Origin of the sequence: Streptomyces corchorusii, from assembly GCF_001514055.1 — a bacterium.
GTDB lineage: Bacteria > Actinomycetota > Actinomycetes > Streptomycetales > Streptomycetaceae > Streptomyces > Streptomyces olivaceoviridis.
Genome location: NZ_KQ948351.1, coordinates 819,509 through 875,003, shown reverse-complemented (window position 1 = coordinate 875,003; position 55,495 = coordinate 819,509). Strand labels below are relative to the sequence as shown.

The window sequence follows — 55,495 nt, the reverse complement described above, 5'->3', positions numbered from 1 at the left end:
GTCACGGCGCCCAGGGCGCGGCGACCGCCCAGCTGACGTCGGCCGTCCACGACGTGCTGCTGTCGAAGGCGTTGGCTCCGCCGTTGCTCGCTATGTAGAGGGTGTGGTCGTAGTGGCGCAGGTAGCGCGTCGGGTAGTTGTACGAGGCGAACGAGGTGCCGGTGCCGCTCTTGCCGGTCTGCGGGCAGAAGGTGGCGTCGGCCCGGAACTGGGCGGTGCCGTCCATCGGCTGCCGGTAGACCCGGTAGTTGGAGTGGCGCAGGAAGTCCCCGGGGTAGTTCCGTGACTCGAAGGAGACGCAGGAGCTGTCGGCCAGTCCCCGGCGGACGATCCAGGTGGCGTCGTTCTTGTCGAGGGACGAACTGCCCGACGTCACCGGGGAGATGACGGCCGCGTCGTTCTGGTGGCGGACGTAGTCGCCGGTGCAGCAGGAGGTCGTGGCGCGCAGGGAGGTCTCGGAGCCGGGGCTCAGCGTGCCGGTGCTGCCGGTCGGGCCGCCGTAGCCGACGGAGACGATGTCGGCCTGGACTGCGTTGTCGGCGGCGTCCGTCGGGATGCCGGCGGTCATCACGCCCTCGAAGAAGGACCCGATCGAGCCGTTGCTGTTGTCGCCGCCGGTGCCGAGGACGATCGCGCCCTCCTGGTGCATCGGCTTGTATCCGCCCGCGGTCGGCTCACCCCCGGAATAGGTGGTCGTCAGCCCGCCCGATTGGGCATTTCCGTATTTCAGCGCGAAATGGTCCTGGCCGTTGTTCTTCAGCAGCGCGGTCACGAACGGCAGCGGGCCGGTCCCGGTGTTGGAGGTGTTCCTGCTGTAGCCGGCGTCGGACTGGAACAGCCCGTTCTCCAGGTCGGCCTGCACCCAGGGACCCTGCCCGTAGCAGGGCGAGAACCAGCACTCGGTGCCGAAGTTGATGGCGTCCATGTGGCCGTTGCCGGTGTCCATGTTGTTGGTCTCGGCGTTGCCGTAGTCGAAGCAGCAGCGGTTGTTGACGTGCGTGCCCGAGGTCACCATGTACATCCCCTCGGCCTGCCCGTTCACGGCCACGCCCGAGGTGGAGTTGTCCCGGTACCCCATGCCGGCGGAAATCTCCAGACCGTAGACCTGGTGGCCGCCGGCGGTCACCGGCAGCGCGTCCGCGGGCGCGCCCACATCGGCGGCCCCGGCCCCGCCCGCGCCCTCGATCGTGAGGTCGTTGTGGCGCGGGGACTGGTCGTAGATCTCGGTGATGATGCAGGTCGTCCCGGCGCAGAAGGAGTCCTGGGCGGCTGCGTCGGCATACCCGCCGGCGGACAGCGGACCGATGTTCGTCTTCGCCCCGTCCTTGGCGCGCTGCACCTGGTACAGCGGCCCGTTGTACGACGCGTACAGCGCCCGGACCAGGCTGTGCGCGGCGACACACGGGGTGCCGGCGGCGGCGTAGAGGTCACAGGGCCGCGAACTCGCGGCGGCGGCCGGGGGTGCGCCGGTGCCGAGGAACAGCGCGGCGAGGGTGGCGCAGACGGCCAGGAGGGAGAGGAGGGCGCGGGGTGTGCGGGGGGCGCGCGGGGCGCCGGGGGCGCGGGGGGTTCTCGTCAGCACGGTGCACCTCGGGTTCGTCGTGGGGCGAGGCTTGTCCGGGATCCCGAACGCCGTTCGATCGAAATACCGAACCTGTTCGCCTGCGGAATTTCTGCGGATTCCAGGAAATGCGCGGGCACGGCACGGGCGATTGCAGGGGCGATTGTTTGTGCACGGTCAAGAGGCGTCAACCCCCGCCGCACCGGACCATGCCGAGTCTTTACGGGCCCTCTGTGCCGGGCCGTCGGTGCCGAGCCGTCCGTGCCGCGCTATCTGGGAGGAGCCGTCTGTGACGAGCCCGCCGGGCGGTCAGAGGCTGGTGAGCAGTCCGTCGAGCGGGGCGGGTGTGCGATCGGGGTCGAGGGCCTCGACCAGAACACGGCCGTAGTGGATCTTCCGCCCCTTCTTCGTGCCGAGGAAGCGGCGCAACTGCTGCTGTGCGGTGCGGCCCCGCTGCGCGGGCTGACGCAGGAAGGTCTTCAGCGCGCGCAGGTCGCCCTCCGCCCGGACCAGTTCCGCCACCCGGGTCACACCCAGCGCGCGGATCAACTCGTCCTCCAGATCCGCCGCGCAGACGAAGAACCCGTGCTGTGCCGCGCCGGCCCGCTCCCAGCCGCGGGCGTAGTACGGGCGCTCCCGCTCGTCGCACAGACCGGTGAGGCGCAGGCCCAGTCCGGCCGGCCCGAGGAGGCCGGCGAACCGCCCGACGTTCATCGCCCCGCCCATCGGCAGGACGCAGACCCCTTCGGCCTCAAGGTCCCGGCCGCGGCCCGCGGCCAGCGCGCCGACCGCCGCCTCGTCGCTCGGCCCTTCGAGCAGGACGGCCGCCCGGACGGACAGCCGCGCGGCCAGCTCCCGTGCGGGGGCCCCGGGCCCACCGGCCGCCCACGCGGTGACCGCCTCCCGGAACGCCCCCATGTCAGCCATGAGCCGAGTCTCCGCCCTTTCCAGGGCCCACGGTAGGGAATTTCCGCGAGCACGCACCGATCCCTGCGGCCGGCGGCCGACCGAGACTCCCGCCACGCCCGCCGTACCGTCTCCGATGCCGACCGCCGTACCAGCTCCGGTCCCGACCGCCGTACCGAGGTCCCGGTCCTCGACCGTCAGACCCTCTCCGGGCCCGACCGCCGTACCGGCTCCGACCGCCGTACCGCCGCCCACCTCCACCGCCGTACCCCCGCCCCCCCCGGCTGCCGTACCCCCACCGCCCCCGCCCCACGACCGCCCGCCCCTCCCCCGGTACCCGTGCACACCGTCCGCCCCCGCTGGGGAAACGCTGAGTTCCTGTCCGGGCCGTCCGGCGTAACCTGTGGCGATGGACGACGAGATGCCCCGGGACCACCGGCCCGGTACACGCATCCGGGTGCTGCTGGCCGAGGACCAGGGCATGATGCGTGGCGCTCTCGCCCTGCTGCTCGGCATGGAGGAGGACATCGAGGTCGTGGCCCAGCTGGGCTCGGGCGACGGCATCGTGGACGCCGTGCTCACGCACCGGCCGGACGTGGCCCTGCTGGACATCGAGCTGCCGGGCATGAGCGGGCTGGATGCGGCGGCCGAGCTGCGGGACCAGGCTCCCGACTGCCGGGTGCTGATCCTCACCACCTTCGGCCGGCCGGGCTATCTGCGCCGGGCGATGGAGGCCGGTGCGGCCGGGTTCCTCGTCAAGGACGGGCCCGTGGAGGAGCTGGCCGCGGCGATCCGGCGTGTGCTCACCGGGGAGACCGTGGTCGATCCGGCGCTGGCGACCGCCGCGCTCAGCGCCGGGCCGAATCCGCTGACGCCCCGTGAGCGGGAGGTGCTGACGGCGTCGGTGGACGGGGCGACCGTCGCCGACATCGCGGGCAGGCTGCGCCTGTCCGAGTCGACCGTCCGCAACTACCTCTCCTCCGCGATCGGCAAGACCCGCACCCGCAACCGTGCCGAGGCGGTACGGGAGGCCCGGCAACAGGGCTGGCTCTGAGCGGAGCCTCCCCACCACGCACCCCGGTCACTCCGTCACATCCGCCGTCGCGCAGGCCCCCCTCCAAGCCGACCGCCACCAACACCGCTGGCGGAGCGGGGCCCCGCACCACGCACCCCGGTCACTTCGTCACGTCCGCGTTCTCGTAGGCCGTTCCCTCCGGGGCGACGCACACGAACCAGTTCTCTCCCGGATAGCCCGCCACCGGGCGGATCAGCGCGGTGCCGTCATGGGCGGCGGGGGCGGATCCCGCCGGGCGGGCCACGGTGGAACCGCCGTCCTTCCAGCGGCAGGTGACCTCCCGGGCGGACTTCGCCACATGGCCGACCACCAGCCGCTCGGGGGCCGTGGGGCTCGGCTCCTCCAGGCTGACGGCGGCGGCCATGAGGTCGGTGCCCGAGAGGCGGTCGATCCTCTGGTGCGTGTCGAACATGACCACCAGGGAACGGCCGCCGCCGTAGGACCGCATCGAGAAGTACGACGTCTTCCCGACCAGGTCGGCGGCCCTGTCCACCGCCGGCCGCAGGCCCACCGCCTTCATGGCGTCGAACTGCCGGTCCGCCTCCCGCGCGTCACGCGGCGCGCCCCACACCTCGACCCAGACCCGCCACTGCTTGCCCTGCTCGGTCCCCCGCGCCAGCTCCGTCCGCTGCGGGGCGTACACGTGTCTCTCCTCGGCGGATGCCGGGCCTGGCGCCGTCGGCGTCCCCCGGCCGGCGCGCTCCCCGGGCAGCCCGGCGAAGGCCAGCGTGGCCCCCGTCGAGCCCGCCAGCACCAGGGCGGTGGCCGCCGCCACGGCCCAGCGTCGCGCTCTGCGGCGCCGGCCGCCGCGGATGACGGCCTGGACCGGGGCTATGCCGATCTCGACCTCGTCCGCCGCGTCCGCGAGCAGGAGGGCGATGTCCGTCTGCGTCATGTCGTGGTTCTCCCGGTCCGCGCTCATCACTTCCGCCCTCCGTGCGTCACCATGTCGGCCAGTCCCGGTATGGCACGGAGTTTCGCGATCCCCTTGGCCGCGTTGCTCTTCACCGTGCCGACCGAGCAGCCCATCGCCTCCGCCGTCTGTGTCTCCGTCAGGTCCTCCCAGTAGCGCAGCACGACCGCCTCCCGCTGCCGGACGGGCAGTTGCGCGAGCGCCTTGAGCAGGGCGCTGCGGTCGTCGGCCTGGGCGATCAGATCGCCGGTGTCGGCCACCTCGCGCACCAGGCCGGAGTCGTCCTTCGGCGCCAGGAACTCCCTGAGCCTTCGGCGGTGTCTGCGCGCGTGCGCGTTGATCATCACGCGCCGTACGTACGCCTCCGGATCGTCCGCCCCGCCGACCCGGCGCCAGGCCACGTAGACCTGTTCGAGCGTCGACTGGACCAGGTCCTCGGCGGCGTGCTGCTCCCCCGTGAGGAGAAATGCCGTACGCATCAACCGCGGCCAGCGGCCGACCACGAAGCTCTGGAACTCCTCGTTCCGAGTCTGCTTCCCGTCCCCCATGGGCACCTCCTAGATGTCTAAAGGAGTCCATGAGCCGCCCGGACCGTTGCCCCGGTCCGCAGGAAGATTCGCCGCCGCCCTCCCCTGCGCCCGCCCTGCATCCTCGCTCCGCCCGCCCCGCCTCCTCGCTCGGCCTTCCCGCCGCCCTCCCGCCACGCCCCGGCCATGACACCGCGTCAGTAACCCATGGATCGGTCAAGAATTCATTAGGGGCCCGAAGCAACGGAATAGTTGCCTGTGCATACGAGGTTTACCCAGCACTTATGACACGCGGAAGGCCCCACCCCATGCCAGAGACGACGACCGACCAGCCCACCCGGATAGCGGGCGGCGCCGTGGTCCCCGTGCTCGCCTTCGCGGGCATCGTGGTCGCGGTGATGCAGACGCTGCTCGTGCCGGTCATCAAGGATCTGCCGCAGCTCCTGGACACCGCCCCCAGCAACGCCACATGGGTGCTCACCTCGACCCTCCTGTCGGGCGCCGTCGCCACCCCGATCATGGGCCGGCTCGGCGACCTCTACGGCAAGCGCCGCATGCTGGTCCTCAGCCTCGCCGTGATGGTGGTCGGCGCCCTGGTCAGCGCCTTCACCGACCAGCTGCTCACCATGATCGTCGGCCGTACCCTCCAGGGCTTCGCCATGGGCGCGATCCCGCTCGGCATCGGCCTGATGCGCGACATGCTGCCGCGCGAGAAGCTGGGCTCGGCCATGGCCCTGATGAGCTCCTCGATCGGCGTCGGCGGCGGCCTCGCGCTGCCCGCCGCGGCCCTGGTCGCCCAGCACACCGACTGGCACGCCCTGTTCTACGGCGCCGCCGGCCTCGGCGCGCTCGCCATCCTGCTCACCTTCCTCGTCGTCCCCGAGTCCCCGATGCGCGCCGCGGGCTCCTTCGACCTGCTCGGCGCGCTCGGCCTGTCCGCCGGTCTGGTGCTGCTCCTGCTGCCCATCACCAAGGGCAGCGACTGGGGCTGGTCCTCGGGCACGACGCTCGGCCTGTTCGCCGCCGCCGTCGTCGTCCTGCTGCTGTGGGGCCTGTACGAGCTGCGCGTCCAGGCGCCCCTGGTCGACCTGCGCACCACCGCCCGCCGCGAGGTGCTGCTCACCAACCTGGCCTCGATCATGGTCGGCGTCAGCTTCTACGTCGTCTCGCTCGTCCTGCCCCAGCTGCTCCAGCTGCCCACCGCGACCGGCTACGGCCTCGGCCAGTCCATGGTCGTCGCGGGCCTGTGCGTGGCCCCGCTGGGCCTGACGATGATGTTCACCGCCCCGGTGTACGCCCGTCTGTCCGCCCGCTACGGCCCCAAGTTCACCCTGATCACCGGCCTGGTCGTCATCGCGATCGGCTACGGCGGCGGCCTCGGCCTGATGGACGCGGCCTGGCAGACGATCATCACGTCCGTCATCCTCGGCGCGGGCATCGGCCTCGCCTACTCCTCGCTCCCCGCGCTCATCGTCGGCGCGGTCCCGGCCTCGGAGACCGGCGCGGCCAACGGCCTGAACACCCTGATGCGGTCCATCGGCACATCGGTGTCGAGCGCCGTCATCGGCATGGTGCTGGCCAACACCGCGAACAACGTGAACGGCGTCGCCGTCCCGACCATGCACGGGTTCCGGGTCTCCTTCCTGATCGCCACCGCCGCCGTCGCGGTGGGGCTGGTCCTGGCGGTCTTCCTGCCGAAGACGGCTCGCCCGGCGCAGCACACCCAGCTGCGGGCGAGCAGTGAGGAGGAGGCCAACCTGGAGCGTGCCGAGGAGGTGCTGCGCGGGTTCCGGGGGCGGATCCTGGACGCCGGTGGCGCGCCCGTCGCCCGGGCCAAGGTCACCCTGATCGACCGCCGGGGGCGGCAGGCCGGCGCCACCGTCTCCGCCGAGGACGGCAGCTACGCGCTCGCCGTCCCGGCGCAGGGGGCGTACGTGCTGGCCGCGCGGGCCCTGGGCCACGGGCCGCTGGCCTCCTCGGCGACGCACTCCGGTGAGGAGCGGACCGTCGCCCTGGACCTCTCGCTGCCCGGGGAGGCCGTGAACGCCTGACGGGACGCCCCGGTCCGCCGTCCGGCGGTCGCAGCACCGCCCCGGCCGATCGCGCCGGGTCCCCGCGCCCCTCGCACCGCACCCTCTGTCACGCGTGGACAGGGGGTGCGGCAGCATGGGCGCCCGGACCGACGTACGACCGAAAGGCGCTCCATGCCCGCCGCTCCCCAGCCCGAGATCCTGGCCGCGTTCGAGGCGGCGAAGGGGTTCATGCCCCTGGACGAGGGGCTCGCCCTCTACGACGCCGCCGTCACCGCCGGCCGGCTCGGGCTGCCGCTGCTGGAGGTCGGCACGTACTGCGGGCGCTCCACCGTCCTGCTGGCCGACGCCGCGCGCGCGGCCGGGGTCACGGCGCTCACCGTCGATCACCACCGGGGCAGCGAGGAGCAGCAGCCCGGCTGGGACTACCACGACCCTGAGACGGTCGATCCCGAGGTCGGCCTGATGGACACGCTGCCCGCCTTCCGGCGCACGCTGTTCAGGGCGGGGCTGGAGGGGCACGTGGTCGCCCTCGTCGGCCGCTCCCCGCAGATCGCGGCGATCTGGAACTCCCCGCTCGGGCTGGTGTTCGTCGACGGCGGCCACACGGACGAGCACGCCACGGCCGACTACGAGGGCTGGGCGCCGCACGTGGCCGAGGGCGGGCTGCTGGTCATCCACGACGTCTTCCCCCACCCGGAGGACGAGTTCACCGGCCAGGCGCCGTACCGGGTGTACCTGCGGGCCCTTGGTTCCGGGGCGTTCGCGGAGGTCTCGGCGACCGGCTCGCTGCGTGTCCTGCGGCGAACGGGGGCGGGGATCTGAGGCCCCGGTTAGAGTCGCAGACGTGTCGTACGTTGGTCCGGACTTCGATCCCCCGCAGCCCCGCCGGCCCCGGCGGCGCCCGCTGACCGTGGCGCTCGCCGCCCTGGTGCCCGGGGCGCTGCTCGGCTGGGTGGTGTACGAGGCGGTCGGCGGCGGTGGCGGTGCGGACCGTACGGCCTCCCCCGCGCCGGCCCCGCGCGGCTCCGCGGTGTCCCCCGCCCCGGCCTCCTCCCCGAGCGGCGGGAACGGCAGCGGAGGCGGCGACGGCAAGGCGTCCGGCTCGCCCTCCGCCCGGCCGGGCGGTTCCGGCCCGCTCAAGGGGAAGGTCGTCGTCATCGACCCGGGGCACAACCCGGGCAACTTCCGGCACACGGCCGAGATCAACCGCCCGGTGGACATCGGAACGAACCGCAAGGAGTGCGACACCACCGGCACGTCCACCAACGACGGGTACACCGAGGCCCGGTTCACGCTCGACGTGGCGCACCGGCTGCGGGACCTGCTGGAGGGGCAGGGCGCCACGGTGAGGCTCACGCGCGACGGCGACAGTCCGGCGTGGGGGCCGTGCGTGGACGAGCGGGCCCGGATCGGCAACACTGCGCGCGCGGACGCGGCGATCTCCATCCATGCCGACGGCTCCGCCCCCGGCGACCGCGGCTTCCACGTCATCCTGCCGGGTTCCGTGCACGCGGGTGCCGCCGACACCCGTGCCATCGTCGGCCCGTCCCACGACCTCGGGGTGCGCATCGCGGGCGACTTCCTCCGCGAGACGGGGGAGCCGCCCTCCAACTACCTCGGCGACGGCACCGGTCTCGTCACGCGGACGGACCTGGGTGGTCTCAATCTGTCAACGGTTCCGAAGGTGTTCATCGAGTGCGGCAACATGCGCGATAGCAAGGACGCGGCACTGCTGACCAGCGGCGCCTGGCGACAGCGGGCGGCGCAAGGGATCTCTGAGGGAATCGTGAGTTTCCTGCGCGCTTCGTGACCGGCGGGCGGAACCGGCCGGACAGCCGGATCTTGCGGACGATAGTGTCTACCGACGACGAGACGACCTACGAAGGACCTGAAGTGAATATCCGCTCCCTCACTAGAGGCGACGGCGTGGTGATCGGAGCAGCGGTGGTGCTGTTCATCGCGTCGTTCCTCGACTTCTACACCTACTCCGGCTTCGGCGCCGAGGTCAGCCGGAGCGCGTGGGACAACCTGGGCATGGGCCTGGGCACCTACATGGGCGCGGTGATCGGTGCCGTTCTCATCGTCGTCAACCGCTGCCTGCCGCAGCCGCGCAAGGTGGCCGGGCTCGACCTGTCCGCGGTCGGCACCGCCTTCGCGATCCTGACGGCCTGGACGCTGCTGTGGACGCTGATCGACCTCGACAACGTGGACGCCGGCGCCGGTCTCGTCCTCGGGTTCATCGCCGCTCTCGTCCTGTCCGCCGCCGCCGTCGCCACCCCGCTGGTGCCCGCCCTCCAGGCCGCCCTGGTCCCGGCCCCCAAGCCGGTCGCCCCGCAGCCCTACGGCGCCCAGCCGCCCGGTGGTTACGGCTACCCGGGCGCCCAGCCGCAGCAGCCCTACGGTGCGCAGCCGCAGCCGGGGCAGCCGTTCGGGCAGCAGCCGCCGGCCGCGCACGGTACCGCCCCGGCGCCGCAGCCGGCCGCCGTGGACTTCTCGCCGTTCTGGTTCGCCGTGCCGGTGCCCCGTCCGCTGTTCTCGGAGGACGGTTCGCCGAACCAGATCGCCGAACTGGCGCCGGGCACCTGGTACCTGGCCGTCGAGCAGCGCGGTGCCGCGCTGGTCGCGCAGACCCAGGACGGCCGCCGCGGCGTGCTCCAGGACACCTCGGGCATCCAGCGCGGCTGATCCGCACCACCGCACCGCACCGGCCCCTCGCCCTTCCGGGTGGGGGGCCGGTGCCGTACAGTCGCCTCCCGGCCGATAGCTGACGCTCCGTCACGAAATGGGCACATGCTGCGGGACGGGGCACGCGGCCCGCAACTTCCACGCCGACCTGATGGCCCGCATGGGGTACGGGGCCGAGGCCCGGCGGATCCAGGAGCTGATCTCCCTGGTGGGTCCGCGCGAACGCGTCGCCGAGCGGCTGGAGTTGTGGCGCCGGGGCCCGGTGACGGACCTGCCGGCCCTGTCACCGGACCCGCACAGCCTGCGGGTGCTGGCCGAACTGAACTCCTAGCCCTTGGTGAGCTGGGAGGCCGAGGGCACCTGGTCCTTGACCGGGGCGCCGGCGCTCTTGCCCGCGTCCTTGACGTCGCCGATGACGTCGTTGAACGAGCTCACCGCGTCCTCGTCGCCCTTGCGGAGCTTGGACGGCAGGTTCTTCAGGGCCTCGATGCCCTTGCTGAGGGGCGCGAGCGCCTTGGAGAGGGCCGGGTCGGCCTTGGCGTTCTTCTGGGCCGCCTTGAGCCGGTTGTAGGTGAAGGCGCCGGCGAGACCCGCCTTGACCAGGGCGGTCTTGCGGCCCTTGGCGCCCTTCTTGAACTTGCCTTGCTTCCAGGGCTTGACGATCCACTGGTAGGTCGCGCCGGCGGCGAGACCCGCGTCCAGCACGAAGCGGGTCTTGGCGAACCTGCGCTTCTCCGCGGACGTGGTCGGGCTGGGACTGTCGACGGCGGGAACGGCCTGTGCCGCCGAGGTGTCCTTCGTACTGTTCTTCTCGCTGCCCCCACAGGCGGTGGCACCCGCCACCAGGGCGCAGCACAAGGTGAGCGCCACGACGAGGCGCCGTATCGGTACGGGCACGGAGTCCTCCGGACGTGTCCTCCCCGAGCGGTCTGCTTCCTCCGGCAGCCTCGTCCGGGGCGGCGGGATGCGCCACCCGGGGGACGCCGTCCGGGTGGTGTCCGGGCCGGGTCCGGGTTCGCTCCGGGCTCCCTGGGGGGTTTCACGGCACACCGCCCGGCAATCCGGAGAGTATGTCCCCTCGATATCGCAACGGCGCGAACCAGGCCGGGACGGTCATCGCGGTCGTCGCCGACATCATGGCGCTGATCCTCGGCCTGTGGATCCTGATGTACCTGTTGGACGCGAACCGGGCCAACAGCCTGGTCCAGTTCGTCCATGACGCGGCCTCCTGGCTGGCCGGCTGGTCCCACGACCTCTTCACCTTCGACGAGGCCTGGGCCCGGGTGGTCGCCGGATACGGGCTCGCCGCGGTGGTCTACCTGTTCGTGGGCCACGCCATAGCCAACCGGATGCACCGGCACTGACCCGGGCGGACGGCCGGGCCGGACCCGTGCGGGGTCAGCCGCAGCAGTCCGGGTCCAGTCCGGCCGGCAGGTGGTCCCCGCCGAACACCGCGCACGTGGCGTCGTGGCCGCCCAGCGCGGCCACGGCCAGCAGCAGCGAGCCGGCCGTCCAGGTGGTCAGCTCGCGGGGCCAGATGGCGTCGTCGTCGAAGACGTAGCCCGTCCAGTACAGGCCGCTGTCCGCGTCCCGCAGGTGCTGGATGGACTGGAGGATCTCCAGGGCCCGGTCGGACTCGCCCATCACCCACAGGGCCAGGGCGAGTTCGCTGGACTCGCCGCCGGTCACCCAGGGGTTCGGGACCACACAGCGCACCCCGAGGCCGGGGACGACGAACCGGTCCCAGTCCGCCTCGATACGGGCCTTGGCCTCCGCTCCGGTGAGCGCGCCGCCGAGGACCGGGTAGTACCAGTCCATCGAGTAGCGGTCCTTGTCCAGGAAGCGCTCCGGGTGGCGGCGGATCGCGTGGCGCAGGGACCCGGCGGCCAACTCCCAGTCCGGCTGCGGCTCCTCGCGTTCCTCGGCGATGGCGAGCGCACACCGCAGGGCGTGGTGGACGGAGGAGCTGCCCGTCAGCAGCGCGTCCGTCGTCGCGGTGCCGTCGTCCTCCCGGCGCCAGCCGATCTGACCGCCGGGCTGCTGGAGCCGCAGCACCCATTCGACGGCGGCGTAGACGGTCGGCCACATGCGGTCCAGGAAGGTGTCGTCGCCCGTGGACAGGTAGTGGTGCCAGACGCCGACGGCTATGTAGGCGACGAAGTTGGACTCGCGGGCGCGGTCGGTGACCTCGTCGTGGGCGCCGTCGGCGTAGGCGGCGTACCAGGAGCCGTCCTCGTTCTGGTGCCGGGCGAGCCAGCCGTACGCCCGCTCGGCGGCCTCGTGCTCACCGGCCGCGTCCAGGGCCATCGCGGCCTCGGTGTGGTCCCAGGGGTCGAGGTGATGCCCGCGGAACCACGGGATCGCGCCGTCCTCCCGCTGCACGGCCAGGATGCCGGCGACGGTCGCGGCGGCCTGCTCGGCGGTGAGGACCCCGGGCAGGACGAGGTGTTCTGTCCGGGGGGTGGTCACTCGGCGGCCACCCCGTCGGTCTCGGCGAGCCGGGGCAGGTGCGGCTTGGTCGCGTAGACCACGAAGCTCTTGCCGATCAGCGGGTTGAGGGCCTGCTCGGCGAGCCGGGTGGCGAACGGCTTCTTCATGATGTCCCAGACCAGCAGCTTGTGGTACGCCCGCACCGGCAGCGCCTTGTCGTTGTCGACGCCGAACGCGCACTTCAGCCACCAGTACGGCGAGTGCAGCGCGTGCGCGTGGTGGCTGCCGTACGGCTTCAGCCCGGCCTCACGGACCTTCGCGACCAGCTCGTCGGCCTTGTAGATGCGGATGTGGCCGCCCTCGACCTCGTGGTAGGCGTCGGACAGCGCCCAGCAGACCTTCTCGGGGCCGTAGCGCGGCACGGTGATGGCGATGCGCCCGCCCGGCTTGAGCACGCGGACCATCTCCGCGAGCACGCCCTTGTCGTCGGGGATGTGCTCCATCACCTCGGAGATGATGACGACGTCGAAGGACTCGTCGGGGAAGGGCAGGGCGAGGGCGTCGCCCTCCATCGCCGTGGCGGTGGCGCCCCGCGGTGCCTCCCCGGCCTCCTTCATCGCCGCGAACCACTTGGCGACCTCGCGGATCTCCTCGCCGTTCTGGTCCAGGGCCACGACCTGGGCGCCGCGCCGGTAGCACTCGAAGGCGTGCCGGCCGGCTCCGCAGCCGAGGTCCAGGACACGGTCGCCGGGGGCGAGCGGGAACCGGGAGAAGTCGACGGTCAGCACGTGGCCCTGCTTTCGGAGGAGACGCCTGCAACACTTGCCGGGGCCGCGGGGCGGCCGGGGGTCTGGGCCGCGGAGCGGCTCGGGGAGTGGCCCGCGGAGCGGGCGATGGCCTCCCGGTAGTGGGCCACGGTGCCCTCGGCGGCGCGGGCCCAGGTGAAGCGGTCGAGCACCCGTCGGCGGCCCGCCTGGCCGAGGCGCACCCGCAGCTCCGGGTCCCCGAGCAGCCGGTTCAGCCCGGCGGCCAGCGCCCCCGCGTCACCGGGCGGTACGGCCAGGCAGGTCTCGCCGTCCGGCCCCGCGACCTCGGGGATCGCGCCGCCGGTGGTGGCGACCAGCGGGGTGCCGGTGGCCATGGCCTCGGCGGCGGGCAGCGAGAAGCCCTCGTACAGGGACGGCACACAGGCCACCTGGGCGGAACGGATCAGGTCGACCAGCTCGGCGTCGGAGATGCCCTTGACGAAGTCGACGGCGCCTTCGAGGCCGTACCGCTCGATCGCCTGCGCGACGGGACCCTCCTGCGGGCGCTTGCCGACGACGACGAGGTGGGCGGCGGGGTGCTCGGTGCGGACCTTGGCGAGCGCCTCCACGAGGAACACCAGCCCCTTCAGCGGCACGTCGGCGCTGGAGGTGGTGACGATCCGGCCCGGCACCTCGGCGACGGCCGGATCCGGTGCGAACAGGTCGGTGTCGGCGCCGATGTGGACGACGTGGACCCGCTCGTCCCGGACGCCGAGGTGGTCCACGATCTCCTGGCGCGAGCTGCCGGAGACGGTGAGGATCGAGGGCAGCCGGCGGGCGACGCGCTTCTGCATGCGGGTGAAGGCGTACCAGCGGCGCACCGAGTAGCGGCGCTGCCAGGTGGCGGCGGCGTCCAGTTCCAGCTGCCGGTCCACGGTGATGGGGTGGTGGACCGTGGTGACCAGGGGCGCGCCGATGTCGCCCAACAGGCCGTAGCCCAGGGTCTGGTTGTCGTGGACGACGTCGAACTCGCCGCGCCGGGCGCGCAGATGCCGGCGGGCGCGCAGCGAGAAGGTCAGCGGCTCGGGGAAGCCGCCGGTCCACATGGTCCCGACCTCCAGGGCGTCGATCCAGTCCCGGTACTCCTCCCGCTTCGGGGTGCGGAAGGGGTCGGGCTGGCGGTAGAGGTCGAGGCTGGGCAGCTCGGTGAGGGAGAGGCCGGGGTAGCCCTCGTCGAGGACGGGGTACGGCTGGGAGCCGATGACCTCCACGCGGTGGCCGAGGCGGGCCAGCTCCCGCGAGAGGTGTCGTACGTAGACGCCCTGGCCCCCGCAGAACGGGTTCCCTTTGTAGGTGAGGAGCGCGATGTCGAGCGGTCGTCCGCCGTCGGCAGCGGGTTCCTGGTCGGCACCCGCTTCCCGGGCCTCAGCGGTCACTCCGTGCCCCCTTCTGCCTGCACTGTCCCGCGAGACTACGACGGGACGCTAATCTAGAACAAGTTTCAGACTTGATCGTTCAGGAGGCTCTGAATCTACCGGCAGGTAGGGGCGCTGTGAGCAGTGGATCAGGTGATTCACGCCACGGCGCGCCCCCTGCCATCCTGTCCGATCACGAGCCCAACAGACGGCCTCACCGACTGTCACGGAACGGGGACCCATGCCTGCGGAAGCCAGCACCTCGCGTCCGGCCTCGCCCCTCACCGAGCGGCAGGAGGCCCGCCGCCGCAGGATCCTGCACGCGAGCGCGCAGCTGGCCGGCCGGGGCGGGTTCGACGCCGTCCAGATGCGTGAGGTCGCGGAGTCGTCGCAGGTGGCCCTCGGCACGCTGTACCGCTACTTCCCGTCCAAGGTGCACCTCCTGGTCGCCACCATGCAGGACCAGCTGGAGCACATGCACGGGACCCTGCGCAGGAAGCCCCCGGCGGGCGACACGGCCGCCGAGCGGGTCGCGGAGACCCTGATGCGGGCCTTCCGCGCCCTCCAGCGCGAGCCGCACCTGGCCGACGCGATGGTGCGCGCCCTCACCTTCGCCGACCGCAGTGTCTCGCCCGAGGTCGACCAGGTCTCCCGCCAGACGACGGCGATCATCCTGGACGCGATGGGCCTGGCGGACCCCACCCCCGAGCAGCTCTCCGCGGTCCGGGTCATCGAGCACACCTGGCACTCGGCCCTCATCACCTGGCTGTCGGGCCGCGCCTCCATCGCCCAGGTGAAGATCGACATCGAGACGGTGTGCCGGCTGATCGACCTGACGGAGCCGACGGGGCGCGGATGACGCGGGCGGGGGAAGACCGCGGGGCACGCGGAGGGCCCGGGGACGCGAAGAGCCCGGGGCGCGCGAAGAACCCCGGGCACGTGGAAGACCTACGAGACGGGTTCCCTTCGCCGGTATGGTCCGGATCAGGTCCTAGGGGTCGCCGTCCGGCCTGACTGCTGCCTTTCAGCCTCTCAGCCCTACCGTCGCTGTCGGCCCGGGCGGATGCCTGCGCATCCCGCCTGAGTCGGCTACTCCGGTCGGACTCCCTCACTCGTCCCGTAGGCTGATACCAGGATAGAACGGATACCGCGCGACGGAACCCCTCATTTCCGACCAATTCCCCCCAATAACGCCACCCTCGGGGTCAGCCGACCACGGTCAGCCCGCTCCAGCTCCGGCCGATCGGCGTCTGCGCCGCCCACTGGCCGAGCAGGCGGCGGGCCTCCTCCTCGGGCGCCCCGAAGGACACCCGCTGGGCGCCTCCGTGGGTCTTCCGCTCCTGCTCGTGCGTGCCCTCGCTGCAACAGGCGCACAGGACCTCGAAGCCGCTCGCCGGCTCGGCGCCGTAGCCGTGCCGGTCGAAGAGCTCGATCAGGGCGTCGAGGTCGGCCGCCTCGCCCGCGTTCACCGTCGCGGTCAGCGTCGTCAGCTCGGAGGGCTGGAAGAGGAGGAGTTCCTCGAAGACCGGGTATTCGCGCCCCTCGACGACCCGGTGCCCCTTCGGCTCCCCGTCGTGGACGACGACCTCACCGAAGCGGCGCCCGCCGGTCACCGGCACGTTCATCACCCGGCCGCGCGTCGGACAGAGCCGGTCGATCCAGACGACCTCCCGCTTCCCGTCCGTGTCCAGCCGGACGCACGCCGGCCCGAACCGCCCGTCGATCTCGCCCTCCCCCGGCGGCAGTTGGATACCGAAGCCCTCCCAGGCGTCCCGGGCCGTCGCCCAGTCGCGCTGGATGGTCGCCGCGATGCCGAGGTTCCAGTACGCCGGGTCGCCCTCGCCGCGCGGGGCCCGGGCGGCGGCCTCGCGCCCCAGCTCGTACGCCTTCCCCCAGTTGCGCAGGAACTTGTGGGCGAGCGCGGCGTCGTACCACCACACCGGGCTCCTCGACGTGTCCGGGTAGTGCGCGAGGACCCGCTCGAACAGCCCGGCGGCGGTCAGCCAGTCCTCGGCGTCCCAGGCGTCGTACGCCTGGACGATCAGCTGCTTGGCCTCGGACTTGTCCACTCTTCCCCACCCTGCTCGCCGCGACGCGGTACACCGGAACCGCAGGAGCGTACCCCGCGTCTCCCGCACCCGGTGTGCCCGGCGGTCCGCGGGGCCCATCGCCCGGAGGGCCGGCCACCCGGCGCCCGAGGAACGGGGCGGAGACGACGCGGGAGGAGCGGAAGCCCGCGTGACGGGAGGTCCTGGAGCGCTGCGAGCGCCAGGGCGTGGAGGAGTACGACTACGTGCTGGGCGAGTTCTCCTGAGCGGTCCCGGCACAGGTACTGCCGTCGTGACACCGGTGCCGCCGCCAGGATCTGCCCGGCCGCGTCCGTGTCCGGTTGCGCCGGGTGGGACTGGCGGGCCGGGTCGAGGCGGAAGTCGTCCGGGGCGTGGTGGCGGCACTGGGCCGCGCGGAACCGGTGCCGGGGAGCGAGCCGGTGGCGTACACGGCGGTGTGAAGCACCTCCCGCTCGGCGGGCCTGCCCCGGGCGGCGCCGGCCCGCCGGGGCCGTCAGGTCAGTCCAGCCCGGCCGCCTCCCGTTCCGCCCGTGTCAGCGGCGGGCCCGGCAGGGGGCCCTTGCGGGGGCCGAAGGAGAGGGTCCAGAGCATGTCCGGGGCGAACAGGCGGGCCGCCGGGGTGCGCAGGCTCATGACGTCCAGCAGGCCGCGCAGGGCGCGCGGGTTCTCGGAGCCGGCGGCCACGGCCCTGTCGACGTAGGCGGTGAGGAGGCGTTCGACGGCGGTCGGCGGCTGGGGCGCGGCCCCGGGGTAGGAGGCGTCCTGGCCGACCGCGAGGTTCCACGCGTTGCCGACCGGCCGGGCCACCGCGCGCTGGATCCGGCGGGCGGTGCCGGGCGCGGTGGGGCCGTACCGGTCGAGGGTGCGGCCGAGGGCGAGCGCGCTCTGCGCGGCGACGGACAGGCCGTGGCCGTAGACCGGGTTGTAGCCGGCGACGGCGTCCCCGAGGACGGCGAAGCCCTCCGGCCAGGTCCCGGCCTTCTCGTAGAAGCGCCGGCGGTTGGCCGTGCTGCGGGTGGTCACCGGGTCGGTCAGCGGCTTCGCCTGCGCCAGGAGCCGGCCGATGACCGGGTCCTTCAGGCCGGTGAGCGCGAAGTGCTCGAACGCGTCCGGGTCGGCGGAGGGTTCACCGCCCCGGGTGCCCGAGAGCGTGACCAGCCAGCGGTCGCCCTCGATCGGTACGACGACCCCGCCCCGGCCGGGTGCCTCGCGCGGGTCGGCCTGCACGTTCACCACCGGGTAGCGCAGCGCCGCCGCGGCGTCGGGGGCCGCGTAGACCCGGCTGGCGTAGGCGACGCCCGCGTCGACCACGCGCTCCTCGACCGGTGCGTGGCCGAGGGCCCGCAGCCAGGTGTCCGCCTGGGAGCCGCGCCCGCCGGCGTCGATCACCAGGTCGGCGTACAGCGGGTCACCGCCGGGCACGCGGACCCCGGTCACCCGGTGGCGGTCGCCGGTCAGGCCCGCCACCCGGGTCCCGTCGCGCAGGGTGATCCGGCGCCGGGCGAGGACGTCGGCGCGGATCACCGCGTCCAGCAGGTCCCGGCTGCACACGACCATGTGGTGCCGGGAGTCGGTGAACCGCCGGAACCACTGCCCGGAGGGCGCCTTGCTGACCAGGTCCCGCATCACCCCGACGAGCCCGGCGCCCCGGGCGGTCAGCTCCCCGGTGACGCCCGGCAGCAGCTCCTCCAGCGCCTCCACCCCGCCGGACCACAGCAGATGGGCGTGCCGTGCCTGGGGCAGGCCCTTGCGCGGCTCGGGGCCCGCGGGCAGCCGGTCGGCCTCCACGATCGTCACCTCGTGGAAGCGGCTGGCGAGCACGGACGCGGCGAGCATGCCGGCCGTGCTGCCGCCGATGACGAGCGCGGTACGGCGGCGGGCGGGTATGTCAGGCATGTGAGGTGAGACCTTCCGTGGCGACCGCCTGCCGGCGGAACCGTTCGATGGCCGCCGCGTGGTTCCGCAACGCGTGCGCGACCGACTCCAGTTCGCTGTCGGGGAGGAAGGCGGCCCCGGCCCGGCCCGCCGGCAGCGGGCGGCCCCGGCCGTCGGGCGCGTGCAGCGTGTCGGCCGCGACCAGGATGTCCACCGCCGCCGCGATGCCCCGCGCCACGGACTCGGGGTAGCCCGCCGCCGTCGCCGCCGTCCGCGTCCGCTCGCGCCGCGTCGGGCACAGGAGCGGGGCGAGCTTGAGCAGCCCGTCGTTGATGGCGGCCCGGCGCAGCTCCAGACGGAGGGCGGCACCGCTGACCCGGCCGGTCGCGGGGGCCGCCGGGGCGGTGACGGCCAGCATGGTCTGCCACAGCGGCTTCAGCCGCCGGTGGGTGCGCACCAGCCGCCGGCGCTCCGCCGCCCACGGCCCGGCCTGCCCGGCGATGAAGCCGACGGCCACCAGGACCGCCTCGGCGATGGCGAACGGCGGGGCGGCGTACGTCGACAGCCAGTCCCAGTCCCGGCCGCTCCACCGGGCGCCGATCGCCGCGAGCTTGGCGACGTCGAAGAGGAGCCCGAGGGCGTAGGCCACCTGGAGGAAGATCACCGCCCGGCGCAGCCAGGTCTCCTCCACCTCCCGGTACCAGGCCCACAGCATGCCCGCCGCGACCAGCGCGGACACCAGGTGGGCGAGGAGGTAGAGCAGCACGAACTCGCGCATCCAGGGCGTGCCGGCGTAGTACGTGTCGAGGTCGCGCGTGCGCTCCGCCCGGTGGTCGCCGAGCAGGAACGTCGTCCACAGGCCGACGATGATGACGGTGTACGCCACCCGGACCAGGCGGGTGCGCCGGCGGCGCACGGCGGACGGCGGCTCCCGCCAGGTGATGATGAGCCACAGGCAGGCACCGCAGTACGCGGTCAGCAGCGAGTAGACCCAGAGCCCGGCGAAGTTGGGGATGCCGGCCAGCACGTTGATGCGGTGCAGGTTGGCCGGTGGCAGCGAGGCGAAGCAGACCGCGCCGATGCCGAGCAGCAGGGCGGTGGCCCGCAGGATGGGGTCCTGCCAGGCCCGCCGCAGCAACGGCAGCTTGATCACGAAGGCGACGGCGAGCAGGGCGGCCGGGACGGCGTAGGCGGCGAAGGAACCGGTGATGTCCCAGCGCATCAGGGTCCGCCGATGTTGCCCAGCGAGGACGACAGCCGGTCGGTGAGGGTGTCCTGGGTCATCCGGCCGGCCGCGCCGGGCCCCACGACCTTGGAGAACTTCGCGGCGAGCCGCAGCCCGCACTCCTCGGCCTCCCACTCGGCCTCGGCCGCCGACGCGGCGGGCGAGCGGGCGGCCATGGCGACCACCCGGTCCCAGGGGACGTCGTCCTCGGCGCGGGAGAGCAGCCGGCGGGCGGCGGCGGGCAGGCCGGACGGGTAGTGCACGTCCAGCGTGCCGTAGTGGATGTGCCCGATCTCGTGCCCGGCGATGACGAACTTGTGCGGGTCCGGGGCCCGGTCCTCGACCACGACGATGTAGTCCTCGTCGCGGGCGAGGGTGAGCCCGGAGACGTCCAGGCCCGGCGGGAAGGCGACGAACTTCAGCCGGACCGGGCGGTCGAGCTGCGGGCTGAGCGTGGCGCACAGCGCGTGCAGGAACGCCTCCGGGCCGGTCGGCGGGGTGAGGGTGCGGACGGTGTCGCGCACGAGCCGGTCGAGGAAGCGCCTCGGGGACCTGGAGTGCTTCGGCGGGGGCGCCGGCCGCGGGTGCGGCGCCGGCTTCGGTGCCCTGGCGCTCGGTTCACGCACGCCCGGCGTCCTCCGCCCGCTCGGAGGCGATGATCATCTCGGCCAGGTCGGCGAGGGTGGCGAGCTGCCGGGCGTTCATCTGCGGGGCCCGGGCGGCCAGTCGCACCAGCCCGCTCTCGCGCAGCCGCAGCAGCGGGTCCGCCTCCGCCTCCAGGCTCTGCAACACCGGTTGCAGAGCCTCGTGCAGCGCCTCCGGCTCGTCCGCCGTGAAGAAGCCCGCGGGCAGGCCGAAGAACCGGCGCAGCCGGTCGGCGTGTTCCAGGCTCGGCATCCCGCTCTTGCGCCACTCGCTCAGCCACTGCCGGCTTGTTCCGGCGATCCTGGCCAGCTCGTCCAGCGAGTACCGCTTGCCGTCCGGCCGGCGCCGGGTCTCGCGGATGAAGTCCAGCCGCTGGCGCACGCGTTCGGCGAGGCAGGTCTCGGGGGCCCGGCCGCCGGAGAGCAGGTCGACGACGACGCCGACGGGGATGCCCGTGCGGTGGGAGAGGCCGGCCACGTCCAGGACCTCCGGCAACCGTCCGGGCCGGCCGGTCAACTCGCCGAGCCGGTCCAGGACATCGGCCAGCGAGGCGTAGGCGTCACTCACCGAGGTCCCCCCTGGGCGTGTCGTCCGTTCGGTGGCTGGGCTGACGGCGAGGCTACCCGTTCGCCCGTTCGGCGACCAGACGTGACAACGCTCCCTGCCTAATTAGGCAGCTATCGTTGACAGTTAGGGGCGCCGTGGGTGAGGATCACGGCACGGAGAGCAAGATTCCGACCCGCCTCGGGTGCCGCGCACGGGGGAAGCGGCACCCGGGGCGCCTCCGTGCCCGCCTTCGGGCCGGGGATGTCCGCGAGGGCTTCCCGCCGACGCGGAGCGCCACGTCCCACCCGGTCCGACAGCCCGATGCGGTGCCGGAACGCGCATTCCGGTCGCGGCGTCCCGACCCGGACCACGGACCCCCTGACCGCCCCGGCGCGGCTCACGGCCCGGCCCGGGTCACCGGGGCCCGCTGCCCGCTGCCCGCGACAGCCGCGCCACGGTCACCGCCGCCGCGGCCCCCGCACCCTGACCGCCGCCCGGCAACTCGCCCCCGCCGCCGACGGAACGGGCCACTACGGCGCCCCCGCAGCGGGCCGCCACGTCCAGCGCGCCCGCCCCGCCGCGACCGGCCGCCCGGCCGACCCGTGTCTCGATCCCGCCCCCTCGGTGACCCCGTCTCCCCGGGGCCCTCGTGGCCGTGACCCCGGTCACCCCGTCCGGGTGCGCACGGCCACCCCTCGGCCCGCGTGAGGCGGCCGGTAAAGTGGCGCGGGTCGTCATCACACCCGTACGGGGGGAAGCCGGTGCAATTCCGGCGCTGACCCTCCCCCGGCTCCCGGCCGCGCTCGCACCGGGGCGCCCCCATCCGTGTGCCGCCAGCGAGGCGGTGAGCCGGACCGCCCCGGACGGGACGTTGACCGGCTCGCGTGCGTCGGCGGCCCGCCGCGCACGGCACCGTCGAGGTCTACGGAGCCGAGCCGCCCGGGGTGTCACCCGTGCGCCGCCCGGCTCCCCGCAGGAGAGGCAGTCGCCGACCATGAACGTCCGCCGCAGCGCCGCGGCTCTCGCCGCCGTAGGCGTGCTGGCCGCCGCCGCGCCCGCCACGGCCGCCGAACCGTCCCCGTCGCCGAAGGTGACGGTCCCGTCCGGGCTGTACGGCAAGGGAGACCCGACGTACGACGGCGTGTGGCGGCAGTCGCTGACGCTGCTCGCCCAGCGGACCCTCGGCTACCGGCCGGCCGCCGCGGCCGTGGACTGGCTCACCGGCCAGCAGTGCGCGAACGGCTCCTTCGCCGCCTTCCGCGCCGCCCCCGCCGAGCCGTGCGACGACAAGGTCAAGGCCGACACCAACAGCACGGCCGCCGCCGTCCAGGCCCTCGCCGCGGCGGACGGGCACGGCATCGCCGTCGGCAAGGCCGTGGACTGGCTGAAGTCCGTGCAGAACGAGGACGGCGGCTGGGGCTACTACCCCGGCGGCCCCAGCGACACCAACTCCACCTCCGTCGTCATCGGCGCGCTGACCGCGGCCGGCACCGACCCGGCGGACGTGCGGAGGTCCGGCAAGTCCCCCTACGACGCCCTGCCCGCCTGGTCCATCCCCTGCGACCAGGACGGCGGCGGCGCCCTCGCCTACCAGGCGGACAAGAAGGGCAAGCTGCTCCCCAACGCGGACGCGACGGCGGCCGGCCTGCTGGGCGCCCTCGGCAAGGGCTTCGTGGCGCGGGCCGGCAAGGCCCCGGCGCGGGACACCTGCGCCGAGGCCCGCACCCGCACCCAGGTCGCCGACAATGCCGGCGCCTACCTGGCGGCGGCCGTCGCCAGGACCGGCCACCTCACGTCCGCCCTGCCCGGCGCCGAGGACCAGCCCGACTTCGGCAACACCGCCGACGCCGTCGTCGCGCTCGCCGCGGACGGCCGGACCGAGCCGGCAAAGAAGGCCTACGCCTGGCTGGAGAAGAACGCCGGACCCTGGGCGACGCAGAACGGCCCGGCCGCGTACGCCCAGCTGATCCTCGCCGCCCACGCGCTCGGGCAGCAGCCGGGCGACTTCGGCGGCACCAGCCTGGTCCGCTCCCTCAACGCGCTCGGCCCCGCCCCGCACATGGACTCCGCCGCCGAGCACGAGGAGAAGTCCGACGACGACTCCGGCACGGGCCTCTGGTGGATCATCGGCGTCGGCCTCGTCGCCGGCATCGGCATCGGCTTCCTGCTCAGCGGCCGGAAGAAGCAGCAGCCGTGACCGTCGTCCGCCGTACCCTGCCGGTGCTCGTCGCCGCGCTGCTGCTCCTCGGCTCCGCCGGGCCGGCCGGTGCCACCGGCTACCGCTACTGGTCCTTCTGGGAGCGCACCGGCGGCCACTGGACGTACGCCACCCAGGGCCCGGCCTTCGTCCGCCCCGACGACGGCGCGGTCCAGGGCTTCCGGTTCGCGGTGAGCGCGGACTCGGCGGACGCCAGCCGGCCGCGCGGTACGGCGGACTTCGACACGGTCTGCGCCGGTACGCCGGCCGATCCGGGCACGAAGCGGGTGGCCCTGGTCCTCGACTTCGGCACGCGGTCGGACGCGCCGTCCGGCGAGACCCCGCCGGCGCGCCGTACCGCGTGCGCGCGGGTGCCGTCCGACGCGACCACCGCGGACGCGCTGGCCGCCGTGGCGAAACCGCTCCGGTACGACGCCAACGCCCTGCTGTGCGCCATCGCCGGGTATCCGCGGGAAGGGTGCGGGGAGCAGGTCTCCGCCGGGGGGAAGCGGAGCGGGAACGGGACCGACCGCGGGACCGGCGGCGGGCCCTCGCTGGGGCTGCCGATCGGCGCGGGCGTGGTCGCCCTCCTGGCGGGGGCGGCGGTGTGGCAGGCACGTCGGCGGCGCGATGAGTCCGGGTGAGCCGAAGCAGTCGTGCGGTTCCGGGCGTGCGGCGGCCGATCGCGCCCGCGCGGCGGTGGCCGCACAGCGGCCGGCGCCCCGCCTCTCCTCGGGGCGCCCGCACCGTGCCGCCCTGCACCCCGGGGCCTGGTGGCTCTGGGCGGTGTCCCTCGGTGTCGCCGCCACCCGTACCACCAACCCCCTGCTCCTCGCCCTCCTCATATCCGCCTCCGCCTACGTCGTGGCGACCCACCGCTCCCCCGCCCCCTGGGCCCGCTCCTACACCGCCTTCGCCCGGCTCGCCCTCGCCGTCCTCCTCGTCCGCGTGCTGTTCGCGGTGGCGCTCGGCTCCCCCATCCCCGGCACCCACATCCTCCTGACGCTCCCCGAAGTCCCGCTCCCGCACTGGGCGCAGGGCATCCGGCTGGGCGGCCGGGTCACCGCCGAGGCGGTCGTCTTCGCCGCGTACGACGGTCTGAAGCTCGCCACCCTCCTCATCTGCGTCGGCGCCGCGAACGCCCTCGCCAGCCCCACCCGCCTCCTGAAGTCCCTGCCCGGCGCGCTGTACGAGACGGGCGTGGCCGTGGTCGTCGCCCTCACCTTCGCGCCCCATCTCGTCGCCGACGTGCAGCGGCTGCGCGCCGCCCGGCGCCTGCGCGGCCGTCCGGACCGGGGCGTACGGGGCCTGCTCCAGGTCGGACTGCCGGTCCTGGAGGGCGCGTTGGAGCGTTCGGTCGCGCTCGCCGCCGCGATGGAGGCCCGCGGCTACGGCCGTACCGCCGAGGTCCCCGCCCGGGTCCGCCGTACGACGGCCGCGCTCACCCTCGGCGGCCTGCTCGGCGTGTGCGCGGGCACGTACGGGCTGCTGACGGCGGCAGGGGGTTCGTACGGGCTTCCCGTGCTGCTCGCCGGAGTCGGCGCCGCGCTCACCGGGCTACGGCTGGGCGGCCGGCGTTCCCCGCGCACCCGGTACCGCCCGGACCCCTGGGGTGCGCGCGCCTGGCTGGTCACGGGCTCCGGTGCCGCGGTGGCCGCGCTGCTCACCCTCGCCTCCGTCCGCGATCCGCGGGCGCTGCACCCCGGGGTCGTGCCCCTCGTGGCGCCCACGCTTCCGCTCTGGCCCGCCGTGGCCGTCCTGCTCGCCCTGCTGCCCGCCTTCGTCGTCCCGAGGGAGCCGTCGTGATCCGCTTCGAGGATGTCAGCGTGACGTACGAGGGGGCGGCCCGGCCCACCGTCGCCGGCGTCGACTTCGAGGTCCCCGAGGGTGAACTGGTGCTGCTCGCCGGTCCGTCCGGGGTCGGCAAGTCGACCGTGCTGGGCGCGGTGAGCGGGCTGGTCCCGCACTTCACCGGCGGCACCCTGCGCGGTCGCGTGACGGTGGCCGGCCGGGACACCCGCACCCACCAGCCGCGTCAACTCGCCGACGTGGTCGGCACGGTGGGCCAGGACCCGCTCGCGCACTTCGTGACGGACACCGTGGAGGACGAACTCGCCTACGGCATGGAGTCCCTGGGGCTCGCCCCGGCGGTGATGCGGCGCCGGGTGGAGGAGACCCTCGACCTGCTGGGCCTCGCCGGACTGCGCGGCCGGCCGATTGCCACGCTGTCCGGCGGACAGCGGCAGCGGGTCGCGATCGGCTCGGTGCTCACCCCGCACCCCCGGGTGCTGGTCCTGGACGAGCCGACCTCCGCGCTGGACCCGGCCGCCGCCGAGGAGGTGCTGGCCGTGCTGCAACGGCTGGTGCACGACCTGGGCACGACGGTCCTGATGGCCGAGCACCGCCTGGAACGGGTCATCCAGTACGCCGACCGGGTCGTGCTGCTCCCGGCCCCCGGCGCCGCCCCGGTCACCGGCCCCCCGGCCGAGGTGATGGCCGTGTCCCCGGTCTACCCCCCGGTGGTGGCCCTGGGCCGCCTGGCCGGCTGGTCCCCCCTCCCCCTGACGGTCCGCGACGCCCGCCGCCAGGCCCCCGCCCTCCGCACCCGCCTGTCCGCCGCGAAGCCGCCTGCGCACACCCCCGCCACCGGCGCCCCGGCGACCACGGTCGACCCCGCCGCCGCGGCCCCGGCCGATCGCGGCACCGGCGACCCCGCCGCCGCAACCCCAGGCGACCCGGCCGCCGTAGCCGCAGGCGGCCGTGTCGCCGGGGCGGTGCGGGTGGGCGCGGTGGCACCCCGCCGGCGTGGGCAAGCCGCACCCGCCCCCGGCCGGCCCCCGCACCGGGCACCCGGCGCCCCCGTCCGCCGCTCCTTCTTCCGCCGGCGCCCCGCCCCCGCCCAGGAACCCCCGCGCGGGCACCTCGCGGAGATCCGCGCCCTCTCGGTCCGCCGGGACCACGTCCAGGCCCTCCGGCGCGTCGACCTGACCGTCGCCCCCGGCGAGACCGTCGCGCTCATGGGCCGCAACGGCGCCGGCAAGTCCACCCTCCTCGGCTCGCTCGTCGGCCTGGTGGCGCCCGCTTCCGGAACCGTCGACGTGGACGGCGCCGTACCGCACCGCACCCCGCCCCGGGACCTCGTGCGCCGGGTCGGTCTCGTCCCCCAGGAACCCCGCGACCTGCTGTACGCGGACACCGTCGCCGCCGAGTGCGCGGCGGCCGACCGGGACGCGGCCGCCGCGCCCGGCACCTGCCGCGCCCTGGTGTCCGAGCTGCTGCCAGGCGTGGCGGACGACACCCACCCCCGGGATCTGTCGGAGGGCCAGCGCCTGGCGCTCGCGCTGGCCGTGGTGCTGACCGCCCGCCCGCCCCTGATCCTCCTCGACGAGCCGACGCGCGGCCTGGACTACGCAGCCAAGGCCCGCCTGGTCGCCGTACTGCGCGCCCTGGCGGCCGAGGGGCACGCGATCGTGCTGGCCACGCATGACGTGGAGCTGGCCGCCGAGCTGGCCCACCGGGTGGTGCTGCTCGCCGAGGGAGAGGTGATCGCCGACGGGCCGACGGCGGAGATCGTGGTGTCCTCCCCGTCCTTCGCACCGCAGGTGACCAAGATCCTGGCCCCGCAGCAGTGGCTGACGGTGGCCCAGGTGCGGGAGGCGCTGACGTGAGCCACGGCACACGCACCGCCGTACGGACGCGCGCCGTCCGCCTCGGTCCCCGCTCGCTCGCCGCACTGGCGCTGACCAGCGCGGTCGGTGTGGTCGCCTTCGGCTGGCCGTTCCTCGCCCCGCCCGCCTCCCAGCTCAACGCGCACGCCCAGGACGCGCCCTGGCTCTTCTCCGGACTGCTGGTGCTGCTGGTGGCGGTGGTCGCGGCGACGATCTCGGAGTCGGACCTCGGCCCGAAGGCCGTGGCCATGCTGGGCGTGCTGGCCGCGACGGGGGCGGCGTTGCGGCCGATCGGCGCGGGTACGGCGGGGCTGGAGCCCATGTTCTTCCTGATGGTGCTCAGCGGGCGGGTGCTCGGTCCGGGCTTCGGCTTCGCGCTGGGCTCGGTGACGATGTTCGCGTCCGCGCTGCTCACGGGCGGGGTCGGACCGTGGCTGCCGTTCCAGATGCTGGCGATGGGCTGGTTCACCATGGGCGCGGGCCTGCTGCCCGGACCGGTCCGGCTGCGCGGTCGCGGTGAGCTGCTGCTGCTCGCCGGCTACGGATTTCTCGCCGCCTTCGCCTACGGCACGTGCATGAACCTGGCCGGCTGGCCCTTCCTGGACGCGGCGGCCTCGAACATCTCCTTCCGCGGCGGCGCCCCGGTCGCCGAGAACCTGGCCCACTTCGTCGCCTACTGCCTGGCCACCTCGATCGGCTGGGACCTGGGCCGGGCGCTGTGCACGGTGGTGCTGACCGTCGTCCTCGGTCCGGCGGTGCTGCGGGCGCTGCGCCGGGCCACGCGACGGGCCGCTTTCGAGACCGCGGTCACATTCGACGGTCCCGCTCGGTGAGGTTTCGCTTCCGGAACGTGAGCGGTCCGGTGAAGCGCCCCACATGACGCACGTCACCTACGACCCGGGATCGTAGTCCTATTTGTCGGATACACCCACTCATGCACACCTTCTGACCTGCACTTTGCGACCCAGATCACAGAGGCGACGTTTGCCGCCGATCCGGTCACAACTAGTAAAAGGGGTCATTGCGGACGGGTTCCGGGCCTGCTTCTCTGGACGACGTCGCCAGGCGCCACGAGCCCACCCGGGCCGCGGCGCCGCCGCATGAGGCCACACCACGTGGTCCTTCCCATGCGGGTGATCCCCCGTCCCCGACGCAAGAGGTTCTCCGTGTCCGTCTCGTTCATCCGCCGTATCGCTTCCCCGAAGAAGGCCCTCACCACCGCCGCCCTGGCCGCCGCCACCGCCGGGATGGCTCTGACCGCGGCGCCCGCCCAGGCCGCCACGACGTCGGCCTCCTCCGCCCAGGCGATCGCGCACCAGATGATCCCGGACGCCGCGCAGTTCAACGCGTTCAGCAAGATCGTCGAGCACGAGAGCGGCTGGAACCCCGCCGCCACCAACAGCTCGTCCGGTGCCTACGGCCTCGTCCAGGCCCTGCCGGCCTCGAAGATGTCCTCCGCCGGCGCCGACTGGAAGACCAACCCGGCCACCCAGATCAAGTGGGGCCTGGACTACATGAACTCCCGCTACGGCAGCCCGGCCAAGGCCTGGAGCTTCTGGCAGGCCAACGGCTGGTACTGAGCCACCCGGCACCCAGCCGCCGGCCGTCCGGCCGCCCCTCACCGAGCCGTGCCCCCGCTGAACCAGCGCGCGATGCCGGCCAGCGCGGCCCGGTCCGACCCGAAGTGGTCGACCGGTCCCACCTCCAGCACCCGCACCCTCGCCCCCCGCTGGGCGAGGGTGCGCGCGCATGTCCGGGCGTTGCCGATGGGTACGTCGGTGTCGCGGTTGCCCGCGTACAGCCGTACCGGTACCTCGGGCTTCCAGTCGCAGGCGTGGCCGTTGGCGCGCAGGGCCGCGAGCAGTCCGCCGGAGGGCTCGCGGAGCTGCCGGTAGAAGCGGTCGGTGAGCAACTGCCGCACGGTCGGGGCGAGCCGGCGCACGATGTCCTCGTCCTTGTGCCGCCCGTCGAAGAGCCGCTCGACCCGCCCGGCGTACGGCTGCCGGAACACCTCGGCGGGGTCCTTGTAGATGGGGTGCAGGCGGTTCTGGGCCACGAGGAAGTAGGAGAGGTAGAACACCCCGCTCACGTCGTTGACCCGGCCGTCGGTCAGCGCCGGCTCCTCGGTGCCCTGGAGGTCGTACGGCCCCGCCACCGGCGCGACGGCCTTCAGTCGGAAGCCGGCCGCGTCCCCGCCCTGCACCGCCCGGGCCAGCGCCATCGCCACCTGCCCGCCCTGGGAGAAGCCGGTGACGTACAGGTCGCCGGTCAGCGAGCGCCCCAGCAGCCCGGCCGCCGTCCGGCTCGCGTGCAGCATGTCCACCGAGGCGGTCACCGCGGACCGGGTGTCCATGTAGGGGTGCCGGCCGGGCCCCTCCCCCAGGCCCAGGTAGTCGGGCGCGGCCACCGCGCGCCCCGTGGCGGCGAAGAGGTACGACTGCGTCCGCGCGGCCTCGGCCACGGAGGGCGCGTAGGACCGGTTGGCCATGGTGCCGTGCGTGTCGGAGACGAGCCCGAGGCGGTGCCCGCCGCCGGACGGGACGGTGAGCAGACCGGTGGCGGTGGTCGGCCGGCCCTGCGGGTCCACCGTGCGGTACGTCACCCGGTAGGCGAGGACGCCGTAGCGCACCGGGGCGGCGCCGATGTGCTGCGCGCGCAGGGCCCGGGCGACCTCCGTACGGCTGTGCGCGGCGACCGGTACGACGGACACGACCTCCCCGCGCTCACCGGAGCGCTGTCCGTCGGCGCCGGGGATCCCCGGCGCCACCCCGGCGACCCCGACGAGCGCCAGGGCACCCAGGGTGACCGCGGGGCCCTTGCGGATGGGCCGACCGGGCTGCTTTTCCACCGTGTTGCGCGTGTCCTGAGTCATGTCCCGAACGCTACGGACGCACGCTGCGCCCGGACATCCGAGAGCCCCCCGTCCTCGGGTGGACTTCTTTCGCGCGCCGGGTGGACTTCTTTCCACCTCCCGTCCCCTCGGAGGAACGATGACGACGCCGACGCCGCCGGTACGGGACCCGGAGACGCGCGGACTGCGCCTGGTGGCCGTGCTGCTGGCGCTGACCGTGGTCAGCGGCCTGATCGACGCCGTCAGCTTCCTGGGCCTGGGCCGGGTCTTCACGGCCAACGTGACCGGCAGCGTGGTCATCCTCGGCTTCGCCGCGGCCGGCGTCCCGGGCTTCTCCGTGCGCCACGCGGTCATGTCCCTGGTCTGCTTCCTGCTGGGCGCGGTGACCGGCGGCCGGGTGACGGGCCGGTACGGCCGCGGCTCCCGCCGCCGCGCGGCCCGGCTGGCCCTGGCGGTGGAGGCGGTGCTGGTCGGGGTGGCGGCGGCCGTGGCCTTCGCCCGGCCGGACACCACCGGAACCCGGGACGCCCTGATCGTCCTCACGGCCTTCGCGATGGGCCTGCGCACCGCGACGGTCCGCTCGTTCCGCGTGCCCGACCTGATCACCACGACCGTCGTGACGATGACCCTGACCGGCCTGGCCTCCGAGTCCCGCCTCGGTGACGCCACGCAGCACCGCACCCTGCGCCGCGCGGCCTCGGTGTTCGCGATGGCCGGCGGTGCCTGCCTGGGCGCCTGGCTGGTCCTCCACCACGGCCTGGGCACCCCCCTGCTGCTGGCGGCACTGGCGTCGGGCGCCCTGGCGGTGGCGGCCTCGGGCCGGGAGTGACGGCCGCGGACGGCGACCCGGCGGCCGGTCCCGTCACCCGGCGCTGACCCGGAGTTCCTTGACGCCGTTGATCCAGGCCGGGCGCAGCCGGCGGGGGCTGTCGGCCAGGCGCAGGCCGGGTATGGCGTCGGCGACGGCGCCGAAGACGAGGTCGATCTCCAGGACGGCGAGGGACTTGACGAGGCAGGAGCGGGGGCCGCCTCCGCCGAAGCCCAGGTGGGGGTTGGGTCACGGCTTGTTGGACCGGTCGAAGATCCTGGACCGGTCGCCCTGCGGGACCCCGATCAGCTCGGCGATGGCCTGGAGCGGCAGTTCGCAGGCGACCTCGGTGACGAAGTCGAAGGGCCCGGAGCGGGCGCGGGCGGCGGCGATCGCCTCGGCGCGGGCCCGCAGCCGGTCCTCCAGCGCGCGGACGGAGCGTGGCGTGAACCCGCGCTGCGCTATCTGGCGCACCCGCGTATGTTCCGGTGGATCCATGTTGAGCAGGATCAGCCGCTGCGCGTCGGTCGCCTCGCGCCGGATGTGCTCGTCGAAGCGGATGATCGCGGTGTTGAGGGAGGAGGAGAAGAGTTCCGGGTGCGTGGAGACGTACCTGACGTCGGCGTGCCGGGTCACGGCCCAGTAGCCGGTGTTCGGCGAAGCCCGCGATGCCGCGCCGCTGCGGGATCCAGCGGACCGGCTCGGTACGGCGCAGCTCGGCGAACTCCGGCAGGGGGCAGCGCTGGACAGGGCATCGGCGACTCCAGCCGTCCGACGGTCCATCAGCGGGTACCGCGAAGGCAGTAACGCGTTCTACAAGCCGCGAGGGGTACGGCGCCCCCAATCGGCGCGGAAGCCGCACGGATCCCACCCTCGACACCTGCAAGACCCTTGCGGTGACGGTCGTCACGTCAGCAGACTGCTGAACAGAACTAGAACGCGTACTAGTTCTGGAGGAGAGCCCTCTCGGAGAGGACCCGCACCCATGGCCGCCGAACCCGTGATCGTCGAAGCCGTCCGCACCCCGATCGGCAAGCGCGGCGGCGCGCTCGCCGACCTGCACCCCGCCCACCTCCTGGGCGAGACCTACCGTGAACTCCTCGGCCGCACCGGCATCCCCGCCGACGCCGTCGAGCAGATCGTCGGCGGCACGGTGACCCACGCCGGCGAGCAGTCCATGAACCCCGCGCGCACGGCCTGGCTGACCATGGGACTGCCGTACGAGACGGCGGCCACGACGGTCGACTGCCAGTGCGGGTCCTCGCAGCAGGCCTCGCACATGGTGGCCAACATGGTCACGGCGGGCGTGATCGACGTCGGGATCAGTTGCGGCGTCGAAGCGATGTCCCGGGTCCCGCTCGGCTCCGGCTCCAAGCACGGCCCCGGCAAGCCGTTCCCCGACGAGTGGAACGTCGACCTCCCCAACCAGTTCGAGGCGGCCGAGCGCATCGCCCGCCACCGGGGCCTGACCCGCGAGAACGTCGACGCGCTCGGCCTGCGCTCCCAGGAGCGGGCGGCCGTGGCCTGGGCGGAGGAACGCTTCAAGCGGGAGACCTTCGCCGTGCAGGTGCCCACGACGGAGGAGGAGCAGTACGCCGGACAGGGCATGTGGCGCCTGGTCGACAAGGACGAGGGCCTGCGCGACACCTCCCTGGAGGCGCTTTCGGGCCTGAAGCCGGTGATGCCGAAGGCCGTGCACACGGCCGGCAACTCCTCCCAGATCTCCGACGGCGCGGCGGCGATCATGTGGGCGTCCAAACGGATGGCTCGCGCCCTGAGGCTGAAGCCGCGGGCGAGGATCGTCGCCCAGGCCCTCGTGGGCGCCGACCCGCACTTCCACCTGGACGGCCCGATCGACGCGACGCGCGCGGTGCTGGGCAAGGCGGGCATGTCCCTGAAGGACATCGACCTCGTCGAGATCAACGAGGCCTTCGCCTCCGTCGTACTGAGCTGGGCCCAGGTCTTCGAGCAGGACCTGGAGAAGGTCAACGTCAACGGCGGCGCGATCGCCCTCGGCCACCCGGTCGGCGCGACGGGCGCCCGCCTGATCACGACGGCCCTGCACGAACTGGAGCGCACCGGCAAGGAGTTCGCGCTCATCACCATGTGCGCGGGCGGTGGGCTGGCGACCGGGACGATCATTCAGCGCCTGTAGACGCCCCGCTCACTTGACTTCGCTGAACGGAGGAGCCCCCGCCGCCAGGCGAGGGCTCCAGGCGCCGAGACGCACTCAAGCTGTTCACACGGCGGGCGTCTGCACGCTCCCTTCGGGCACGGTCTGGGTGCCCTCGTTGTTGGGCGCGGTCTGGGTGCCCTCGTTGTTCGGCGCGGTCTGGGTGCCCTCGTTGTTCGGCGCGGTCTGTGTACCCGGAGCGTTCTGCGTACCGGGAGCGTTCTGCGTGCCCGGCGCATTCTGCGTACCCGGAGCATTCTGCGTGCCCGGCGCGTTCTGCGTGCCCGGCGTGTTCGGAGCGTTCTGCGTGCCCGGCGCATTCTGTGTCCCCGGAGCGTTCGACGTACCCGGCGCATTCTGCGTACCCGGAGCATTCTGCGTGCCCGGCGTGTTCGGAGCGTTCTGCGTGCCCGGCGCATTCTGTGTCCCCGGAGCGTTCGACGTACCCGGCGCATTCTGCGTACCCGGAGCGTTCGGCGCGTTCGGCGCGTTCGGCGCGTTCTGCGTGCCCGAATTGAACGACCCGTTGATGTTCGTGTTCGTGTTCGTGTTGGTGTTATTGGTGATGTTACTCACGCTGTTGGTCGTCTGGTTGACGACTTGATTCACCACCGACGCCGGCAGACCGAGGCTTTGCGCCTTGGCCTGTGCGGCCGCCACACCCTGTGCCTTGGCCTGCTGCGGGGTGGCGCCCCGGTTTATCGCCGCTTGCGCGGCGGCCGATCCGGCCGCCACAGCCTCGGACGCCTGCCCCGAATTCCCCGTGGCGGACGAGGACCCTCCCGCGCCTCCCGCGCATGTCACGGAACCTACGGAGAAAGGCCCGGTTCCCGAGACGGACGTCGGTCCGATACTGCCACCGGAAGACGAATTCACGCTTTCCCCGCCGGGCGAGACGGTGAAATTTCCGTTGGCGGCGAAGCCGTTGCCCGTCAGGCTCCCGCCTGAAACGCGACAGCTTTGGTTCGGGACAGCGGAGGCCGACTCCATCGCGCCGACCGTCATTCCTCCGACCAGCACAGCCATGGCGGCGGCGCTCAGTACTGATTTCCCTCGCATGAAGCTCTCCTTCGCTGGGGCCGTGATTCAGCGACCGGAGACGTTTCCGTCCGGATAACAGCACGCTAACTCCGCTACCCTGCCGGTGCATCTAGGCTTGCAGGCACCAGCCACGGGCATTAGCCTGCCTCAACTCCCCGCGAGTCGGCCTCATTTCTGTTTAGCGCACAAATTCCTCGTTCACACGCAGGGACGCCTTCGGGGCCAGGACGACGGCGATCTGCCGTACGGCGGGGATCACAGCGCGAACCGGGTCGCGCGCAGCCGCGCTGCGACCGCCGCTCTCCCCCTCTGCCGATTCACCTAGCTTTGGCCTCTTTTGCCCGAAATCCCGTGGTCCGGGGTGCGGCCGGTTCCGTGTCGGTTCCGTGCCCGGGGCGCGACAAGGATCACACTCCGCCGCCGGCATGGCACCGCGTGAGGGGGCAGACGTACCTGCGTATACGCCCTTTGGCTGCACTGTGCATCGATGTGCATGCAGGACGTAAGGGGCGGAACTCCGCCTATGGTCGATTTTCGGCCCGTCGTACGCCACTGTCGCCGTCCGGGTCCGTCCCTGTCCCCGTCGAAAGGTAGGCGAGCCCCGTTTTGGCGACCGCTACCACCGCCTCAGCCCTCACCCCGCCCTTCAAGCCGCGGCGGGCCGCCCAGGCCCGTTCCGCCCGCGACGTGACCGTCACCGACCCCGCGCTCGTCAAGCGCGCCGTGAAGGCGGCGGCACTCGGCAACGCGATGGAGTGGTTCGACTTCGGCGTCTACAGCTACATCGCCGTCACCCTGGGCAAGGTCTTCTTCCCGTCCGGCAACCCGACCGCCCAGCTGCTGTCCACGTTCGGCGCCTTCGCGGCGGCCTTCCTGGTCCGTCCGCTCGGCGGCATGGTCTTCGGCCCGCTGGGCGACCGCGTGGGCCGGCAGAAGGTCCTCGCGGTCACGATGATCATGATGGCGGCGGGTACGTTCGCGATCGGCCTCATCCCCTCGTACGCGACGATCGGCGTCGGCGCGCCGCTCCTGCTGCTCGCCGCCCGTCTGGTGCAGGGCTTCTCCACCGGCGGTGAGTACGCGGGTGCGACGACGTTCATCGCCGAGTACGCGCCGGACAAGAAGCGCGGCTTCCTCGGGAGCTGGCTGGAGTTCGGCACGCTCGCCGGCTACATCGGCGGCGCGGGCCTGGTCACGCTCATGACCGCGCTGCTGTCCTCGGACGACCTCATCTCGTGGGGCTGGCGCATCCCGTTCCTGATCGCGGGCCCGATGGGCATCATCGGCCTGTACCTGCGGATGCGGCTGGAGGAGACCCCGGCGTTCGCGGCGGAGGTCGAGAAGGCGGAGGCGGCCCGGCCGAAGGTGCCGCTGCGCGAGATGATCACCGGCCAGTGGAAGTCCCTGCTGCTGTGCATGGGCCTGGTCCTGGTCTTCAACGTGACCGACTACATGCTGCTGTCGTACATGCCGAGCTACCTCACCAGTGAGCTGAAGTACGACGAGACGCACGGGCTGCTGGTCGTGCTCGGTGTGATGGCCCTGATGATGATCGTCCAGCCGTTCGTGGGCGCGCTGACCGACCGGGTCGGCCGCCGGCCGGTGATCGCGGCGGGCTGCGCGGGCTTCCTGTTCCTGTCCGTCCCGGCCCTGCTGCTGATCCGCGAGGGCAGCCTGCTGGCCGTGGGGCTGGGCATGGGCGCGCTGGGTCTGCTCCTGGTGTGCTTCACGGCGGCCATGCCGGCCGCGCTGCCCGCCCTGTTCCCGACACGCGTGCGGTACGGGTCCCTGTCGATCGGGTTCAACGTGTCCGTGTCGCTGTTCGGCGGTACGACTCCGCTGGTCGTGACCGCGCTGATCGGGGCGACCGGGAACATGATGATGCCCGCCTACTACATGATGGCCGCGGCCGTCGTGGGCGGTGTCGCCGTGTGGCGGATGTCGGAGTCGGCGGGGCGCCCGCTGCCGGGTTCCGCGCCGTCCGTGGAAGGCCGCTGAGGGGCGCCCCGGCCGCCATGCCCCGCGGGCAGTCGTACCCATCCGCGCCGTCGGCTGCGATCATCGAGGGAGGACACTCGGGAAAGGCAGCTGGGGCTATGAGCGGGTCGCGGGTCTGGGACGACGTAGACGACTACTTCATCAACACGCTCTCACCGGACGACGAGGTGCTGCGCGCGGCCCTGCGCGACAGTGATGCCGCCGGGCTGCCCGCCATCGCCGTCACGGCGGCGCAGGGCAAGTTCCTCCGGCTGCTCGCCGAGCTCCAGGGGGCGCGGCACATCCTGGAGATCGGCACGCTCGCCGGGTACAGCACGATCTGGCTGGCCCGCGCGCTGCCGGAGGACGGCAGGCTGATCTCACTGGAGTACAGCGCCAAGCACGCCGAGGTGGCCGTCCGGAACATCGCCCGGGCGGGCCTGGACCGGATCGCGGAGGTGCGGGTGGGCCCGGCCCTGGAGTCCCTGCCCAAGCTCGCCGACGAGAACCCGGCCCCCTTCGACCTGGTCTTCATCGACGCGGACAAGGCCAACAACCCGCACTACGTGGAGTGGGCGCTGCGGCTCACCCGCGCGGGCAGCGTGATCGTCCTGGACAACGTGGTGCGCGGCGGCCGGGTGGCCGACGCGGGCAGCACCGAGCCGGACGTGGTCGGCACCCGTGCCGCGCTCGAACTGATCGCCTCGCATCCGCGGTTGACCGGTACGGCGATCCAGACCGTCGGCAGCAAGGGGTACGACGGGTTCGCGCTGGCCCGGGTGCTCGGCTGAGGCCGCTCGGGCCGAGGGCCGCGCCGGTTCAGAGCTCGTGGTAGAAGCCGACGTTGACGCTGCGCGGCGCGGTGCGGTCCTGGATGACGATCTCGCCGGACCCGCCGTGCGGCAGCGGGACGGTCGCGCCGTAGCCGAGGGGCTGCGCGTACTCCCCGACGGTGAGCCGGACCTCGGAGGCCGGGTCGGGCTGGGAGCCGCGCAGCCAGGTCAGCTGCCAGGCGCCGTCCGGGCCGCACAGGAACTCCAGGTGGACGCGGGAGACGAACAGCCAGTCGTCGGGGGTGACCAGCCGGCACGCCGCCCCGTCCCGGCCGATCCGCAGCACGGCGCCGGGCTCGCTGGGCGCCTCGGCCATCGTCATGCCGGCGGTGGCGCCCGCGTCCGCCCCGGAGACGGCGGCCATGGTGAGTTCGAGCACGAGGTTCCCCCTGAGACGTCCTGTGCGGTGGCTTGGTCGCGGCGGGCCGGGTGCCGTACCGCCGCCGCATGATAAAACGCCCGGCGGGGTCCCGTCCGGCACAATGGGTTCATGACCGAGCGAAAGCCACCGGGGGTCCCGTTCGAGTCCTGGGTGGACAAGCAGATCCGCGACGCTCAGGGGCGCGGGGAGTTCGACCGGTTGCCGGGAGCGGGGGCGCCGCTGCCCACGGAGGTCGACTCCACGTACGACGAACTGTGGTGGGTCAAGCGGAAGCTGGTCCGTGAGGGGCTGGCGGTACTGCCGCCCGCGCTGGCGCTGCGCAAGGAGGCGGAGGACGCGCTGGAGGCGGCGTACGCGGCGCCCTCGGAGCGGATCGCCCGGAAGATCATCGAGGACGTCAACGTCCGGATCAAGGACATGATGTTCAAGCCGCCGCCCGGTCCGCCGCTGGGGAAGAAGCCGTACGACGTCGAGGAGGTCGTACGCGAATGGCGGCAGCGCAGGGCTGCCGCCAGGGGGGACGGGGGCGTGCCGGGCTCAGCCGTGTAGCAGCCGCCCGGCCAGCTCCCGGTAGTCGCGCAGGGCGAGTCGCAGTTGCTCGGTGTCGGTCTCGGCGCCGGGGCCGCGGCCCTCGGTGCCCTCCCAGGACATCCGCAGGGTACGGCGGCGGCGCGTGACGGCCTCGGTGAACCGCGCGGCGATCTCCTCCAGCGCCCGGTCGGCCTGTTCGACGGCCTGCCGGGGCTCGTCCACGAACCCGGTGACCACCTCGCGCAGCCGCCGCTCCCACTGCTCCGCCTCCTCGTGCGGCAGCAGCGGGGCGCCGGTTCCGGAGGGTGCGGTGGCGGCCGTCCCGACGGTGCCGGCGGCGCCGCTGCCGGGTGCGGCCGTGCTGCCCGGCGCGGTCGGCCAGGTGTCCGCGGCCCGCGCCTCGGTCATCCGGGACTCGCGCCCGCTGACCTCACCGACGGACGGCGCTCCGAGCCCGTTGTCCGGCATCACGCCTTCCTCCTCCCCGGCCCACTCGGGGCCACCGGCGTCCCTGTCGCGTCCGCGGTACGTCTGCGACGCCCGCCCCTGGGCGCCGGGTGTCTCCGGACCCAGTTCCTCCGTGCCGGGCCGCAGCCCCTCGGAGCCGTGGCGCGGGCCGTCGCCTGGGGAACCGGGGCCCTTGGCCGCTCCCGGCACCGCGGACCCGGCGTCCCCGGACACGTCAGGCGCGGGGCTCCCCGCCGGACCCGGGGACGGCTGAGGCGTGTCCTGCGGGGTGCGGTCGTCCCCGGTCAGCCCCTCCCGGCCGGGACCGGCCGAGCCCGGGAGCCGTCCGCTCTCGCTCTCGCCCGGAGTCCGGCCACCCGCGTCCGGAACCCCGGCGCCGGCCGGCCGGCGTGCTCCCGGTTCGCCGGGCAGCCGTTCCTCCGGCAGGGGCCTTCTCGGGGACCGGCGGCCGGGGGCCGCGTCGCCCGGTGCCCATTCGTCCCGCTGTTCCGACTCCTGCTCCGGCGTCCACTCGTCCCCACGCGAGAGGCGTTGCGGGCGGTGCCGGTCGCCGCCGGAGCCGCTCGTCCTGTCCGTCATGGCGTTCAGCTCTCCTTCGGTCGGCTCCGGTGCAGAGCCCACGGCGTGTGGGAGCGGGCGTGGGAGCGGGTCGCGGCGGGCGGCGTCGAGCGGCCCGTGCCGGCGGGGGCGCGGTGCCGCCCGGACTCGGCGCTGGTCAGGTCCTCGAAGAGGGCACGGGCGCCGAGCAGCGCCGACCGCATCTCCTCGGTCCCCGCGCCGGTCCCGTCCGCTCCGGTGCCGGCGGCGGCGTGCGCCACCCGGTGCACCTGGCGGTAGCCGTCGACGTGGTCGGCGTGGTGCACGGAGAGCGCGGCGAGCTGCTCCTCGTAGCGTGCGCCGTCGGGGTAGCCGCGTGCGGCGGCGAGTTCTCCGATGAGGAGGTCGGCCTCGGCCACCGCCTGGCGGGGCGAGTCGACGAAGTGTTCCTGCACGGCCGTCCAGCGGTCGGCGTACCGCTGCCGCTCGGCGCCGTCCAGCGGCCGTTCCCGCAGGTCTCCGTGGCGTTCGAGGCGCTCGGTCAGCTCCCGTTCGGCGGCCGTGGTGTCCCCGTCGTGCAGGGCCACGGTCCGCTCGTACTCGGGCCCGAAGCGCCGCTTCAGGTTCGGGCCGCCGCGCCGGGTGCGGCCCCGCACGGTCAGCGCGACGGCGCCGAGCACCACGACCGCCGCGATCACGATCAACAGAATGATCAGGCCTGTGGACATGGTTGCCTTCCGGTCGGACCGGCCCCGCTGGCCGGTTCTCCTTTCGGGTGACCCGGAAGTTCGCCCACAAACGGCTCCCCGCCCCGGCTCGGCCCCGCCATATCCGGTTGCGGAGGGGGCGGGGCGGCTCCCGACAATGGCCGGCATGACGTGGACGATCGCTCCGGAACCGTACGACTCCCCGGCCGCCGTCGCGCTGTGGCGGGCGTACTACACGGAGGTCAGCGACCGCTGGTACCTGCTGCACGAGGGGCGTCGCACCGATCCGGAGGAGCTGGAGCGGGAGATCGCGGCCCACAGCGGTGCCGACCTCGCGCCCCCGCGCGGGCAGTTGCTCGTCGGGCGGTACGGCGGCACGCCGGCCGGTTCGGCGGGCGTGCGGTCGCTGGACCCCGGCACGGCCGAGCTGACCCGGGTGTTCGTGCTGCCCGAGCTGCGCGGCCGGGGCGGGGCCCCGCTCCTCGTGGCCGCCGCCGAGGAGGCCGCCCGTGCTCTCGGCGCCCGGCGGATCGTCCTCGACACCCGCGGCGACCTGGTCGAGGCCCGCGCCCTGTACGCCCGCCTCGGCTACACGGAGACCGCCCCGCACAACACCGACCGGTACGCCGAACACTGGTTCCGCAAGGAGCTGCTGCCGGCGCGCGCCGTCAACTGATCTTCGTCACCGTGCCGTTGTGCGGGCGTTCGCGTTCGGCGCCGCAGAGTTCCCCGCTGAGGTCGCGGACCAGTTCGGTGAGATCGGCCGAGCAGCCGGGGTGCCACCAGTCGCCGAGCAGTTCGGCCAGGGACTCCTCGCGGGCCGTGGCGAGCCGTTCGGCGACCTCGCGGCCGGCGTCGGTCAGGACCAGGTCCAGGCCCCGGCGCTCGGCGAGCCGCCGTTCCTCGACCTGGCGGGCGGCGGCCATGACGGCCTGGAGCGGGACCGGGCTGCGCTCGGCGAGCACCGCCGGTTCCACGGAGCCGTAGCGGCGGATGCGCAGCAGCATCCAGCTGGCGGCGGGCAGCAGGTCGTACCCGGCCCGTTCGGTGATCTTCCGGTAGATCTCGCGGCGGCCCTCGCGGGTGCCGAGCACGGACAGGGCGCGGCACACCTCGTCGTAGGAGGAGCGCTGGACCGGGTTGGGCGGGATGGTCTCGGAGACGTCGGGCGCGGTGACCGAGCCGCGCAGCCGGTCCTCCTTCAGCAGCCAGGCGAGCAGGAAGCCGAGGAGGGCGACGGGCGCGGCGTAGAGGAAGACGTCGGTGATGGCGGACGCGTAGGCGTGCAGGGCGGCCGGACGCAGCGGGGGCGGCAGGGCGGCGATGCCCCGGGGGTCGGCCTTCAGCGCGCCGGGGGTGGCGCCGGGCGGCAGGCGTACGCCCCGGAAGGCGTCGGTGAGCTTGTCGCCGAGGCGGCTCGCGAAGACGGTGCCGAAGATGGCCACGCCGAAGGAGGCGCCGATGGAGCGGAAGAAGGTGGCGCCGGAGGTGGCGACGCCGAGGTCCTCGTAGGAGACGGCGTTCTGCACGATGAGCACCAGGACCTGCATGACGAGGCCGAGGCCGGTGCCGAAGACGAAGAAGCAGACGCTCATCACGGCGGTCGAGCTGTGCTCGTCGAGCCGGTGCAGGAGCAGCAGGCCGAGGGTGGTGACGGCGGTGCCGGTGATCGGGAACACCTTCCAGCGGCCGGTGCGGCTGACGATCTGCCCGGAGAGGGTGGACGACAGCAGCAGGCCGAACACCATCGGCAGCATGTGGACGCCGGACAGGGTCGGGGAGATGCCGTGGACGACCTGGAGGAAGGTCGGCAGGTAGGTCAGCGCGCCGAACATGGCGAAGCCGACGATGAAGCTGATGACGGCGGCGAGGGTGAAGGTGCGGATCCGGAACAGCCCCAGCGGCAGGACCGGTTCGGCGGCCCGGCGCTCGACGGCGACGAACGCCACGGCGAGGACGACGCCCAGGACGGCGAGCCCGATGATCTGTGCCGATCCCCAGGGCCAGGTGGTGCCGCCGAGGGAGGCGACCAGCACCAGGCAGGTGGCGACGGCGGCGATCAGGAAGGTTCCCAGGTAGTCGATGACGTGGTGGGCGGTGCGGCGCGGGATGCGCAGGGCGGTGGCGATCACGGCGAGCGCGATCACGCCGATGGGCAGGTTGACGTAGAACACCCAGCGCCAGCTGAGGTGTTCGGTGAACAGCCCGCCGAGCAGCGGTCCGAGCACGCTGGTCGTACCGAAGACGGCGCCGAACAGGCCCTGGTAACGCCCGCGTTCGCGCGGCGGCACGAGGTCGCCGACGATCGCCATGGACAGCACCATCAGCCCGCCGCCGCCCAGGCCCTGGAGCGCCCGGAAGGCGATGAGCTGGGGCATGTCCCGCGCCATGCCGCACAGCGCCGATCCGATCAGGAAGATCACGATGGCCGTCTGGAACAGTCGCTTGCGGCCGTACTGGTCACCGAGTTTGCCCCACAGGGGGGTCGCGGCGGTCGAGGCCAGCAGATAGGCGGTGACGACCCAGGAGAGGTGCTCCAGGCCGCCGAGGTCGCTCACGATCGTCGGCAGCGCGGTCGCCACGATGGTCTGGTCGAGCGCGGCGAGCAGCAGCCCGAGCAGCAGCGCGCCGATCGGCACCAGCACGCTGCCCGGGACGTGTTCGCCGCCGCTCACGCCCTTCGCCGTGCCGTGCGTCTCCAGGGCCATGGAACCTCCCGGGGTCGGGTACATCTCCTCCATGGTGATCGGTGTCACCGCTTATGGCCTGCCGAGTGCTGCGGATCTGGAGGAAATCCGCATAATCTCTGGAGTTCCCGAGGGGAGGGGACACACGCGTGACGGGAGAGCGGGGCACCACGTGCCCGGAGTGCGGGACGCCGAGGGGGCCGGACAACACGCCGTCGTGCGACTGCACGGCGCGCGTGTCGGAGGCGCTGCGCGAGACCCGCACGGCCGAGGCGGCCGCGGCGGAGGACTTCGACCCGCTGCGGATACGGCCGTACGTGGAGGTGCGGCCGGCCCCCGAGGAACCCCCGCCCGCACCCCCCGCCGGGACCGCTGCGCCGCCTGGTCCGCGGCTGCCCGTATCACCGCTCGGCCCGGCGGCGGAACCGGACGCGCCCGCGGCCGGAACCGAGGCCGGCCGGCCCCGGCGCCGCTCCCGCCGCACGGTCCTGCTGGCCGCCGGGGGCGCGGGGGTGGCCGTCGTCGCGGTGGCCGGTTCCGCGCTGTTCTCGTACCAGGCGCCGGTCCGGGGCCGGGCGGCCCAGGAGGTCAGGGAGAGCGTCCCGGAGACGACGACACGGGCACCGTCCTCGGCGACGGCCCCGGCTCCCCCGGTGACACCCCGTCCACCGCTGCCCTCCCCCTCGGCGACGGCCGACCCGAGCCCGTCGCAGGGCTCCGCCTCGCCGTCCCCGACCGCGACCCCGACGGCCTCCGCGAGCGCCTCCCGCGCCGCCGCCTCACCGACCCCGTCCACGACGCCGTCGGGCACCCCGGGCACCACGCCCGCAGAGCCACCGGTCCTGCGACGCGGTGACACGGGCCCGGAGGTCACCGAGCTCCAGCAGCGCCTGCGCCGGCTGAACCTCTACGGCGACCGGATCGACGGCGTCTTCACCCGCGCGGTCGAGGACGCGGTGCGCAACTACCAGCTGGCCCGGGGCATCATGGGCGACGGCCTGGGAACGTACGGCCCGGCGACGCGCAGGAGTCTGGAGTCGGAGACGCCGGAGCCGTAGCGGCCCCAGGGGGTGCGGGGCCGCCGCGCGGGCGCGCACGGCCACGGCGCGGGACCGGGCCGTCAGCCGATGTGCAGCCGGATCCCCCCGCCGGCCACCGCCTCGACCCGCACCTGCGTGAGATCCCGCACCGCCACGTCCGGCTCGTGGAACACCGCGCGCGACCCGACCCCCACCACGCGCATCCCGGCGGCGCGCCCCGCCGCGATCCCCGCGCCGGAGTCCTCGAAGACGACGCAGTCGGCCGGGTCGACGCCCAGTTCGGCGGCGCCCTTCAGGAAGCCCTCGGGGTCCGGCTTGCTCGCGCCGACCGACTCGGCGGTGACGCGGACGGCCGGCAGGGGCAGCCCGGCGGCGTTCATGCGGGCGGTGGACAGGGCGACGTCGGCGGAGGTCACCAGGGCGTGCGGGAGCCCCTCCAGCGAGGAGAGGAAGGCCCGCGCGCCGGGGATCTCGATCACGCCGTCGGTGTCGGCGGTCTCCTCCGCGAGCATGCGGGCGTTGTCGGCGAGGTTCTGCTCCACCGGCCGGTCGGGGAGGAGGACGGCCATGGAGGCGTGGCCCTGCCGGCCGTGCACGACCTTCATCACCTCGTCGCCGTCCAGCCCGTGCCGCTCGGCCCAGCGCCGCCAGATGCGCTCGACCACGGCGTCCGAGTTGACGAGGGTGCCGTCCATGTCGAGCAGGAGGGCGCGGGCGGTGAGGACGACGGGTGTGGCGGTGGCCGGCATCGGCAGCTCCAGGAACGGGAGGACCCGGGTCGGGGGGACGTCGGGTGGGACAAGGCGGCCCCGCCCGCCGGTCAGGGAAAACGGGCGGGAGCCACTTTGTTTCTCCACGGTACAAAACCAGCCCGCGTTCCCGCCACCACCCCCGGCGGGCAGTCACCCGGCGTTCGGCCCGGACCGACCGCACGGCCGGGCCGTCCCGGTCAGCCGCGCACGGCCTCCCACAGGCTCCACACGCCGAGCGCCAGCATCAGCAGCGCCGCGATCTGCGTGATCAGCCGCAGCGGCACCCGCTTCATCAGGGCCTTGCCGCCGACGATGCCGAGTCCGGCGACGGCCCACAGGCCCAGCACCGCGCCGAGGCCGACGGAGATCGGGTCGTCGTAGCGGGCGGCCAGGTTGGCGGTCATGATCTGGGTGAGATCGCCGAACTCGGCGACCAGGATGAGCATGAAGCCGGTCCCCGCGACCTTCCAGAACGACTGGTCGGCGGGCTTCTTGACCTCTTCGTCCTCCTCGCCCTTCTTCAGCAGGAGCATCGCGGCCCCGCCGAGGAAGAGGACGCCGGTGACGGCGTGCACGATCTGCTGCGGCAGCAGGGTCAGCACGCTGCCGGCCGCGACGGCGAGCACGACGTGCAGCAGGAAGGCGGCGGCGACGCCCGCGAAGACGTACGAGGCGCGGTAGCGGGTGCCGAGGACGAGGCCGGCGAGCGCGGTCTTGTCCGGCAGTTCGGCGAGGAAGATGACGCCGAAGACGAGCGCCGTCACGGTGATGCTGATCAAGGTTCCTCAATCGGTCGGGCTGCCCCGCCGAGAGTGCGGTACGTCATGCGATGACACCTCGGCACGGCAGCGCACTCGGCGCCCGCGCCGGGGGGCACGGGCGTGCACTGCTTGCCGAAGGTCTCGCTGGCGGACCCGGTGAAACACGGTCCGCCTCCGGGCGCCGGCTCAGGCTCGCTGAGCAGTATGTCGACGGTCCGGCGAAGAGCTACTCCCCTTCTGCGCTTCCCATCGTAAGGGATGTGAAAGTTCCGCCGTCAACCTTGTCGTGACATGCGCACGTCACTAACTTCTTACCGAGCGCTCACCCCCCGGCAACTCCGCCCCGCGAGCATTCCCTCGCTCGCGCTCCAACACCGCCACCCCACAAGGGAGTTCACGCATGCCGAAGTTCTACGCGCGTCGACGGACGAGCATACTCGCGGCCCTCACCGGCCTGATAGCCTCCGTCGCCCTGTTCAACTCCCCGAACGCCTCCGCGGCCCTCCCCACGCCGGTCAGCGGCGCCACCGCCCGCAGCTACCTCTCCCAGCTCACCGTGGCCACCGAGAACCGCACCGGCTACAGCCGTGACCTCTTCCCGCACTGGATCACCATCAGCGGCGCCTGCAACACCCGCGAGACGGTCCTCAAGCGGGACGGCTCGAACGTCGTGACCGACTCCTCCTGCGCCGCGACCAGCGGCAGCTGGTACTCCCCCTACGACGGCGCCACCTGGACCGCAGCCGCCGACCTCGACATCGACCACCTCGTGCCGCTGGCCGAGGCGTGGGACTCCGGCGCGAGCAAGTGGACGACCGCGCAGCGGCAGGCGTTCGCGAACGACCTCACCCGGCCCCAGCTGATCGCCGTCACCGACAACGTCAACCAGGCCAAGGGCGACCAGGACCCGGCCACGTGGGTGCCGTCCCGGTCGGCCTACCTGTGCACGTACGTGCGGGCGTGGGTGCAGGTGAAGTACTACTACAACCTCTCGGTCGACTCCGCCGAGAAGAGCGCGCTGACGAACTACCTGGCCGGCTGCTGAGCCGGGGCGCTCAGGAAACGGGGCGGCGGCGCATCAGGAAGGCCGCTGCCGCGCCCGCGCCGAACAGGGCCGCCACCGAGACGCCCGTGGCCAGCCAGGTCGCGCCCAGCCACTGGGCGCCGTAGTAGCCGAGGGCCACGCTGTAGGCGGCCCAGGACAGGCCGGCCAGGGCGGACCAGGGCAGGAAGTCGCGCACCCGGCGGTGGGCGGCACCGGCGCAGAAGGAGACGACCGAGCGGCCGGCGGGGGCGAAGCGGGCGAGGACGACCAGCGCGCCGCCGCCGCGGGACAGGGCGTCACCGAGGCGTTCCTGCGCGGTGGTCAGCCGCCGGGAGCGGGCTATCGCCCGGTCCAGCCGCTCCCCGCCGCGCCAGGCCAGCCGGTACGCCACCAGGTCGCCGAGGACGGAGGCGGTCGTGGCGGACAGGATCAGGGCCAGGATGTCCGGCACCTCGTGCGGGACCTGGCCCGCCGCGCCCGAACCGGCCGCCGCCGCCGTGCCGGCCGTGATGACGAGCACCCCGCTGGGCAGGACGGGCAGGAACACGTCGAGCAGGACCGACACGGCCACCACGGCATAGATCCACGGCCCGGCCGCCAGCGACCCCACGCTCTCGAACACCACGACTCCCGACACTCCCCCGTTGACAGCCATACAGCGTACGCCGGGGGTGTGACAGAAGGTGCGCGGGGGGCTAGCGGGACGATCACGGACGGTTCAACGGGCGGCGGGCCGTCACACGGCCCGCCGGCCGGGCCGTCAGGCGGCCACCGGGGACTGCTCCGGCGCGCGCTCGCCGTCCTCCGCCGCGCGGCGGACGAGGAGCCGGTCCAGGCCGAAGGCGCCGGAGCCGGTGAAGACGAGCAGGAAGAACGCCCAGCAGAACAGGGCCGACAGCTCGCCGCCGTTCTGTATGGGCCACAGGGCGGCCTGCTGGTGGACGTCGAAGTAGGCGTACGCCATCGAGCCGGAGGCGATCAGCGCGGCACCGCGGGTGCCGAGGCCGAGCGTCACCAGGGCGCCGGCGACCAGTTGGATCACGGCCGCGTACCAGCCGGGCCAGGTGCCGGTCGCGATGGTGCCGCCGTCGGTGCCGGCGGCGCCGCCGAGGACGCCGAACAGGGAGGCGGCGCCGTGCACGGCGAAGAGCAGGCCGAAGACGATGCGGAAGAGCCCGATCACATAGGGCTGAGCGGAATTGAGGCGTGCGGACATGGGGACGTCTCCTCTTCGGTGACGGTCGGGCCGGCCGGGGACGAAGGCCGGTCGTGGGGCGGCGGTACCGAACAGGTGACCTAGGTTAGGGGCGCCTAATGAATACTTGCAAGTTCAACATTCGGCCACGGCGGCGCCCCCGCTCGCGGCCCGGCGCCGGGCACCGCGCCCCGCGGCACGGTCCGCGCCACCGCGTCGGCGTCCGACGGCGTGACCGGGTCCCCCCTGGGCGGGCGACCGCCACGGGCACAGAGGGCACGTCTTCCGCGAGCTTCCCGGAAGCCAACATCGCTACACATGCGCACCTTTGACGGGCCGTCACGCCGTACGGCCGCCCCGGCCACGTCCAGCCCACCTGTCTCATAACCGTCCCCGGCGCGCGGTCGGCAGCCCCTTCGGCAACGCCTCCGCCGTGCGCCGCGGACCGGGCTCCGGGGCCGCGCCTCCATGAGCGGGATCACACACCGGGCACGCCGACGGACGGGCGGCCGGCGCCACCGGCCGGCCGCCGCGACCCCGGCACCCTTCGGGGCGCTACCCCCCTCGCCGCACCGACTGCCCCCGCACCTCCAGCTCCCCGAGCAGCTCCGCCGTGGCCCGCGCCACCGCTCGCACCGCCTTGTCGAAGGCCTCGCGGTTGTGGGCGGCGGGGGCCCGGAAGCCCGAGACCTTCCGCACGTACTGCAACGCGGCCGCGTGGATGTCCTCGTCCGTGGCCTCACCGGGCAGCACGGGCGGACGCAGCGTCTTGATGCTCCGGCACATGCGCCCAGTCTCGCGCAGCCCGCCGTGCACTGCGATGATCTGCGCGAAGGCGGCCACCGACACCCGGGGCCGACCGTCGAGAGGACAACGTCATGACGCACCCCCTCACTGTGGCCGTCCTCGGCCCCGGCGGCACCGGCGGCCTGCTCGCCGCCCTGCTGTCCCGCTCCGGGCACCGCGTGATCTGCCTGGCCGGCGAGGCCACGGCCGACGCCCTGCGCGCTACCGGCATCACGGTCCGCAGCCCGCAGTTCGGCGACTTCACGGCCGCCGTCGAGGCGGACACCGAACTGCGCGAGCCGGTGGACGCCTGCCTGGTCACCGTGAAGCACACCGCGCTCGGCGCCGCCCTGACCCGGGTCCCGCCCGCCGTCCTCGGCGACGCCCTGGTCGTCCCGCTGCTGAACGGCGTCGAACACCCCGGGACCCTGCGCGCCCGCTACCGTCCCGACCGGGTCGCCCCGGCCGTGATCCGCGTGGAGTCCACCCGGATCGCCCCGGGCGTGATCGAGCACGGCAGCCCGTTCACGGAGATCGACCTCGCCGGGGACGCCGTACCCCGCGCCCGGCTCGACGCGCTGGCCGCCCACCTGACCGCCTGCGGTACGACCACCAGCGTGGCCGGGGACGAGGCGGCGGCCCTGTGGGCCAAGATGGCGTTCCTCGCCCCGTTCGCCCTGCTCACCACCCGGTACGGCGTCCCGCTCGGCGTCGCCCGCACCCGCCACCGGGACGAACTCCAGGCGCTGGTCGCGGAGACCACCGCGGTCGGCCGTGCCTGCGGCGCCCCGGCCGACCCGGCCCGGGCCCTGGCCCGGTACGACGCCTTCCCGCCCGCCGCCAAGTCGTCCATGCAGCGCGACGCCGAGGCGGGCCGCCCACTCGAACTCGACGCGATCGGCGGGGCGTTGCTGCGCGCGGCCGAGCGGCACGGGGTACCGGTGCCGGTGACGGCACGGCTGGTCCGGGAGCTGCGGGACCCCGCCTCCTGATCCGGCGCCGACCGCCCCGGCCCCGCCGGGGAGCCCAGGGGCAGGGGCGGTCGGCGATCACGCGCTCGCCGGACACCGGGCGCCCCGCGCCACCCGTTCGGCTGAACCTCCCCCCTGACCCCATGGACGGCCTCGCCCTCGTAAATCGAACAGGCGTAGCATTGCCGCGTGGCTACGACCTATGAATTCCCCAGTGACCTCCTCGCCGGCCAGGAGGAGCTGCATCAGGTCCGGGCCGAGCTTTCGGCCCTGCTCAAGCGGCTGCCCTGGTCGGTCGAGCCGATGGACGGCTTCAGTGACGACACCGGCTGGCGCAAGGTGGAGCGGCCCGCGTCCCCGGGCTGGACCGAGGACGAGCAGGCCGAGGTGGAGAAGCTGCGGCGGCGCGAGCACGAGCTCACGGTCTTCGTCAGCACGCACCGCTTCTGGGCCGAGGTCGCGGCGGCGGACCGCGTGGAGGCCCGCTCCCGGCTGAAGCACGTCCACGAGACGGCGGCGGAAGGGGAATAGGGCAAGGAAACGGCCCCTCGGAGGCTGCTCCGAGGGGCCGGACCGGTGGGCGCGGACGGTTTCGAACCGCCGACATCCTGCTTGTAAGGCAGGCGCTCTACCCCTGAGCTACGCACCCGGGACAGGCCGACAGCCTACCTTGCCCGAGCGGCTGCCCTGCAAACCCGACAGGGGGGTTAACCCCACCCCCGTTCCGGGAGGCCGCCGGATCGTCGGGGCGGGCCCGCGGGCCCTAGCGTCGGCGGGGACCGAAGCACCCCGGCGCCGGGTCCCGCGCGCCGGAATCAGACCGGTTCACGCCGCGGAGCCGGTTCAGGGGGAGACATCACATGGTCCGTTCGCTCTCGTTCCGCGCCGCCCGGCCGGCCGTGCTCGCCGGTGCGCTCCTCGCGGGGCTCACCGCCTGTGGCGCCTCCGCCGGCGACGACGCCCATCCGGATCACCGGTCCTTCGCACTGCACGGCCGTACCCTCACCGTCGACTCCGACGACTCGGCGCTGGAGATCGTCGCCGCTCCGGGGCAGAAGGCCGGCACCGTCGGGGTGACCCGCTGGTTCGAGGGGTCCGTGGTCGCCGGCGGCGAACCCGAGGTGCGGTGGTCCATGGACGGCGACCGGCTCGTGCTGCGGGTGCACTGCTCCGGCCTCATCGCCGACTGCTCGGCCCGGCACCGGATCGAGGTGCCGCGCGGGGTCGGCGTCACGGTCGTGAACGAGGACGGCGCCGTGCGGGCCTCCGGGTTCCGGGACGCGGTCAGCATCCACGTCAGCGACGGCGCCGTGCGCGTCACCGACACCAGCGGCCCGCTGGACCTGCGTGCCGACGACGGCTCGGTGCGCGCGGTGGTCTCCTCGCGCCGGGTGAAGGCCGCCACCAGCGACGGCTCCGTGGACGTCGAGCTGACCGGCCCGCCGGACCTGGTCGACGTCCGCAGCGACGACGGATCGGTGACGGTGGGCCTGCCCAAGGGCGCCTACCGGGTGTCGGCGGGGGCCGACGACGGGTCGGTGACGGTGTCCGTGCCCCGCGACGACAGCAGCCCGCACCGGGTGTCGGCGCACACCCAGGACGGGAAGGTCACGGTGCGCACGGCGAACTGACCGGCCCGTGTGTTCGTCTTCAACGGGTGGGAGAATGACACCACCCAGGGCGGACCACAGCACGGGAGAGGGATGTGACGGCGACACCGGGCACGCCAGCCAGCCAGCCGTACCCGCCGCCGTCCCCCGCACGCGCCCGGCGCGGCCCCTCCCCGCTGCGGGACGCCCTCGCGACTCTCGGCCTGCCGGTGCTGGCCGCGCTCGTGCTGCCCGCGGCCTTCGCCGGCGGCGGCACCCGGCGCTGGTTCGGCGGGCGGGCGGAGAGCCACCGGGCCGACGCGCAGGCCGCGAAGGACGCGGCGGCGACGGCGTTCTACGAACTCGACACCGCGCAGCGGGATCTGCGGATCTCGGTGGAGACCATCTCGGCGGTGGACGACTCCCCCGCCGCCCGGCGGGCCGTGTCCGACTTCGAGGCGCTCGGACGCCGGATCGACGAGGCCAGCCGACGCTACATCCAGGCCGTGGACGCCCACGACCTGGACCGGCACGATCTGGAGGCCGGCACGGCGGCGCGGGCGCGGACCGAGCTGACCGCGGCCAAGGACGAGCTGGACCGGGTCCGGCAGGAGCTGGACCGGTTCGGGAGCTCGCTGGAGCCGCTGCTGGGCAAGGCGGAGACGCAGCTGGCCCGGCTGGCGCCCGCCGTGGAGCGGGCCCGGCAGTCACTGCTGGCGGCGAGCAACGCCCTGGACGCCGTACGGCAGCGGAACCTGCGGGCCGACGAACTGGCCGCGCGGCTGGCGGCCCTGTCGCCGGAGCTGACCAAGCTGAACCAGGGCGCCGGGCGGCACGGGGTGCAGGCGACGCTGGAGCGGGCCGAGCGGGTGCAGCGGGAGGCCGGGGCGATCCTGGCGGAGGCGGAGCGGCTGCCGGAGCGGGCGGCCGAGACCGACCACCGGCTGGTCAGCCTGCGCACCAGGGCCCAGGCGCTGACCACGCGGGCCGGGCAGGTGGAGCCGGTGCTGAGCGAGCTGCGCCGCCGCTTCACCGCCGCCTGCTGGCAGGACCTCCAGCATGTGCCGGAGCAGGCCGCGGAGAACGTACGGCAGGCCGAGCTGAAGCTCCGGGAGGCGCAGGCGGCGCGGGACGCCCAGCACTGGGCGGACGCGACCTCGCTGCTGTCGACCGTGCGCGCCCTGCTGAACGCCACCGACGAGGCGGTGTCGGCCGCCGGTGACCGGCTGGGCAGGCTGAACGCGGTGCAGAAGGATCCGCAGGCGGAGATCGAGCGGACCCGGTTCGCGATCCGGGACGCCCAGCGGCTGGCCATGACGGGCCGTACGACCCCCGATCCGCGGCACGCCCGGCCGCTGGACGACGCGGTGGCCCGGCTGGAGCGGGCGATCGGCGCCCTGGAGGGACGGCACCCGGACTACTGGCACTTCCTCACCGAGACGGAAGGGGTGCGGCAGACGGTGGCGCGGGTGGTGGCGCAGATCCGCGAGGAGCGCGGCGCCGGGCACTGACGTGTGTGTTGCCGGGTGCCGTGCGGCAGCGGATATTAAGAGGACGGATGGCCTCCGCTAGCGCCCGAGGGAGGCGGACATGGCCACACACGCGGTGCACACGAGGAAGGCCGAGGAACGACGGCCCCGGCTGGACGACCACCTGCCCGTCGACCACCGGCTCAACCAGGTCTACCGGATCGGTGCCGGCCTCATCGGCGGATTCCTGGTCGCCTTCGGCATTCTGGGCCTGCTCAACCACATCGGCTTCTTCGACACCGGCGGCAACACGGTCGCCGGGCTGAACTCCAACGGCTCGCTGAGTGTGCTGTCGATCTGCATCGGCGCCGTGCTGCTGGTCGGCATGGTGATCGGCGGGAACCTCGCGTCGACCCTGAACATGGTCCTCGGCGTGCTGTTCCTGCTGAACGGCTTCCTGTTCCTCGGCCTGCTGGACACCGACAGCAACTTCCTGGCGTTCAAGATCCAGAACGTGTTCTTCAGCTTCATCGTGGGCCTGCTGCTGATGACCTTCGGCATGTACGGCCGGGTCGGTCACAACCTGCCGCACGACAACCCCTACTGGCGGGCCCGCCACCCCGACGCCTCCCCGCAGGAACAGCGGACGCCGCCCGAGCAGCCGACGCGGCAGGAGCGGCGCCCGCGGGACGGACAGCGGGAGGTGCAGGAGCAGCGGGGCCCGCGGCAGCCTGGACCGGGTCAGGTCCTGTAGGCGTAGAACGCCGCGTTCGGGTACGAGGCGACGAGGCTGGCCACCGACCGGTTGTACGTGTTGGTCGAGTGGTAGCTCACGTACGGCACGCCCCGGCTGTCCCGGTACGTGACGATCATCGAGTGGTCCTTGGACCCGTCCCGGTTGAAGTCCATCTGGAGCACGTCGCCGAGGTCCATCTGGTAGACGTTGGCGAGGCTGGTGGCGCGCTTCGAGGACAGGGCGAACCAGGAGAACTCGTTGACGCCGACGAACGAGTCCGACTGGATGTCGGCGGTGCCGAACCACTTCTTCCAGTCGTACGTGTAGCCGGGCACGTGCTTCCAGCCGCCGGCCTTCAGGACCTGGCTGACGAAGTTGGTGCAGTCGCCGCCGGCCCCCTGCCCGTTGAAGTCCGGGTAGGCCGGGTTGTACTTGTTCCAGTACTTCTGCGCGTACGCGACCATGGCCTTGTAGTCGTAGCCGGTCGCGGAGAAGTCCTTCTTGTTGACCGGTGCGGGCCAGGTGGTGGCGGCGCGGGCCGCGGAGGGCGGGCCGTCGTCCGCGGTGGCGGTCTTCACCGAGGTGACGGCGGGCTTGGCGACCTGGTTCACCGCGAGGTAGCCCTCGTCGGTGTCCCGGATGCCGGTGAGCTGCCAGGTGCCGTGCCGGTCGGCCTGGAAGGTCAGCTCGTGGTGGGCCTGGAAGCCGGTCGACTTCGGCCCCTTGGCGGTGGCCTCGCCGTAGGTCAGCGACGTGGTCTCGGTGACGGCGACCTTGGCGTGCCGGCCCTTCACCCGGGTCGCGTCGAGCGTGACCTTGGTGCTGCCCGCGCGGTACGTCTCGCCCAGCCGGGCCAGCCGGCCGCGGCGGTCGCGCAGCTCGTCCAGCGCGGACTTCTCCTGGCGGGTCTGCCCGCCGGACAGGCGCACGGAACCGGAGAAGCCGGACGTGTGCCGGGTCTCCGCCTTCCCGGCGCCCTCCACGAGGGCCTGCGTGCGGTCGGTGAAGACCGCGTCGGCCAGCCGCTGGAAGGTCGCCTTGGTCGCCGCGTCCACCGTCGGGTCGTCGGTCACCGCCGCGCCCGCGCTCCAGTTGGGCACCAGGGCCACGCCGGCGACCACCGAGGCGGCCGCGGCGGTGACTATGGCCGTGCGGCGCCGCCCACGGCTCAGTCTTCTAGATTTCAATGATGTTCCCCTCTACGCCGGTACACCTACCGGGCGAGGGGCATCTTCGCACGCCGTGTGCGTCGGTTGTGAAGGGGGTTGCACAAGTGGAATCCCCAGTGCGCGCCCGTCACTTGACGACCGTGGACCAGTCGGGCGACTGGGCCGGGTCGAGGCTGCGCAGGGCGGCCAGGGTCTGCGGCTTCTGCGCGTCGAGCCAGTCGGCCAGCTCCTTGAAGGACACGCACTTGACGCCCTCCTTGGTGCAGACGTTCTTGACCACCTGGTCGATGGACTTCATGTAGATGCCGCCGTTCCAGTCCTCGAAGTGGTTGCCGATGAACAGCGGGGCCCGGCTGCCGTAGTACACCCGGTTGAAGCCGGCCATGTAGGAGTCGACGGTCTGCTGCTGCCACTGGGGGAACTTGGCCGGGTCGCCCTGGGTCTCACCCTCGGACTGGTTGTAGAGGAAGTTGAAGTCCATGGACAGGCCCTGGTACTTGCCGCTCTCGTACGGCAGCATCTGGAGCGGGAAGTCCCATATGCCCTTCTTCTTCGAGGGCCATATCTGGAAGTCGCCCGGTGAACTGGCGTCGTAGCGCCAGCCGTAGCTCTTCATGGCCTTCAGCAGGTTCGGCTGGCCCTCCAGGCAGGGCGCCCGGCCGCCGGTGACCTCCTTCTTGAAGTCGAAGGGCAGCGGCGCGAGGTCCTTGAAGCCGGTGTTGGTCTTCCAGTGCTCCACGAAGGAGTAGAACTGGTCGATCTCGCTCTTCCACTCCTCGACGCTCCAGTCGCCGCCGCCCTTGGCGCCGCAGAAGTGGCCGTTGAAGTGGGTGCCGATCTCGTTGCCGTCCTCGTACGCCTTGCCCAGCTGCTCCACCGTGGCGCGGATGTGGTCGTCGGTGGCGTAGTCGATGGCCGCGTCGCCCGGGGAGTGCATGGGGCCGTGGTACAGGGACTTCTTGCTCTTGGGCAGCAGGTAGATGCCGGTGAGGAAGAAGGTCATGTGGGCGTTGTACTCCTTGGCCAGCTCCCGGTAGTGCGAGAACAAGTGGTCGCTGCCCTCCAGCGCACCGTCCCAGGAGAAGACCACGAACTGCGGCGGCTTCTCACCGGGCTTGAGCGGCACCGGCTTCAACTGCCCCTTCTGCGGCCCGGTGTAGGAGGTGGAGCCGTCCCCCAGCACCTTGGTCCTGCCGTCCCACTCCGGGGTCGGACTGGCCTTCGGCGCGCTCTTCTGCCTCTTGCCGGCCGCGGCGGCCGGTGTGCTGTTGCCGTCCGTGCCGGACAGCGCCAGGAACCCGGCGACCAGCGAGGCGACGACGAGGAGGGCGGCCAGCGTCAGGACCTGCGGCCGGGTGGCGCGGGGCGCACTGCGGCTGCGGGGGGCTCGGCGGCGGCCTGACGACGACATCTTGCGGGGCATGCGCGGCTCATTCTGCGGAAGGGGAGGGGGTACGGGCCCCGGCTCAGCCGAGACCCGTCGCTGCCGACCAGAGGGCATACGGGACGCTGTGGGCGGACGAGCCGGCCAGGCCCTTGAGCGGCAGTGGCTCCAGGGACTTGGCCAGGTCGATCCGGTAGACGACGATCGCGGTGGACACGGAGTCGGCGGTGCCGACGTACCAGGCGGCGGTGTCCTTGTCGGTGGTGCCGGCCTTCCCGGACACCCCGGCCCGGCCGGCCGCCGCCTCCGGATGGGCGGTGCGGAAGGAGTCGGTGAGCGCCTGCGTGACCTCCTCGGCCACCTTGGCGCCGACCGCGCGCTTGGGGCGCGGGGTGGCCAGGGCGACCGGGGAGCCGTTGCGGGTGATCCGGCGCACCGAGTACGGCTCGGTGTGGTTGCCGCCGGCGGCGAAGGTGGCGTAGCCGCCGGCCATCCGGATCGCGCTGGGGGTGGAGTTCCCCATCGACAGGGCCGGGACCCGGGGGCCGATGCTGGAGGACAGCAGCCCGGACGCCACGGCGGTCTGGCGCACCTTGTCCAGGCCGGTGTCCATGCCCAGCTGCATGAACGGCGTGTTCACGGAGCGGGCCATGGCCTCGCGCAGGCTGATGTCCCCGTACGACCGGCCGCCGTCGTTGTGCGCGGTGACCTTCTTGCCGCTGCGGTCCCAGTACGGCCCCTCGGGGGTGGTGACGGGCACCCCGTCGTCGCCGTCGTAGACGCTGTCGGGGGTGACGGGGGTGGCGGGTCCGCCGCGCGTCTTGTGCACGCCGTGTTCGAGCCCGGCGGCGTAGACGAACGGCGTGAACGCGGTGCCGGCCGGGACGGTGGTCGCGTTGGACTCGTTGTAGCCCTGGGTACGGTGGTCGGGGCCGCCGTAGACGGCGAGGATCCGGCCGTCCGCGGCCACCGAGGCGGCGCCGTAGTGGCCGTCCTTCGCCGCCGCCGGGTTGTCCCGCCGGGCCTGCTTGCGGGCCTTGGTGACGGCGTCGGTGAGGGCCTTCTCCCGCTTGCGGTCGAAGGTCGT

54 protein-coding genes, 1 tRNA gene and 2 pseudogenes (1 of these 57 only partly in view) are annotated in these 55,495 nt (G+C 73.4%); 28 read left to right on the top strand and 29 right to left on the bottom strand.

All coding sequences use genetic code 11. The features are described from left to right. Nucleotides 1-36: the end of a sensor histidine kinase gene (locus AQJ11_RS04075; protein ID WP_244218086.1), read on the top strand. It extends 1,311 nt beyond the left edge of the window; the window shows 36 of its 1,347 coding nt (coding positions 1,312-1,347); its start codon lies beyond the left edge, outside the window; its stop codon occupies nt 34-36. Here AQJ11_RS04075 and AQJ11_RS04070 read toward each other — a convergent pair. Together AQJ11_RS04070 and AQJ11_RS04065 are read right to left on the bottom strand one after the other, a co-directional pair. Then, nucleotides 2-1,582 (bottom strand): alpha-L-arabinofuranosidase B, encoded by a 1,581-nt coding sequence (locus tag AQJ11_RS04070; protein ID WP_059261854.1) that lies wholly within the window; start codon nt 1,580-1,582, stop codon nt 2-4. The two genes, AQJ11_RS04075 and AQJ11_RS04070, sit on opposite strands and share 35 nt — an antisense overlap. A 288-nt stretch (nt 1,583-1,870) precedes the next feature. Continuing rightward, nucleotides 1,871-2,488, bottom strand: a complete 618-nt coding sequence (locus AQJ11_RS04065) for a TOPRIM nucleotidyl transferase/hydrolase domain-containing protein (protein ID WP_058080349.1) — start codon at nt 2,486-2,488, stop codon at nt 1,871-1,873. A gap of 400 nt (nt 2,489-2,888) precedes the next feature. Between AQJ11_RS04065 and AQJ11_RS04060 the strand changes: the two genes are divergently transcribed. Beyond that, on the top strand, nt 2,889-3,521 hold the full coding sequence (locus tag AQJ11_RS04060; protein ID WP_041665928.1) for a response regulator transcription factor: 633 nt from the start codon (nt 2,889-2,891) through the stop codon (nt 3,519-3,521). A 121-nt stretch (nt 3,522-3,642) separates the two neighbouring features. Here AQJ11_RS04060 and AQJ11_RS04055 read toward each other — a convergent pair whose 3' ends face one another. Continuing rightward, nucleotides 3,643-4,467: a hypothetical protein gene (locus AQJ11_RS04055; protein ID WP_059261853.1), complete on the bottom strand. Its 825-nt coding sequence runs from the start codon at nt 4,465-4,467 to the stop codon at nt 3,643-3,645. Further along, a complete protein-coding gene (locus AQJ11_RS04050) occupies nt 4,464-5,003 on the bottom strand; it encodes a SigE family RNA polymerase sigma factor (RefSeq protein WP_014672404.1) in 540 nt (179 codons plus the stop codon). Before AQJ11_RS04050 ends, AQJ11_RS04055 begins: the two co-directional genes overlap by 4 nt. A gap of 287 nt (nt 5,004-5,290) precedes the next feature. Between AQJ11_RS04050 and AQJ11_RS04045 the strand changes: the two genes are divergently transcribed. From AQJ11_RS04045 to AQJ11_RS04025, 5 genes and pseudogenes are all read left to right on the top strand, one after another. Further along, nucleotides 5,291-7,033, top strand: a complete 1,743-nt coding sequence (locus AQJ11_RS04045) for an MFS transporter (RefSeq protein ID WP_014672405.1) — start codon at nt 5,291-5,293, stop codon at nt 7,031-7,033. Between the two features lie 153 nt (nt 7,034-7,186). Beyond that, nucleotides 7,187-7,837, top strand: coding sequence for a class I SAM-dependent methyltransferase (locus AQJ11_RS04040; protein ID WP_014672406.1), 651 nt, complete (start codon nt 7,187-7,189; stop codon nt 7,835-7,837). A gap of 22 nt (nt 7,838-7,859) precedes the next feature. Beyond that, nucleotides 7,860-8,825: an N-acetylmuramoyl-L-alanine amidase gene (locus tag AQJ11_RS04035; protein ID WP_208616427.1), complete on the top strand. Its 966-nt coding sequence runs from the start codon at nt 7,860-7,862 to the stop codon at nt 8,823-8,825. A gap of 83 nt (nt 8,826-8,908) precedes the next feature. After that, nucleotides 8,909-9,700, top strand: a complete 792-nt coding sequence (locus AQJ11_RS04030) for a DUF5336 domain-containing protein (RefSeq protein ID WP_237280821.1) — start codon at nt 8,909-8,911, stop codon at nt 9,698-9,700. 112 nt (nt 9,701-9,812) lie between these two features. Beyond that, nucleotides 9,813-10,031 (top strand): annotated as a pseudogene (locus tag AQJ11_RS04025) (LLM class F420-dependent oxidoreductase); the annotation flags it as partial. Here the strand turns inward: AQJ11_RS04025 and AQJ11_RS04020 are convergent. Beyond that, nucleotides 10,028-10,597 (bottom strand): hypothetical protein, encoded by a 570-nt coding sequence (locus tag AQJ11_RS04020; protein WP_014672410.1) that lies wholly within the window; start codon nt 10,595-10,597, stop codon nt 10,028-10,030. The pseudogene AQJ11_RS04025 and the gene AQJ11_RS04020 sit on opposite strands and share 4 nt — an antisense overlap. Before the next feature lie 173 nt (nt 10,598-10,770). On the opposite strand from AQJ11_RS04020, the gene AQJ11_RS04015 reads away from it, so the two are divergent. Beyond that, nucleotides 10,771-11,064, top strand: coding sequence for a hypothetical protein (locus AQJ11_RS04015; protein ID WP_014672411.1), 294 nt, complete (start codon nt 10,771-10,773; stop codon nt 11,062-11,064). Between the two features lie 34 nt (nt 11,065-11,098). On the opposite strand, the gene AQJ11_RS04010 is transcribed toward AQJ11_RS04015, so the two are convergent. Genes AQJ11_RS04010 through AQJ11_RS04000 form a run of 3 tightly spaced genes read right to left on the bottom strand, consistent with a single transcriptional unit; the run spans nt 11,099 to nt 14,312 of the window. Continuing rightward, nucleotides 11,099-12,169, bottom strand: coding sequence for a prenyltransferase/squalene oxidase repeat-containing protein (locus AQJ11_RS04010; RefSeq protein WP_014672412.1), 1,071 nt, complete (start codon nt 12,167-12,169; stop codon nt 11,099-11,101). Continuing rightward, nucleotides 12,166-12,918, bottom strand: a complete 753-nt coding sequence (locus tag AQJ11_RS04005) for a class I SAM-dependent methyltransferase (RefSeq protein WP_014672413.1) — start codon at nt 12,916-12,918, stop codon at nt 12,166-12,168. Before AQJ11_RS04005 ends, AQJ11_RS04010 begins: the two co-directional genes overlap by 4 nt. Next, the gene (locus tag AQJ11_RS04000; RefSeq protein WP_059261851.1) at nt 12,912-14,312 is read right to left on the bottom strand and encodes a glycosyltransferase family 4 protein; all 1,401 of its coding nucleotides are present in this window, start codon (nt 14,310-14,312) and stop codon (nt 12,912-12,914) included. The genes AQJ11_RS04005 and AQJ11_RS04000 overlap by 7 nt, the downstream gene beginning before the upstream one ends. A gap of 220 nt (nt 14,313-14,532) precedes the next feature. On the opposite strand from AQJ11_RS04000, the gene AQJ11_RS03995 reads away from it, so the two are divergent. Beyond that, a complete protein-coding gene (locus AQJ11_RS03995) occupies nt 14,533-15,150 on the top strand; it encodes a TetR family transcriptional regulator (RefSeq protein WP_014672415.1) in 618 nt (205 codons plus the stop codon). A 346-nt stretch (nt 15,151-15,496) separates the two neighbouring features. Here AQJ11_RS03995 and AQJ11_RS03990 read toward each other — a convergent pair whose 3' ends face one another. The 5 genes from AQJ11_RS03990 to AQJ11_RS03970 form a co-directional block, all read right to left on the bottom strand. Then, nucleotides 15,497-16,360, bottom strand: coding sequence for a tetratricopeptide repeat protein (locus AQJ11_RS03990; protein ID WP_059261850.1), 864 nt, complete (start codon nt 16,358-16,360; stop codon nt 15,497-15,499). Between the two features lie 498 nt (nt 16,361-16,858). Then, the gene (locus AQJ11_RS03985; RefSeq protein ID WP_058080356.1) at nt 16,859-18,256 is read right to left on the bottom strand and encodes an FAD-dependent oxidoreductase; all 1,398 of its coding nucleotides are present in this window, start codon (nt 18,254-18,256) and stop codon (nt 16,859-16,861) included. Beyond that, nucleotides 18,249-19,457 (bottom strand): MAB_1171c family putative transporter, encoded by a 1,209-nt coding sequence (locus AQJ11_RS03980; RefSeq protein WP_059261849.1) that lies wholly within the window; start codon nt 19,455-19,457, stop codon nt 18,249-18,251. The genes AQJ11_RS03985 and AQJ11_RS03980 overlap by 8 nt, the downstream gene beginning before the upstream one ends. Next, complete coding sequence (locus AQJ11_RS03975; protein WP_244218085.1) at nt 19,457-20,086, bottom strand: hypothetical protein; 630 nt, start codon at nt 20,084-20,086, stop codon at nt 19,457-19,459. The genes AQJ11_RS03980 and AQJ11_RS03975 overlap by 1 nt, the downstream gene beginning before the upstream one ends. Continuing rightward, nucleotides 20,079-20,672, bottom strand: a complete 594-nt coding sequence (locus tag AQJ11_RS03970; RefSeq protein WP_014672423.1) for a helix-turn-helix domain-containing protein — start codon at nt 20,670-20,672, stop codon at nt 20,079-20,081. Before AQJ11_RS03970 ends, AQJ11_RS03975 begins: the two co-directional genes overlap by 8 nt. Before the next feature lie 973 nt (nt 20,673-21,645). Here AQJ11_RS03970 and AQJ11_RS03965 point away from each other — a divergent pair. The 6 genes from AQJ11_RS03965 to AQJ11_RS03940 all read left to right on the top strand — a co-directional run bounded on the left by AQJ11_RS03965 (nt 21,646) and on the right by AQJ11_RS03940 (nt 28,096). After that, on the top strand, nt 21,646-22,848 hold the full coding sequence (locus tag AQJ11_RS03965; RefSeq protein ID WP_059261848.1) for an SCO2321 family membrane protein: 1,203 nt from the start codon (nt 21,646-21,648) through the stop codon (nt 22,846-22,848). After that, nucleotides 22,845-23,492: an SCO2322 family protein gene (locus AQJ11_RS03960; protein ID WP_059261847.1), complete on the top strand. Its 648-nt coding sequence runs from the start codon at nt 22,845-22,847 to the stop codon at nt 23,490-23,492. Before AQJ11_RS03965 ends, AQJ11_RS03960 begins: the two co-directional genes overlap by 4 nt. Continuing rightward, nucleotides 23,479-24,654: an energy-coupling factor transporter transmembrane component T gene (locus AQJ11_RS03955; RefSeq protein WP_244218084.1), complete on the top strand. Its 1,176-nt coding sequence runs from the start codon at nt 23,479-23,481 to the stop codon at nt 24,652-24,654. Before AQJ11_RS03960 ends, AQJ11_RS03955 begins: the two co-directional genes overlap by 14 nt. Continuing rightward, entirely contained in the window at nt 24,651-26,516 is a 1,866-nt protein-coding gene (locus AQJ11_RS03950; RefSeq protein WP_059261846.1) for an ABC transporter ATP-binding protein, read from the top strand. Before AQJ11_RS03955 ends, AQJ11_RS03950 begins: the two co-directional genes overlap by 4 nt. After that, nucleotides 26,513-27,349, top strand: a complete 837-nt coding sequence (locus AQJ11_RS03945) for an ECF transporter S component (RefSeq protein ID WP_059261845.1) — start codon at nt 26,513-26,515, stop codon at nt 27,347-27,349. The genes AQJ11_RS03950 and AQJ11_RS03945 overlap by 4 nt, the downstream gene beginning before the upstream one ends. Before the next feature lie 333 nt (nt 27,350-27,682). Continuing rightward, on the top strand, nt 27,683-28,096 hold the full coding sequence (locus AQJ11_RS03940; protein WP_015493235.1) for an aggregation-promoting factor C-terminal-like domain-containing protein: 414 nt from the start codon (nt 27,683-27,685) through the stop codon (nt 28,094-28,096). A gap of 38 nt (nt 28,097-28,134) precedes the next feature. Here the strand turns inward: AQJ11_RS03940 and AQJ11_RS03935 are convergent, their stop codons facing one another. Next, nucleotides 28,135-29,388, bottom strand: a complete 1,254-nt coding sequence (locus AQJ11_RS03935; protein ID WP_244218083.1) for an alpha/beta hydrolase — start codon at nt 29,386-29,388, stop codon at nt 28,135-28,137. Nucleotides 29,389-29,506: 118 nt separating this feature from the next. Here AQJ11_RS03935 and AQJ11_RS03930 point away from each other — a divergent pair, with 118 nt between their 5' ends. Next, nucleotides 29,507-30,196, top strand: a complete 690-nt coding sequence (locus AQJ11_RS03930; protein ID WP_059261844.1) for a YoaK family protein — start codon at nt 29,507-29,509, stop codon at nt 30,194-30,196. A gap of 33 nt (nt 30,197-30,229) precedes the next feature. Here AQJ11_RS03930 and AQJ11_RS50725 read toward each other — a convergent pair. After that, nucleotides 30,230-30,908, bottom strand: a pseudogene (locus AQJ11_RS50725) (cytochrome P450 family protein). A 252-nt stretch (nt 30,909-31,160) separates the two neighbouring features. Between AQJ11_RS50725 and AQJ11_RS03920 the strand changes: the two are divergent. Further along, entirely contained in the window at nt 31,161-32,330 is a 1,170-nt protein-coding gene (locus tag AQJ11_RS03920; RefSeq protein WP_059261842.1) for a steroid 3-ketoacyl-CoA thiolase, read from the top strand. Between the two features lie 84 nt (nt 32,331-32,414). Here the strand turns inward: AQJ11_RS03920 and AQJ11_RS49115 are convergent, their stop codons facing one another. Beyond that, on the bottom strand, nt 32,415-33,407 hold the full coding sequence (locus AQJ11_RS49115) for a hypothetical protein (protein ID WP_159061641.1): 993 nt from the start codon (nt 33,405-33,407) through the stop codon (nt 32,415-32,417). A gap of 588 nt (nt 33,408-33,995) precedes the next feature. Here AQJ11_RS49115 and proP point away from each other — a divergent pair. Together proP and AQJ11_RS03905 are read left to right on the top strand one after the other, a co-directional pair. Further along, nucleotides 33,996-35,387 carry a glycine betaine/L-proline transporter ProP gene (gene proP / locus AQJ11_RS03910; protein WP_014672434.1) on the top strand — a complete coding sequence of 464 codons (1,392 nt, stop codon included), beginning with the start codon at nt 33,996-33,998 and terminating at the stop codon, nt 35,385-35,387. 98 nt (nt 35,388-35,485) lie between these two features. Next, complete coding sequence (locus tag AQJ11_RS03905; protein WP_014672435.1) at nt 35,486-36,157, top strand: O-methyltransferase; 672 nt, start codon at nt 35,486-35,488, stop codon at nt 36,155-36,157. A 28-nt stretch (nt 36,158-36,185) separates the two neighbouring features. Here AQJ11_RS03905 and AQJ11_RS03900 read toward each other — a convergent pair whose 3' ends face one another. After that, entirely contained in the window at nt 36,186-36,578 is a 393-nt protein-coding gene (locus AQJ11_RS03900; RefSeq protein WP_058080367.1) for an FHA domain-containing protein, read from the bottom strand. Between the two features lie 111 nt (nt 36,579-36,689). Between AQJ11_RS03900 and AQJ11_RS03895 the strand changes: the two genes are divergently transcribed. Beyond that, nucleotides 36,690-37,130 carry a DnaJ family domain-containing protein gene (locus AQJ11_RS03895; protein ID WP_175252137.1) on the top strand — a complete coding sequence of 147 codons (441 nt, stop codon included), beginning with the start codon at nt 36,690-36,692 and terminating at the stop codon, nt 37,128-37,130. Here the strand turns inward: AQJ11_RS03895 and AQJ11_RS52345 are convergent. Both AQJ11_RS52345 and AQJ11_RS03885 read right to left on the bottom strand, forming a co-directional pair. After that, entirely contained in the window at nt 37,119-38,159 is a 1,041-nt protein-coding gene (locus tag AQJ11_RS52345) for a chromosomal replication initiator protein DnaA (protein WP_341846272.1), read from the bottom strand. The genes AQJ11_RS03895 and AQJ11_RS52345 overlap by 12 nt on opposite strands. A 5-nt stretch (nt 38,160-38,164) precedes the next feature. Further along, nucleotides 38,165-38,845: a hypothetical protein gene (locus tag AQJ11_RS03885; RefSeq protein WP_058080368.1), complete on the bottom strand. Its 681-nt coding sequence runs from the start codon at nt 38,843-38,845 to the stop codon at nt 38,165-38,167. Nucleotides 38,846-38,981: 136 nt separating this feature from the next. On the opposite strand from AQJ11_RS03885, the gene AQJ11_RS03880 reads away from it, so the two are divergent. Continuing rightward, nucleotides 38,982-39,500 (top strand): GNAT family N-acetyltransferase, encoded by a 519-nt coding sequence (locus AQJ11_RS03880; RefSeq protein ID WP_014672440.1) that lies wholly within the window; start codon nt 38,982-38,984, stop codon nt 39,498-39,500. Here AQJ11_RS03880 and AQJ11_RS03875 read toward each other — a convergent pair. Next, entirely contained in the window at nt 39,493-41,532 is a 2,040-nt protein-coding gene (locus AQJ11_RS03875; RefSeq protein WP_059261840.1) for an MDR family MFS transporter, read from the bottom strand. The genes AQJ11_RS03880 and AQJ11_RS03875 overlap by 8 nt on opposite strands. A gap of 128 nt (nt 41,533-41,660) precedes the next feature. Between AQJ11_RS03875 and AQJ11_RS03870 the strand changes: the two genes are divergently transcribed. Further along, nucleotides 41,661-42,569: a peptidoglycan-binding domain-containing protein gene (locus AQJ11_RS03870; RefSeq protein WP_059261839.1), complete on the top strand. Its 909-nt coding sequence runs from the start codon at nt 41,661-41,663 to the stop codon at nt 42,567-42,569. A 62-nt stretch (nt 42,570-42,631) separates the two neighbouring features. Here AQJ11_RS03870 and AQJ11_RS03865 read toward each other — a convergent pair whose 3' ends face one another. Then, nucleotides 42,632-43,300: an HAD-IA family hydrolase gene (locus AQJ11_RS03865; protein ID WP_014672444.1), complete on the bottom strand. Its 669-nt coding sequence runs from the start codon at nt 43,298-43,300 to the stop codon at nt 42,632-42,634. A gap of 200 nt (nt 43,301-43,500) precedes the next feature. Then, nucleotides 43,501-44,082, bottom strand: a complete 582-nt coding sequence (locus tag AQJ11_RS03860) for a TMEM165/GDT1 family protein (RefSeq protein ID WP_014672445.1) — start codon at nt 44,080-44,082, stop codon at nt 43,501-43,503. Nucleotides 44,083-44,464: 382 nt separating this feature from the next. Between AQJ11_RS03860 and AQJ11_RS03855 the strand changes: the two genes are divergently transcribed. Beyond that, a complete protein-coding gene (locus tag AQJ11_RS03855; RefSeq protein ID WP_014672446.1) occupies nt 44,465-45,109 on the top strand; it encodes an HNH endonuclease family protein in 645 nt (214 codons plus the stop codon). 10 nt (nt 45,110-45,119) lie between these two features. On the opposite strand, the gene AQJ11_RS03850 is transcribed toward AQJ11_RS03855, so the two are convergent. The 3 genes from AQJ11_RS03850 to AQJ11_RS03840 form a co-directional block, all read right to left on the bottom strand. Further along, nucleotides 45,120-45,731: a DedA family protein gene (locus tag AQJ11_RS03850; protein WP_014672447.1), complete on the bottom strand. Its 612-nt coding sequence runs from the start codon at nt 45,729-45,731 to the stop codon at nt 45,120-45,122. Nucleotides 45,732-45,869: 138 nt separating this feature from the next. Continuing rightward, nucleotides 45,870-46,325, bottom strand: coding sequence for a DoxX family protein (locus AQJ11_RS03845; protein ID WP_014672448.1), 456 nt, complete (start codon nt 46,323-46,325; stop codon nt 45,870-45,872). A 534-nt stretch (nt 46,326-46,859) separates the two neighbouring features. Then, nucleotides 46,860-47,090, bottom strand: a complete 231-nt coding sequence (locus tag AQJ11_RS03840) for a DUF2277 domain-containing protein (protein ID WP_167360845.1) — start codon at nt 47,088-47,090, stop codon at nt 46,860-46,862. A gap of 92 nt (nt 47,091-47,182) precedes the next feature. Between AQJ11_RS03840 and AQJ11_RS03835 the strand changes: the two genes are divergently transcribed. Further along, complete coding sequence (locus AQJ11_RS03835; RefSeq protein ID WP_059261837.1) at nt 47,183-48,082, top strand: ketopantoate reductase family protein; 900 nt, start codon at nt 47,183-47,185, stop codon at nt 48,080-48,082. Nucleotides 48,083-48,250: 168 nt separating this feature from the next. Continuing rightward, the gene (locus tag AQJ11_RS03830; protein ID WP_059261836.1) at nt 48,251-48,592 is read left to right on the top strand and encodes a hypothetical protein; all 342 of its coding nucleotides are present in this window, start codon (nt 48,251-48,253) and stop codon (nt 48,590-48,592) included. A 46-nt stretch (nt 48,593-48,638) separates the two neighbouring features. Here AQJ11_RS03830 and AQJ11_RS03825 read toward each other — a convergent pair. Further along, nucleotides 48,639-48,710, bottom strand: a tRNA-Val gene (locus tag AQJ11_RS03825). Between the two features lie 211 nt (nt 48,711-48,921). On the opposite strand from AQJ11_RS03825, the gene AQJ11_RS03820 reads away from it, so the two are divergent. From AQJ11_RS03820 to AQJ11_RS03810, 3 genes are all read left to right on the top strand, one after another. After that, entirely contained in the window at nt 48,922-49,692 is a 771-nt protein-coding gene (locus AQJ11_RS03820; RefSeq protein WP_059261835.1) for a DUF4097 family beta strand repeat-containing protein, read from the top strand. Between the two features lie 74 nt (nt 49,693-49,766). Further along, entirely contained in the window at nt 49,767-51,161 is a 1,395-nt protein-coding gene (locus AQJ11_RS03815) for a coiled-coil domain-containing protein (protein WP_059261834.1), read from the top strand. A gap of 79 nt (nt 51,162-51,240) precedes the next feature. Then, on the top strand, nt 51,241-51,873 hold the full coding sequence (locus AQJ11_RS03810) for a DUF4383 domain-containing protein (RefSeq protein ID WP_059261833.1): 633 nt from the start codon (nt 51,241-51,243) through the stop codon (nt 51,871-51,873). Here the strand turns inward: AQJ11_RS03810 and AQJ11_RS03805 are convergent. The 3 genes from AQJ11_RS03805 to AQJ11_RS50720 all read right to left on the bottom strand — a co-directional run. Then, a complete protein-coding gene (locus tag AQJ11_RS03805; RefSeq protein ID WP_059261832.1) occupies nt 51,861-52,964 on the bottom strand; it encodes an amidase domain-containing protein in 1,104 nt (367 codons plus the stop codon). The genes AQJ11_RS03810 and AQJ11_RS03805 overlap by 13 nt on opposite strands. Before the next feature lie 187 nt (nt 52,965-53,151). Continuing rightward, complete coding sequence (locus AQJ11_RS03800) at nt 53,152-54,447, bottom strand: polysaccharide deacetylase family protein (RefSeq protein ID WP_014672456.1); 1,296 nt, start codon at nt 54,445-54,447, stop codon at nt 53,152-53,154. A 43-nt stretch (nt 54,448-54,490) separates the two neighbouring features. Beyond that, nucleotides 54,491-55,495 (bottom strand): penicillin-binding transpeptidase domain-containing protein (locus tag AQJ11_RS50720; protein ID WP_279616935.1); only part of this gene is annotated, 1,005 nt, incomplete at its 5' end.

What these genes read in the sequence shown, in the direction of transcription:
- AQJ11_RS03885 (WP_058080368.1), bottom strand. Translation starts at nt 38,845, where the DNA reads ATGTCCACAGGCCTGATCATTCTGTTGATCGTGATCGCGGCGGTCGTG.
- AQJ11_RS04050 (WP_014672404.1), bottom strand. Translation starts at nt 5,003, where the DNA reads ATGGGGGACGGGAAGCAGACTCGGAACGAGGAGTTCCAGAGCTTCGTG.
- AQJ11_RS03965 (WP_059261848.1), top strand. Translation starts at nt 21,646, where the DNA reads ATGAACGTCCGCCGCAGCGCCGCGGCTCTCGCCGCCGTAGGCGTGCTG.
- AQJ11_RS52345 (WP_341846272.1), bottom strand. Translation starts at nt 38,159, where the DNA reads ATGACGGACAGGACGAGCGGCTCCGGCGGCGACCGGCACCGCCCGCAA.
- AQJ11_RS49115 (WP_159061641.1), bottom strand. Translation starts at nt 33,407, where the DNA reads ATGCGAGGGAAATCAGTACTGAGCGCCGCCGCCATGGCTGTGCTGGTC.
- AQJ11_RS03980 (WP_059261849.1), bottom strand. Translation starts at nt 19,457, where the DNA reads ATGCGCTGGGACATCACCGGTTCCTTCGCCGCCTACGCCGTCCCGGCC.
- AQJ11_RS04060 (WP_041665928.1), top strand. Translation starts at nt 2,889, where the DNA reads ATGCCCCGGGACCACCGGCCCGGTACACGCATCCGGGTGCTGCTGGCC.
- AQJ11_RS03995 (WP_014672415.1), top strand. Translation starts at nt 14,533, where the DNA reads ATGCCTGCGGAAGCCAGCACCTCGCGTCCGGCCTCGCCCCTCACCGAG.
- AQJ11_RS04015 (WP_014672411.1), top strand. Translation starts at nt 10,771, where the DNA reads ATGTCCCCTCGATATCGCAACGGCGCGAACCAGGCCGGGACGGTCATC.
- AQJ11_RS03905 (WP_014672435.1), top strand. Translation starts at nt 35,486, where the DNA reads ATGAGCGGGTCGCGGGTCTGGGACGACGTAGACGACTACTTCATCAAC.
- AQJ11_RS03955 (WP_244218084.1), top strand. Translation starts at nt 23,479, where the DNA reads ATGAGTCCGGGTGAGCCGAAGCAGTCGTGCGGTTCCGGGCGTGCGGCG.
- AQJ11_RS03855 (WP_014672446.1), top strand. Translation starts at nt 44,465, where the DNA reads ATGCCGAAGTTCTACGCGCGTCGACGGACGAGCATACTCGCGGCCCTC.
- AQJ11_RS04040 (WP_014672406.1), top strand. Translation starts at nt 7,187, where the DNA reads ATGCCCGCCGCTCCCCAGCCCGAGATCCTGGCCGCGTTCGAGGCGGCG.
- AQJ11_RS03845 (WP_014672448.1), bottom strand. Translation starts at nt 46,325, where the DNA reads ATGTCCGCACGCCTCAATTCCGCTCAGCCCTATGTGATCGGGCTCTTC.
- AQJ11_RS03895 (WP_175252137.1), top strand. Translation starts at nt 36,690, where the DNA reads ATGACCGAGCGAAAGCCACCGGGGGTCCCGTTCGAGTCCTGGGTGGAC.
- AQJ11_RS03840 (WP_167360845.1), bottom strand. Translation starts at nt 47,090, where the DNA reads ATGTGCCGGAGCATCAAGACGCTGCGTCCGCCCGTGCTGCCCGGTGAG.
- AQJ11_RS03935 (WP_244218083.1), bottom strand. Translation starts at nt 29,388, where the DNA reads ATGACTCAGGACACGCGCAACACGGTGGAAAAGCAGCCCGGTCGGCCC.
- AQJ11_RS04065 (WP_058080349.1), bottom strand. Translation starts at nt 2,488, where the DNA reads ATGGCTGACATGGGGGCGTTCCGGGAGGCGGTCACCGCGTGGGCGGCC.
- AQJ11_RS03920 (WP_059261842.1), top strand. Translation starts at nt 31,161, where the DNA reads ATGGCCGCCGAACCCGTGATCGTCGAAGCCGTCCGCACCCCGATCGGC.
- AQJ11_RS03820 (WP_059261835.1), top strand. Translation starts at nt 48,922, where the DNA reads ATGGTCCGTTCGCTCTCGTTCCGCGCCGCCCGGCCGGCCGTGCTCGCC.
- AQJ11_RS03880 (WP_014672440.1), top strand. Translation starts at nt 38,982, where the DNA reads ATGGCCGGCATGACGTGGACGATCGCTCCGGAACCGTACGACTCCCCG.
- AQJ11_RS03865 (WP_014672444.1), bottom strand. Translation starts at nt 43,300, where the DNA reads ATGCCGGCCACCGCCACACCCGTCGTCCTCACCGCCCGCGCCCTCCTG.
- AQJ11_RS03985 (WP_058080356.1), bottom strand. Translation starts at nt 18,256, where the DNA reads ATGCCTGACATACCCGCCCGCCGCCGTACCGCGCTCGTCATCGGCGGC.
- AQJ11_RS03800 (WP_014672456.1), bottom strand. Translation starts at nt 54,447, where the DNA reads ATGCCCCGCAAGATGTCGTCGTCAGGCCGCCGCCGAGCCCCCCGCAGC.
- AQJ11_RS03930 (WP_059261844.1), top strand. Translation starts at nt 29,507, where the DNA reads ATGACGACGCCGACGCCGCCGGTACGGGACCCGGAGACGCGCGGACTG.
- AQJ11_RS03835 (WP_059261837.1), top strand. Translation starts at nt 47,183, where the DNA reads ATGACGCACCCCCTCACTGTGGCCGTCCTCGGCCCCGGCGGCACCGGC.
- AQJ11_RS03875 (WP_059261840.1), bottom strand. Translation starts at nt 41,532, where the DNA reads ATGGCCCTGGAGACGCACGGCACGGCGAAGGGCGTGAGCGGCGGCGAA.
- AQJ11_RS03810 (WP_059261833.1), top strand. Translation starts at nt 51,241, where the DNA reads ATGGCCACACACGCGGTGCACACGAGGAAGGCCGAGGAACGACGGCCC.
- AQJ11_RS04045 (WP_014672405.1), top strand. Translation starts at nt 5,291, where the DNA reads ATGCCAGAGACGACGACCGACCAGCCCACCCGGATAGCGGGCGGCGCC.